At 36.1% G+C, this 57,671-nt stretch carries 49 protein-coding genes and 3 riboswitches (2 of these 52 only partly in view); of the genes, 35 read left to right on the forward strand and 14 right to left on the reverse strand.

All coding sequences use genetic code 11. The features are described from left to right. Together CAO17_RS03415 and CAO17_RS03420 are read left to right on the forward strand one after the other, a co-directional pair. A protein-coding gene (locus CAO17_RS03415) for a sensor histidine kinase (protein ID WP_085991421.1) crosses the window boundary here: on the forward strand, nucleotides 1-857 show its 3' portion. 175 nt of this gene lie to the left of the window's left edge; only the last 857 of its 1,032 coding nucleotides appear in the window; the start codon falls outside the window, past its left edge; it ends in the stop codon at nucleotides 855-857. 5 nt (nucleotides 858-862) lie between these two features. Next, the gene (locus CAO17_RS03420; protein WP_085991422.1) at nucleotides 863-1,495 is read left to right on the forward strand and encodes a response regulator; all 633 of its coding nucleotides are present in this window, start codon (nucleotides 863-865) and stop codon (nucleotides 1,493-1,495) included. A gap of 33 nt (nucleotides 1,496-1,528) precedes the next feature. Here the strand turns inward: CAO17_RS03420 and CAO17_RS03425 are convergent, their stop codons facing one another. Then, the gene (locus tag CAO17_RS03425) at nucleotides 1,529-2,560 is read right to left on the reverse strand and encodes an aromatic acid exporter family protein (RefSeq protein ID WP_085991423.1); all 1,032 of its coding nucleotides are present in this window, start codon (nucleotides 2,558-2,560) and stop codon (nucleotides 1,529-1,531) included. A 348-nt stretch (nucleotides 2,561-2,908) separates the two neighbouring features. On the opposite strand from CAO17_RS03425, the gene aceB reads away from it, so the two are divergent. From aceB to CAO17_RS03445, 4 genes are all read left to right on the forward strand, one after another. After that, nucleotides 2,909-4,492 carry a malate synthase A gene (aceB, locus tag CAO17_RS03430; RefSeq protein WP_085991424.1) on the forward strand — a complete coding sequence of 528 codons (1,584 nt, stop codon included), beginning with the start codon at nucleotides 2,909-2,911 and terminating at the stop codon, nucleotides 4,490-4,492. A 63-nt stretch (nucleotides 4,493-4,555) separates the two neighbouring features. Continuing rightward, complete coding sequence (gene aceA, locus CAO17_RS03435; protein WP_085991425.1) at nucleotides 4,556-5,833, forward strand: isocitrate lyase; 1,278 nt, start codon at nucleotides 4,556-4,558, stop codon at nucleotides 5,831-5,833. A 326-nt stretch (nucleotides 5,834-6,159) separates the two neighbouring features. After that, on the forward strand, nucleotides 6,160-7,368 hold the full coding sequence (locus tag CAO17_RS03440; protein ID WP_085991426.1) for a C40 family peptidase: 1,209 nt from the start codon (nucleotides 6,160-6,162) through the stop codon (nucleotides 7,366-7,368). 514 nt (nucleotides 7,369-7,882) lie between these two features. Next, nucleotides 7,883-9,418 carry a BCCT family transporter gene (locus CAO17_RS03445; protein ID WP_085991427.1) on the forward strand — a complete coding sequence of 512 codons (1,536 nt, stop codon included), beginning with the start codon at nucleotides 7,883-7,885 and terminating at the stop codon, nucleotides 9,416-9,418. 5 nt (nucleotides 9,419-9,423) lie between these two features. On the opposite strand, the gene CAO17_RS03450 is transcribed toward CAO17_RS03445, so the two are convergent. From CAO17_RS03450 to CAO17_RS03470, 5 genes are all read right to left on the reverse strand, one after another. Next, the gene (locus tag CAO17_RS03450; RefSeq protein ID WP_085991428.1) at nucleotides 9,424-10,014 is read right to left on the reverse strand and encodes a YitT family protein; all 591 of its coding nucleotides are present in this window, start codon (nucleotides 10,012-10,014) and stop codon (nucleotides 9,424-9,426) included. 379 nt (nucleotides 10,015-10,393) lie between these two features. After that, a complete protein-coding gene (locus CAO17_RS03455; RefSeq protein WP_085991429.1) occupies nucleotides 10,394-10,807 on the reverse strand; it encodes a Fur family transcriptional regulator in 414 nt (137 codons plus the stop codon). Continuing rightward, nucleotides 10,804-11,652, reverse strand: coding sequence for a metal ABC transporter permease (locus CAO17_RS03460; protein WP_085991430.1), 849 nt, complete (start codon nucleotides 11,650-11,652; stop codon nucleotides 10,804-10,806). Before CAO17_RS03460 ends, CAO17_RS03455 begins: the two co-directional genes overlap by 4 nt. Before the next feature lie 16 nt (nucleotides 11,653-11,668). Continuing rightward, nucleotides 11,669-12,424: a metal ABC transporter ATP-binding protein gene (locus tag CAO17_RS03465; protein ID WP_085991431.1), complete on the reverse strand. Its 756-nt coding sequence runs from the start codon at nucleotides 12,422-12,424 to the stop codon at nucleotides 11,669-11,671. Nucleotides 12,425-12,449: 25 nt separating this feature from the next. Further along, a complete protein-coding gene (locus CAO17_RS03470) occupies nucleotides 12,450-13,418 on the reverse strand; it encodes a metal ABC transporter solute-binding protein, Zn/Mn family (protein ID WP_085991432.1) in 969 nt (322 codons plus the stop codon). A gap of 395 nt (nucleotides 13,419-13,813) precedes the next feature. Between CAO17_RS03470 and CAO17_RS03475 the strand changes: the two genes are divergently transcribed. The 16 genes from CAO17_RS03475 to sufB all read left to right on the forward strand — a co-directional run bounded on the left by CAO17_RS03475 (nucleotide 13,814) and on the right by sufB (nucleotide 30,527). Continuing rightward, a complete protein-coding gene (locus CAO17_RS03475) occupies nucleotides 13,814-16,201 on the forward strand; it encodes a 3-hydroxyacyl-CoA dehydrogenase/enoyl-CoA hydratase family protein (protein ID WP_085991433.1) in 2,388 nt (795 codons plus the stop codon). Nucleotides 16,202-16,214: 13 nt separating this feature from the next. Next, entirely contained in the window at nucleotides 16,215-17,390 is a 1,176-nt protein-coding gene (locus CAO17_RS03480; protein WP_085991434.1) for an acetyl-CoA C-acetyltransferase, read from the forward strand. Between the two features lie 558 nt (nucleotides 17,391-17,948). Then, nucleotides 17,949-19,739 carry an acyl-CoA dehydrogenase family protein gene (locus tag CAO17_RS03485; RefSeq protein ID WP_179151881.1) on the forward strand — a complete coding sequence of 597 codons (1,791 nt, stop codon included), beginning with the start codon at nucleotides 17,949-17,951 and terminating at the stop codon, nucleotides 19,737-19,739. A gap of 109 nt (nucleotides 19,740-19,848) precedes the next feature. Beyond that, nucleotides 19,849-20,205, forward strand: a complete 357-nt coding sequence (locus CAO17_RS03490; RefSeq protein WP_085991436.1) for an arsenate reductase family protein — start codon at nucleotides 19,849-19,851, stop codon at nucleotides 20,203-20,205. A gap of 77 nt (nucleotides 20,206-20,282) precedes the next feature. Continuing rightward, the gene (gene gcvH / locus CAO17_RS03495) at nucleotides 20,283-20,666 is read left to right on the forward strand and encodes a glycine cleavage system protein GcvH (protein WP_085991437.1); all 384 of its coding nucleotides are present in this window, start codon (nucleotides 20,283-20,285) and stop codon (nucleotides 20,664-20,666) included. 137 nt (nucleotides 20,667-20,803) lie between these two features. After that, complete coding sequence (locus tag CAO17_RS03500; RefSeq protein WP_085991438.1) at nucleotides 20,804-21,160, forward strand: toprim domain-containing protein; 357 nt, start codon at nucleotides 20,804-20,806, stop codon at nucleotides 21,158-21,160. Between the two features lie 34 nt (nucleotides 21,161-21,194). Further along, a complete protein-coding gene (locus CAO17_RS03505; RefSeq protein WP_342744178.1) occupies nucleotides 21,195-21,518 on the forward strand; it encodes a thioredoxin family protein in 324 nt (107 codons plus the stop codon). A gap of 146 nt (nucleotides 21,519-21,664) precedes the next feature. After that, nucleotides 21,665-21,778: riboswitch (SAM riboswitch) on the forward strand. A gap of 184 nt (nucleotides 21,779-21,962) precedes the next feature. Then, nucleotides 21,963-23,000, forward strand: coding sequence for a methionine ABC transporter ATP-binding protein (locus CAO17_RS03510; RefSeq protein WP_085991440.1), 1,038 nt, complete (start codon nucleotides 21,963-21,965; stop codon nucleotides 22,998-23,000). Further along, nucleotides 22,990-23,646 carry a methionine ABC transporter permease gene (locus tag CAO17_RS03515; RefSeq protein ID WP_085991441.1) on the forward strand — a complete coding sequence of 219 codons (657 nt, stop codon included), beginning with the start codon at nucleotides 22,990-22,992 and terminating at the stop codon, nucleotides 23,644-23,646. Before CAO17_RS03510 ends, CAO17_RS03515 begins: the two co-directional genes overlap by 11 nt. 23 nt (nucleotides 23,647-23,669) lie before the next feature. Then, nucleotides 23,670-24,557, forward strand: a complete 888-nt coding sequence (locus CAO17_RS03520; RefSeq protein ID WP_085991442.1) for a MetQ/NlpA family ABC transporter substrate-binding protein — start codon at nucleotides 23,670-23,672, stop codon at nucleotides 24,555-24,557. Between the two features lie 187 nt (nucleotides 24,558-24,744). Beyond that, complete coding sequence (locus CAO17_RS20930) at nucleotides 24,745-24,915, forward strand: YuzK family famiily protein (protein ID WP_179151832.1); 171 nt, start codon at nucleotides 24,745-24,747, stop codon at nucleotides 24,913-24,915. Between the two features lie 370 nt (nucleotides 24,916-25,285). Beyond that, a complete protein-coding gene (gene sufC / locus CAO17_RS03525; RefSeq protein WP_085991443.1) occupies nucleotides 25,286-26,071 on the forward strand; it encodes a Fe-S cluster assembly ATPase SufC in 786 nt (261 codons plus the stop codon). A 19-nt stretch (nucleotides 26,072-26,090) separates the two neighbouring features. Continuing rightward, nucleotides 26,091-27,401: a Fe-S cluster assembly protein SufD gene (gene sufD / locus CAO17_RS03530; RefSeq protein ID WP_085991444.1), complete on the forward strand. Its 1,311-nt coding sequence runs from the start codon at nucleotides 26,091-26,093 to the stop codon at nucleotides 27,399-27,401. Then, entirely contained in the window at nucleotides 27,401-28,624 is a 1,224-nt protein-coding gene (locus CAO17_RS03535; RefSeq protein ID WP_085991445.1) for a cysteine desulfurase, read from the forward strand. Before sufD ends, CAO17_RS03535 begins: the two co-directional genes overlap by 1 nt. Further along, complete coding sequence (gene sufU / locus CAO17_RS03540; protein WP_085991446.1) at nucleotides 28,611-29,051, forward strand: Fe-S cluster assembly sulfur transfer protein SufU; 441 nt, start codon at nucleotides 28,611-28,613, stop codon at nucleotides 29,049-29,051. Before CAO17_RS03535 ends, sufU begins: the two co-directional genes overlap by 14 nt. Before the next feature lie 78 nt (nucleotides 29,052-29,129). Continuing rightward, nucleotides 29,130-30,527: a Fe-S cluster assembly protein SufB gene (gene sufB / locus CAO17_RS03545; protein WP_085991447.1), complete on the forward strand. Its 1,398-nt coding sequence runs from the start codon at nucleotides 29,130-29,132 to the stop codon at nucleotides 30,525-30,527. A 105-nt stretch (nucleotides 30,528-30,632) separates the two neighbouring features. Here the strand turns inward: sufB and CAO17_RS03550 are convergent, their stop codons facing one another. Together CAO17_RS03550 and CAO17_RS21310 are read right to left on the reverse strand one after the other, a co-directional pair. Then, nucleotides 30,633-31,079: a hypothetical protein gene (locus CAO17_RS03550; RefSeq protein WP_085991448.1), complete on the reverse strand. Its 447-nt coding sequence runs from the start codon at nucleotides 31,077-31,079 to the stop codon at nucleotides 30,633-30,635. Nucleotides 31,080-31,612: 533 nt separating this feature from the next. Beyond that, the gene (locus CAO17_RS21310) at nucleotides 31,613-31,897 is read right to left on the reverse strand and encodes a hypothetical protein (protein ID WP_218775529.1); all 285 of its coding nucleotides are present in this window, start codon (nucleotides 31,895-31,897) and stop codon (nucleotides 31,613-31,615) included. 303 nt (nucleotides 31,898-32,200) lie between these two features. Here CAO17_RS21310 and CAO17_RS03555 point away from each other — a divergent pair, with 303 nt between their 5' ends. The 6 genes from CAO17_RS03555 (at nucleotide 32,201) to CAO17_RS03580 (ending at nucleotide 39,726) form a co-directional block, all read left to right on the forward strand. Further along, complete coding sequence (locus CAO17_RS03555; RefSeq protein ID WP_085991449.1) at nucleotides 32,201-32,581, forward strand: hypothetical protein; 381 nt, start codon at nucleotides 32,201-32,203, stop codon at nucleotides 32,579-32,581. Between the two features lie 3 nt (nucleotides 32,582-32,584). Continuing rightward, entirely contained in the window at nucleotides 32,585-34,111 is a 1,527-nt protein-coding gene (locus tag CAO17_RS03560; RefSeq protein ID WP_085991450.1) for a pyridoxal phosphate-dependent decarboxylase family protein, read from the forward strand. Further along, entirely contained in the window at nucleotides 34,083-35,837 is a 1,755-nt protein-coding gene (locus tag CAO17_RS03565) for an IucA/IucC family protein (protein ID WP_085991451.1), read from the forward strand. Before CAO17_RS03560 ends, CAO17_RS03565 begins: the two co-directional genes overlap by 29 nt. Further along, on the forward strand, nucleotides 35,834-36,433 hold the full coding sequence (locus tag CAO17_RS03570) for a GNAT family N-acetyltransferase (protein ID WP_085991452.1): 600 nt from the start codon (nucleotides 35,834-35,836) through the stop codon (nucleotides 36,431-36,433). The genes CAO17_RS03565 and CAO17_RS03570 overlap by 4 nt, the downstream gene beginning before the upstream one ends. After that, the gene (locus tag CAO17_RS03575) at nucleotides 36,412-37,701 is read left to right on the forward strand and encodes a lysine N(6)-hydroxylase/L-ornithine N(5)-oxygenase family protein (protein WP_085991453.1); all 1,290 of its coding nucleotides are present in this window, start codon (nucleotides 36,412-36,414) and stop codon (nucleotides 37,699-37,701) included. Before CAO17_RS03570 ends, CAO17_RS03575 begins: the two co-directional genes overlap by 22 nt. Nucleotides 37,702-37,923: 222 nt before the next feature. After that, a complete protein-coding gene (locus CAO17_RS03580; RefSeq protein ID WP_085991454.1) occupies nucleotides 37,924-39,726 on the forward strand; it encodes an IucA/IucC family protein in 1,803 nt (600 codons plus the stop codon). 342 nt (nucleotides 39,727-40,068) lie between these two features. Here the strand turns inward: CAO17_RS03580 and CAO17_RS03585 are convergent, their stop codons facing one another. The 5 genes from CAO17_RS03585 to CAO17_RS03605 form a co-directional block, all read right to left on the reverse strand. Continuing rightward, nucleotides 40,069-40,839 (reverse strand): CsxC family protein, encoded by a 771-nt coding sequence (locus CAO17_RS03585; protein ID WP_085994393.1) that lies wholly within the window; start codon nucleotides 40,837-40,839, stop codon nucleotides 40,069-40,071. Between the two features lie 175 nt (nucleotides 40,840-41,014). Further along, nucleotides 41,015-41,908 (reverse strand): BC_2427 family protein, encoded by an 894-nt coding sequence (locus tag CAO17_RS03590; protein WP_085991455.1) that lies wholly within the window; start codon nucleotides 41,906-41,908, stop codon nucleotides 41,015-41,017. Nucleotides 41,909-42,261: 353 nt separating this feature from the next. After that, nucleotides 42,262-43,794 (reverse strand): flotillin family protein, encoded by a 1,533-nt coding sequence (locus tag CAO17_RS03595; RefSeq protein WP_085991456.1) that lies wholly within the window; start codon nucleotides 43,792-43,794, stop codon nucleotides 42,262-42,264. Nucleotides 43,795-44,418: 624 nt separating this feature from the next. Continuing rightward, nucleotides 44,419-46,707: a 5-methyltetrahydropteroyltriglutamate--homocysteine S-methyltransferase gene (gene metE / locus CAO17_RS03600; protein WP_085991457.1), complete on the reverse strand. Its 2,289-nt coding sequence runs from the start codon at nucleotides 46,705-46,707 to the stop codon at nucleotides 44,419-44,421. A gap of 19 nt (nucleotides 46,708-46,726) precedes the next feature. Then, nucleotides 46,727-48,583, reverse strand: a complete 1,857-nt coding sequence (locus CAO17_RS03605) for a bifunctional homocysteine S-methyltransferase/methylenetetrahydrofolate reductase (RefSeq protein WP_085991458.1) — start codon at nucleotides 48,581-48,583, stop codon at nucleotides 46,727-46,729. Between the two features lie 118 nt (nucleotides 48,584-48,701). Beyond that, nucleotides 48,702-48,805, reverse strand: a riboswitch (SAM riboswitch). Nucleotides 48,806-49,212: 407 nt separating this feature from the next. Here CAO17_RS03605 and CAO17_RS03610 point away from each other — a divergent pair. The 7 genes from CAO17_RS03610 to CAO17_RS20675 all read left to right on the forward strand — a co-directional run bounded on the left by CAO17_RS03610 (nucleotide 49,213) and on the right by CAO17_RS20675 (nucleotide 56,845). Then, on the forward strand, nucleotides 49,213-50,031 hold the full coding sequence (locus CAO17_RS03610) for a sulfite exporter TauE/SafE family protein (RefSeq protein ID WP_085991459.1): 819 nt from the start codon (nucleotides 49,213-49,215) through the stop codon (nucleotides 50,029-50,031). Between the two features lie 15 nt (nucleotides 50,032-50,046). After that, the gene (locus CAO17_RS03615; RefSeq protein WP_085991460.1) at nucleotides 50,047-51,441 is read left to right on the forward strand and encodes a bifunctional metallophosphatase/5'-nucleotidase; all 1,395 of its coding nucleotides are present in this window, start codon (nucleotides 50,047-50,049) and stop codon (nucleotides 51,439-51,441) included. A 213-nt stretch (nucleotides 51,442-51,654) separates the two neighbouring features. Then, nucleotides 51,655-51,966: a YunC family protein gene (locus CAO17_RS03620; protein WP_085991461.1), complete on the forward strand. Its 312-nt coding sequence runs from the start codon at nucleotides 51,655-51,657 to the stop codon at nucleotides 51,964-51,966. A 146-nt stretch (nucleotides 51,967-52,112) separates the two neighbouring features. Then, the gene (gene yunB / locus CAO17_RS03625) at nucleotides 52,113-52,940 is read left to right on the forward strand and encodes a sporulation protein YunB (protein ID WP_085991462.1); all 828 of its coding nucleotides are present in this window, start codon (nucleotides 52,113-52,115) and stop codon (nucleotides 52,938-52,940) included. 40 nt (nucleotides 52,941-52,980) lie between these two features. Further along, nucleotides 52,981-53,156: riboswitch (Lysine riboswitch) on the forward strand. Nucleotides 53,157-53,365: 209 nt separating this feature from the next. Continuing rightward, nucleotides 53,366-54,925, forward strand: coding sequence for a Na+/H+ antiporter NhaC family protein (locus CAO17_RS03630; RefSeq protein ID WP_085991463.1), 1,560 nt, complete (start codon nucleotides 53,366-53,368; stop codon nucleotides 54,923-54,925). A 277-nt stretch (nucleotides 54,926-55,202) separates the two neighbouring features. Further along, entirely contained in the window at nucleotides 55,203-56,738 is a 1,536-nt protein-coding gene (locus tag CAO17_RS03635) for a sodium-dependent transporter (RefSeq protein ID WP_085991464.1), read from the forward strand. Beyond that, on the forward strand, nucleotides 56,738-56,845 hold the full coding sequence (locus CAO17_RS20675; protein ID WP_143833714.1) for a methionine/alanine import family NSS transporter small subunit: 108 nt from the start codon (nucleotides 56,738-56,740) through the stop codon (nucleotides 56,843-56,845). The genes CAO17_RS03635 and CAO17_RS20675 overlap by 1 nt, the downstream gene beginning before the upstream one ends. 186 nt (nucleotides 56,846-57,031) lie before the next feature. Here the strand turns inward: CAO17_RS20675 and CAO17_RS03640 are convergent, their stop codons facing one another. After that, a protein-coding gene (locus tag CAO17_RS03640) for a M23 family metallopeptidase (RefSeq protein ID WP_245831754.1) crosses the window boundary here: on the reverse strand, nucleotides 57,032-57,671 show its 3' portion. It continues 332 nt past the right edge of the window; the window shows 640 of its 972 coding nt (coding positions 333-972); the start codon falls outside the window, past its right edge; it ends in the stop codon at nucleotides 57,032-57,034.

The raw sequence follows: 57,671 nt of genomic DNA on the forward strand, positions 1-57,671 counted from the left end.
TGGGGATTATTGTTGGGCTTACATTAGGAATGTATTGGAAACAGCGAATTACTCATGTCGAGCGGAAGTTGAATGAGCTAGTAAAAGGGCAGAATCTTTCTATCGATGACGAGAGCTATAATGAACTAGAAGGTATTTTACATCGTATTCATGAAATTCAGGATAAATTAAATAAGCAAACAGAATTATCACAGCGTCTTGCAACGGAACGGGCTGAGGAACGAGAAATAAGCTTGCAGGAAGTAGTTGAGCAGGAAAGAAATAGATTGGCAAGGGAATTACATGATTCCGTTAGTCAACAGTTATTTGCGGCTTCGATGATGATGTCAGCTATTAATGAATCTAATTATCAAGAAAACAGTACGATGAATAAGCAATTACAAATGGTTGAGAAGATGATTCAGCAATCACAGCTTGAAATGCGAGCATTACTTCTACACTTACGACCAATTGCTCTTAAAGGAAAATCACTCAAAAAAGGCATAGAGGAACTATTAATTGAATTAACACAGAAAGTTCCCATGGAAATAAATCAAAAGATAGAAGATTTCACCATTGATAAAGGTGTTGAAGATCAGTTATTTCGAATTTTACAGGAGTCATTATCTAATACTCTGCGCCATTCGAAGGCAACAGCAGTCCATGTATTACTGATTGAACGTGATAAAAATATCATTCTTCGAGTCCATGATAATGGAGTTGGATTTGATATGGAAAATATGAAAACTGGCTCTTACGGCTTACAAAATATGAGAGAGCGCGCTTATGAGATTGGTGGGACATTTAAAATAATAAGTCTGCCAAAAGAAGGTACACAACTAGAAGTAAAAGTACCGAATTTTACGAAAGAACGGTGATATGAATGATTAGAGTGTTATTTGCAGATGATCATGAGATGGTGCGTATAGGTGTATCTTCCTATCTCTCGGCACAATCCGATATCGAGGTTGTTGCAGAAGCAGATGATGGGGAACTAGCAGTTGAGTTAGCGTTAGAGTTAAAACCAGATATTATTCTAATGGATTTAGTGATGAAGGAAATGGATGGTATTGAGGCGACTAAACAAATTATAGAGAAGTGGCCGGAAGCCAAAATAATAATTGTCACAAGCTTTCTGGATGATGAAAAAGTTTATCCGGCGCTAGAGGCAGGAGCAACAAGTTATATGTTAAAGACCTCCAAAGCGGAAGAAATTGCAAAGGCCATTCGGGCGACCTATAAAGGCCAGTCTATACTGGAGCCAGAAGTAACAGGGAAAATTATGACGAAAATGCAGAAAAAACCGGAAGAAAAGTTACACGATCAACTAACAGATAGAGAAATGGAAATATTGTTATTGATGACACAAGGAAAAACGAATCAGGCAATTGCTGATGAACTATTTATTGCTTTAAAGACAGTAAAGGTACATGTAAGTAATATCTTGGGGAAGTTGGAAGTTCAAGACCGTACGCAAGCTGTAATTTATGCATTTAAACATGATTTGGTGGAATAGTGTTAGTCCTTGCATATCGGTCTTACTTTTAAATCATCTTGCAGTTTTTCCCTTTTTTTGATATTCGAAATATTTTTCAACTAACTCACCAATAGACAAAAGCTCATACAAAATAACTAATTCTGGAGGAAATTTTGTCGGATGATGATTACTTCTTGTTATTTCTTCATTATCTTCCCAGAAAATATTCATAAGTTCTCTTTGTTTCTTATGATGCATCTTAGCATCAAAAGTGTTTCGATTTTGAAGTGCATCTACTAATTCATATACACCCAACATGATCAGTTTCTTTTCTTCGTTTGACCATGAGATATCCCTAAGTGGTGTATATAATAAATTTTCCAAACGATAGTGAACTTGCCGTAAGCAAGTTAATTGCTGTTGTGCATGATGGAACTCCTGTTTCTCACTTTTTGCTAATGGGTGATATTTTGATTCCTCCTGTTGAAAACGAATAAGTGTTTCTGTTTTTAGTGTATCCTTTTCCAACTTCCATAACATCTCTTGCTTTTTACCTGTTATATTTCTATTAAATAAAATATGCTCAAATAACGTTTCTATTGTGCTACCTGTCCGTGTTGCAATTTGTAGTACATGTTTTGAAATATTATCGAGATAATCAGGTGGGAGTACAAACATATTTACTATGGTTGATACACCTAACCCTACAGTTGTTGTACCTAAACGGATAAAAAAGGAAACTAAAAAATGGTCGTGAATTACCTCTACCATTGCTACGGATGTTAGGGTTGCTACAAGTAGTCCGGCGTGCAAATTTAATTTATAACAGGTAGTAATGGTCAAAACTGTAGCTAGTGTATATGTAAGAGCTGAATTCCCAAAAAGTGAAATAAACAAAACGGCATAAGCTGAACCGATAGCAGAAGCTGGGAATCGAATAATTCCCTTTTTAATTGAATCAGATACGGTGGGTTCAACGGTCACGATAGCGGTAATTACAGCAAATACTGGTGGCCATCCAAGTAAATCACATATTACAGTAGTTAAGAAAACAGCAACTCCTGTCTTCACAATACGGCTACCAATAAATCGAAATCGCTTCAACTTTTTTCATCTCCATTAAGTGCTTGTCTATGTCCTTATCATATCATTCTCTTATAAACCAACATGTATTTCAAATTTTTTTAAAAAAGGGGTTGCATTTTTCAGAATACTTGAATATAATCTGTATTATAACAACATAGATAAAAATTAACTGTTATATAAATGGAGGAGGGATAATATGATGAAAACAGTTCATTGTCCAGAATGTGGTAAAGAGGTAGATGCTAAAAGTTTTACAATGGAGTGTGATTACTGTCTTTCCAAAAGAGAAGAATAATTTTTTTGCATCATATGTTATACAACAGTATATTTAATTAGATTTTATAATATAACAGTAGGGAGGATACGATGTTAAAAAATTCGGAGATTCAAATTAATAGTGAGCAAAAATATGAGGAAGTTTTAACTCCAGGTGCCATATCTTTTTTACAAAGGTTACACCTTCATTTTGATGAACGGAGAAGAGATTTATTGGCGAGAAGACATCAGAGACAGCAAGAATTGAATAATGGGAAAGGATTAGATTATCTTTCAGAAACGAAAACAATTAGAAAAGGTGATTGGACGATTGCTCCAATGCCTAGTGATTTACAGGATAGACGTGTGGAAATAACAGGACCCGTTGATAGGAAAATGGTTATCAATGCATTAAATTCCGGTGCAAATACATTTATGGCTGATTTTGAGGATGCGACATCACCTACATGGGACAATATCATGCAAGGACAAATAAATTTAGGTGATGCTGTAAGAAAAAAAATAGATTTTGAGGGGAAAAATGGGAAACAATACAAATTAAAAGATGAAACAGCTGTACTAATCGTCAGACCTCGAGGGTGGCACTTAGAAGAGAAACATATTCGGGTTGATGGAAAATCTATGTCAGCCAGTCTAGTTGATTTTGGTCTTTATTTTTATCATAATGCTAAAGAACTGTTGAAGCGTGGATCGGGTCCATATTTCTACTTGCCCAAAATAGAGAGTTATCTTGAAGCTAGATTGTGGAACGACATCTTTGTATATGCGCAAAATGACTTTGGTATTCCACAAGGAACAATAAAAGCTACTGTACTGATTGAAACAATAACAGCAGCTTTTGAAATGGATGAAATTCTTTATGAGCTACAGGAGCATTCCGCAGGCTTAAATTGTGGACGCTGGGACTATATTTTCAGCTATATCAAAAAGTTTCAGAAGGATTCTAACGTTATTTTGCCAGACCGTTCGATTATAACAATGGAAGTACCGTTTATGAGGTCGTACTCTCTATTGGCTATTCAAACCTGTCATAAACGTAATGCGCCTGCTATCGGAGGAATGGCCGCTCACATCCCTGTAAAGAACGATGAAAAAGCAAATGAAATGGCTTTTCAGAAGGTGAGGAAAGATAAACAGAGGGAAGCAAGGGATGGACATGATGGAACATGGGTAGCACATCCTGGAATGGTACAGCTTGTTAAGAAGGTATTTGATGTAGAAATGCCTACTTCAAACCAAATTTTTAATAAAAGAGAAGATGTCCATGTAACTGCAAAGGACTTAGTGCAAGTTCCTATAGGAGAAATTACGGAAGAAGGGCTAAGGACGAATATATATGTTGGAATATCGTACATTGCAGCATGGATGAGTGGAATGGGAGCTGTTCCTTTAAATAATTTGATGGAGGATGCTGCTACAGCTGAGATCTCTCGTGCCCAAGTGTGGCAATGGATTCGTCATCCAAAAGGTATTACGAATAATGGGGTAGTTATCACTTTGGAGTATGTGGAAGGGCTGATAGCTGAAGAGCTTGAAAAAATAAAGGGGAAGGTCGGGGAAGAACACTTTAATCGTAAAAATTATGATGAAGCATCCGAAATCTTTCATGAATTAATTAGTCAGGATGAGTTTGGAGAGTTTCTAACCATACCAGCATATGAGAGACTTTCTTAAGAATGTAATAAGTGATTCATAAATCGGTTCTTTTTTTGTATTAAAATTAAAGGGGGAAATAGTATGCCAATTAATCGTGCGGAAGTATTAAGGCAAGAGTGGGAAAATGATAGACGTTGGGTAGGGATTGAAAGACCATATACAGCAGAGGATGTTATTCGGTTAAGGGGATCAATTGATATCGAATACACACTGGCTACAAGGGGAGCAAAAAAGCTTTGGACTTCTATAAATGGTGATAGCTATGTTCATGCACTAGGTGCTTTAACCGGTAACCAGGCAGTCCAACAAGTAAAGGCGGGCTTAAAGGCTATTTATCTGAGCGGATGGCAGGTGGCCGCTGATGCGAATCTTGCAGGACAAATGTATCCTGATCAAAGTTTATATCCAGCGAATAGTGTACCACAAGTTGTAAAAAGGATTAACCAAGCATTACAACGTGCCGATCAGATTCACTATTCTGAGGGAAATGAGAAGATTGATTGGTTTGTTCCAATTGTAGCAGATGCGGAAGCAGGTTTTGGTGGCCAATTAAATGTATTTGAATTAATGAAATCAATGATTGAATCAGGAGCAGCAGCAGTCCATTTCGAAGATCAATTATCATCAGAGAAAAAATGTGGTCATCTTGGCGGGAAAGTATTACTCCCTACCCAAACAGCAATTCGAAATTTAATTGCTGCAAGGTTCGCTGCTGATGTAATGGGCACACCGACATTAATTATTGCTAGAACAGATGCTAATGCGGCCGACTTAATTACAAGTGATATTGATTCATATGATGAACCATTTATTACAGGAGAACGTACAGCGGAAGGATTTTTCCGTACGAAGTCAGGTTTGGATCAAGCGATTGCTAGAGGGCTTGCATATGCACCATATGCTGATTTAATCTGGTGTGAAACAGCTGAACCAAATATTGAAGAGGCTCGGAAGTTTGCCGATGCTATTCATGAAAAATATCCTGGTAAGTTATTAGCATATAATTGCTCCCCATCATTTAATTGGCAACAGAAGCTTACTGCAGCGGAAATTGCTAATTTCCAGAAAGAGTTAGGAGAAATGGGTTATAAATTCCAATTTGTTACTTTAGCTGGTTTCCATGCACTAAACCATAGTATGTTTGAACTAGCAAGAAAGTATAGAGATGAAGGAATGGCAGCATATTCTGAATTGCAGCAGGCAGAATTTGCTAGTGAACGGTTTGGATATTCTGCAACAAGACATCAACGTGAGGTTGGTACCGGATACTTTGATGAAGTTGCACAAGTTATCTCTGGAGGGACATCATCGACAACAGCTTTAAGTGGTTCTACAGAGGAAGAACAATTTACGAGCTAACACGATTTTTTAATCGACTAGAAATGCGTTTTCTAATAAGGAAAACGCATTTTTTTGTGTATTCTTTACTAAATTGTAATATTAGACAAACTAAAGAAGGTTTATGTCAATGTATTGAAATAAAAATGACATCTTCTGTCGATTTTGAAATATAATTGTAATATTTATATAATATGGGTGAAATTATTACATGGTATACTACCAATTATTGGATAAATAAATGAGGTAAATAAGTACTAGGTAGTTGTAAGTACATAAATTAAAAATTAATAGATTCGTCGAACAATATACATATTACGTATTACATAGGGAAGTGGGGAGAAAGAATGAAAAAAACCTTTATAGCTTTATCGGCAGTTGCAGTAATTGGTTTTGGCAGCCCATTGTTTACTGGATTGGTTCATGCGGATACAAAAGCTCAACTGAATGCAAAACATGAACAACTAAAGGAAGAGCGTGAATCTGTAAAGGAAGACTTATCAGAAGCGGAAAGTAAAATTGCAGATGTTTTGATTGAAATTGAAGAGCTTCAAAAAGAAATGGATCGTGTTAATGATGCTCTAAAAGAAAACCAAAAAATGATGGATCAAACAAAATCAGATATAAAAGAAACAGAAGCTCAAGTTGAAAAATTAGAAGCTGAAATAGTTGAGCTTGAGAATGGCATTGAAAAACGCTACGAAATTTTAAAAGACCGTGCCGTTTCTTATCAACAAACAGGTGGTTCTATTAGCTATCTAGAAGTTATCTTTGATTCCAAAAGCTTTGGAGATTTTATTAGCCGTGTAACTACGGTTAGTAAAATTACAAAGTCTGATAAAAATTTAATTGAGCAACAGGAAGCAGATAAAAAAGCTGTTGAGACGAAACAAAATGAAGTGCTAGAAAAGCTTGATGAATTAAACGCTATGAAAGTTGAATTAGAAGGAATGCAAGTTCTAATTGAAGAGCAAAAAGAGCAAAATGAAGGTAAATTGTCAAGCTTAGAAGAAAAAAAGCAAGAACTTGTTACGATGAAAAAAGAGTTAAAAATGGAAGATAATCGTCTTGCATCTTTGGAGGCGGACATAAAACAGAACATACGAGCACTTTCTCAACCAAGTACAAAAGTAGCTAGCGCAACGACATCATCTAGTGGAAAATCTTCCACATCTAGTTCCAGTGCCAGTGGTGGAGTACAAACTGCTATCAACGCTGGATTTGATCATTTAGGTACACCTTACGTTTGGGGTGGAAAATCTCCAGGTGGGTTTGATTGCTCTGGATTTGTATCATGGGCATTTGCACAAGGAGGGATATCTATTCCATCTAGTACGTCAGCATTGCAATATACTGGAACGAAAGTGTCATATAGTAATGCACAACCAGGTGATTTAGTATTCTTTAACACGTATAAAACAAATGGACATGTAGGAATTTACTTAGGAGGTGGGAAGTTTATTGGCGCGCAGAACTCTACAGGTCTAGCAGTCGCTAATATGTCAAGTGGTTATTGGAATGATCATTTTTCAGGACATGTACGTCGTGTAGATTAATTTAATAGAATAGATGAAAAAAAGAGACTGGGACATAACTAAAGTACTTAACTCAAAAGACGAACAACGCACTACTTAGCGGAGGAAATATACGTAGACTCCTCGAAAATAAAGTGCAATTTTCTTCGTGCGATGCTTTGCTGCCGTAGCGTTCCTTGTCCTGCGGGATGAGAGGCCTAGGTGAGACACCGTAGTGCGTTAGCACGTAGGGGGCTCTTCAGCCGCCCTAAGGTGCGCGAAGTATATTTCCGCAGCGGTTTTTATCCACCAATAACGTTCGGCTTCTGCTTAGAGAAAATACTTTTGTCCCAGCCTCTTTTTTCTTGTCATAATCGTTACGTTAAAAAATCGTATCTAATCCTAAAATAAAATTTTCCACAGAAAAAATATAATATTATCATTTTTATCTAATTTCCATGTTTAGTGTAATTGTATAAGGGGAATATAACTCATGTTATATTTTTGGTTCTTCTACTACATATATATTTAAAATTTACTTAAGAAAGGATTCTTTATGAAAAAGAAAAAGGCATATCAGAATTTTGTTTTTTATGTATCGTCAATTATTGTCGGATTATTAGTTATTATTGGGGCAATATTTCCAAAAGAATTTGGTTCCGTTGCCCAGGGTTTATTTAATTTTACAACCATTAATTTCGGATGGCTTTACTTAATCGCTGTATTTGTTATTACTGCTTTTCTAATCATTTTGTCTGCAAGTAAATTTGGAAAGGTTCGTCTTGGCCCACAAGAGTCACGACCAGACTTTCCTTTCTTTACGTGGATTGGCATGTTATTCTCAGCTGGATTTGGAATTTCTATTGTATTCTGGGGAGTAGCTGAGCCGATGAGTCATTTTTTTACAACTCCATATCCAGAAATAGATTCATTGACGCCAGAAGCAGCCCGAGAAGCGATGAGCTATTCCTTCTTTCACTGGGGGATTAGTCAATGGTCTGTTTTTGCCATCGTTGGACTTGTTATTGCATATCTTCAATTCAGAAAAGATGATAAGGGTTTAATTTCAGTAGCAATTGAGCCGATAATTGGAAAAAATAAAATTGCAGCGAACACCATTGATTCCCTTGCAGTTATCGCTACAGTAATGGGGGTAGCGACGTCATTAGGGTTAGGGATTATGCAGATGAATGGTGGCTTAACAGCTATAGCAAACGTACCAAATTCAATGTGGGTGCAAATAGCTATTGCTGCTACCATGCTAGTAGCATACTTAACATCTTCTAGTACCGGGCTGAACAAGGGGATTAAGTGGTTAAGTAATATTAATCTGGGACTTTGTCTTGCTTTAATGTTATTTGTCTTTTTAGTAGGTCCAACGGTATTCATACTTGACACATTTGTTTTAGCGTTAGGGGATTATATTTCAAACTTTTTACAGTACAGTATGCGATTAACACCATATAGTGGGGGAACATGGGTTACAGAATGGACCGTATTTTACTGGGCTTGGGCGATTGCTTGGTCCCCATTTGTAGGTGCGTTTGTTGCTAGAGTCTCTAGGGGGAGAACAATTAGGGAATTTGTTTTTGGTGTACTGGTTGTTCCTCCGGCAATAGCTTGTCTATGGATTGCTACATTCGGTGGAACGGCATTGTACAGTGATTTATTTAATGGTACCCAAATTGCTCAGGCTGTGAATGAGGATGTAACTGTTGCCTTATTTGAAACATTAGAGGTTATTCCATTGACACCGATTACTTCGATTTTATCATTTTTACTGATATTCACGTTCCTTGTCACCTCAGCAGACTCGGCTACGTATATTTTAGGAAGTATGACTTCGAGAGGATCACTGAATCCTTCCCTAGTAGTTAAATTAATTTGGGGAATACTTATCACGGCAATTGCTGTTGTGCTTTTGCTTGCTGGTGGCTTAGGAGCATTGCAAACAGCTTCCCTAACTTCTGCACTTCCATTTACGGTTATTTTACTTATGATGGTGCTTTCGATTTGGAAGTTATTAACAATGGATTATAAGCTCTATAAGGCGAATAAAAAGAAAAAAGAAAAAGAAGCAGCAAAAGGATAATATCCTTAGCTGCTTTTTTTATATTTCGAAAATCTATTTATAATAAGTGAAGTAGTAAATCCAATCATTAATACCATACATGCGGAGTAAAATATAGTTACTTCTGGAATAACAAATGAACCAATTAATAAAATAAGACAGTCCATGATAAGAATGTAAACACCAGCATTGATTGAAGTAATGTTAGCTAACATGAGGGCTAACAAATCTAAACCACCTGTACTGATATCATTTCCGAGCATGATTCCAATACCTAAGCCGATTAATATTCCAGCAATAACTGTACCAATCAGGATAGGTATGTCATCAAGGTACCATTCTGACAATGGATGGAAAAGGTCAATGAAGAATGAGGAGACAAGCAGTCCATGAACTCCATTATAAAAATATCTTCGTTTATAAAAATAGGCAATCACATATAGTGGAGTACTTAATAAAATAATGGTTAAACCAACCTTAACCTCAAACAAGTATTTTGCTAGCAATCCAATTCCTATAATTCCACCGTCTAATAAATGATTTGGGATGACGAAAGAATTAATTCCTAATGCAATAAAAGTACTACCAATAATAATAGCTAACCCTTTTTTTAACATATTGGTTCCACCTTGTCCAAGTCTCATACTATACATACTATGATGAAATATAAGATCTAGACGTGATAAATTTTTTCGTGGACACCAATGTGTTATTCTAATAGTTAACCTACATTCTAGTAACTATCCAAACATGCCAGTACAATATCTATTCTTAGTAATTAACTGATTTAATAACAGAAATGATAGGGAAACCCAACAATGTATGAGGAGCGTACTACTAACATACGAGAAGGTTTTTAAATATAAAATTAAATGTAATATTTCATTTCCGATTGTTCTGAGGTGAAATTCTTTATAAGGTGAAAAAAATAGTAGAGATTCCGAAACGACCGATTCTCCAATCATTCCACAATCCCTACTAAAAGGTAAGGTTTTTTTAATTGATTTGACATGTCGGACACAATCCATAGATTTCAAATTTGTGTCCTTCGATGGCATAATTAGATAAAGCTCCCTTTACCTCATCCATGGGACATACTTCAATTTCTTTCGTTTTACCACATTCATTACAAATAAAATGATGATGGTGGTGATGTGTGCAATTAATGCGAAAATGTTTTTCCCCATTCAATTCAGTTGTTTCTAGAATTCCCATTTCATTGTATAAGTGTAAATTACGATAAATGGTATCAAAGCTAATGGAATTGTGTTGTTTTTCTAAATGAGATATTAAGTCTTTTGCTGTACGATAGCCGTCAACTTCTGCAAAAAATGCCAAAATATCTTTTCTTTTTCCTGTGGCTTTATAGCCGTTGTCTTTTAAAAGATCAATTGCTTCAAGTAAATTCATTCCGTTTCCCTCGCTTTAATTCGAAAATTAAATCGTTTCACCCCGATAGAAATTAATAAAATTATAATCGATATAATTACAATCGTTCCACCTGGTGGAATGTTTAAGTAGTAACCAGACAATAGACCACTAATGACCGCTATTTCACCAAGAACAATCGAATATCCAATCATTTGTTTAAAGCCTTTAGCTATACGCATTGCTGCTGCAACAGGTAAAGTCATTAATGCAGATACAAGTAAAACACCGACAATTCGAATGGACGCAGCAATTACGAGTGCAGTTAGAACGATAAAAAGTAAATGGATCCATTTAGAATGTATCCCAGAAATTGTTGCATGTTCTTCATCAAAGGATAGTGTAAATAACTCTTTATAAAATAACGTTACAATTAGAATAACAAAGATAGAAATAGACAAAATCATAATAAAGTCACTTGAACTAACTGCTGATACAGATCCAAACAAATAATTAAATAAATCATTATTGAAACCATCAGCAAGAGCAATGAAAATAACACTCAAGCCCACACCACCAGATAGAATGATTGGAATAGCAATTTCCTGATATGCTTTATAAACACTCCGTAGCTTTTCAATTAAAACAGACCCAAGCACGGAAAAAGCCATCCCACTGTACAGTGGTGTAACTGTAATAGCGAAAAGTTTTTCAATCATTAAACCAAAAGCAATACCAGCTAATGTAACATGAGAGAGGGCATCGGCGATTAAAGAAAGTCTTCTAACCACGATAAAAGTTCCTAGTAATGGTGCAATGATTCCGATTAAAATACCAGTAAAAAGTGTGTAACGTAAAAAGTCGTATTGAAAAAAATCTGCCAGCATAATGATAGCCTCCTCTCTAATGGTTATGTGCTACAACATTGATTGGATGTCCGTATAAATCAGAAAGGACACCTTCTGTGAGAGAAGAGTATTCTTCTGGTTTCCCATGGAAATGTAATGTTTTATTTAAGCAAACAATATCTGTAGCATGCTCTGTCATTGCCCCTGTATCATGGGTTACAAGCATAAGTGTTATGTTTTTGTTTTCGTGTAAGTGGTGTAGTAAGTCATAAAAACGTCGTACATTCCTGGAATCAACACCTACAGTGGGTTCGTCTAAAATTAAGAGTTCAGGGTCATTAACCAGTGCACGAGCAATGAAAACACGCTGCTGTTGTCCGCCTGAGAGATTACCAATGTTTTCATAAGCATAATCCAACATATCCACTTGTTTAAGTGCTTCTAATACTTTGGTTTTATGTTTTTTGTTGAAAAACTTAAAGTATCCCACTTTTGCGGTAAGTCCCGTTGATACGACTTCAAATACGGTTGCAGGAAAGCCTCTATTAAAAGAATTGGCCTTTTGTGAGACAAACCCAATTTTATTACGCTCCTTAAATTTCTCAATAGGTTGATTAAAAAGTAAGATAGATCCATCATCAGGTTTCATCAGTCCAAGTAACAGCTTGATTAACGTAGTTTTCCCACCACCATTTGGTCCTACCAAACCCATAAAAGCCCCTTGTGGTATTTCGAAATCGATATGATCAAGAACTGTTTTTTGTTCATATGCATAGCTGATATTTTTCATTGAAACGATAGCCTCTGTCATTATTCATCCCTCCACTCTTTTGCTATTATTGGGTTACTAGATTTAGTGTTTCTAAATTTGAATACATAAGTGATAAATAATCTTCATCATTTGCTATATCTTCGTCTGTTAATACAGAGAGATTATGAACCGTTACTTCTTCAGCATTTATTTCTTTTCGAATAACATCGGTTAAACGACTTGAACTATTTTGCTCGGAAATGATGTATTCTATATTATTTTTCTTTGCTTGATCGATTATCTCCGTTAATTCTTTTTGAGATGGTTCACTTCCAGAAGATTTGTTGATTGCAAGCTGTTCTAATCCATATGCCTCTTCCCAATACCCATATGCGGCATGGGCAACGAGGATTTTCTTATTTTCTTTACCTTCAAGGGTTTCTGAATATGCATTATCTAATTTTTGTAAGTCCTTTTTTAGTGTTTCAAAGTTTTCCATATAAATAGATTCCGATTCTGGGTTTAATTCAATTAATTTCGATTTGATCATTTCAGACATCTCCAACATGCGCGATGGATCAAGCCAAATATGTGGATCAGAATCGCCATGGTTATGGCCTTCATGATCCGATTCGGTTTCATGGTTCGGTTCCTCATCATGCGTATGTTCGCTTTCATTTGTATGGAAAAGATTTTCATTATTTCCAAATTCCATTAATTTTACATCTTGATTTTTAAGGGCATCAGCAGCAGTTTCTGCAAATGCCTCCATTCCATTACCAAGATAAAAAAATGCGTCACTTTTTGCAATGTCTGTCATATCCTTTGAAGTGGGCTCAAAGGTATGAGCATCAACTCCTGGGGGATAAACGGATTTTACCGTTGCAGTGTTACCGGCAATTCGTTCAGTAGCAAATTGAATTGGGTATAGCGATGAATATAGTACTAACTCTTCATTGTTATTTTCTTTACTATTTTTGGTTTCCGTTGAAGTACAACCAGCTACAATAGTAGTAATAACAAGAATAAGTACAATAGCTTTTAAGTGTTTCAATGTCAAATCCTCCTAATAAATATATACGTTCCTATAAGTACATAAATATATTATCGTAATGATTACGATTTGTAAATAGGAATGATTACGATTATAGTAAATATCCTATTAATCTTTGGTAAGAATTATTCAAAGTACATTTTGTTTGTAATTCAACGAGGTAAGGTAGCATAGTGTTAAGTATTAAATCTTACATGAAGGGTGCTGAAATTTCTATTCACTAGAAAGAAGTTGAAAAATATAATCGGTAAATCAATTGCGAAATATCAGAAAATAATATATAATTCCTGTAGGTGAAATTTGTTTATTTTTTCGAGGTAAATGAATGATTGTTCATTCAATAATCAGCCTATTTAACATATAGCTCATACTAAAAACTGTGAGGGGGAGGAATTATGAAGTACAAAGTAAAAAAGGCTGCTGTTTTGGGATCTGGGGTAATGGGCTCTGGTATCGCTGCCCATCTAGCCAATGTGGGTATACCAGTACTAATGCTTGATATAGTTCCAAAAGAGCTAACGAAAGAAGAAAAGAAAAAAGCTCTAACGAAGGAACATCCCACTGTACGTAATAAATTGGCAACTCAAAGTAAAAAGGCATTATTAAAACAGAAACCTTCAACAATTACATCGAAAAAAAGTTTAGATTTAATATCCGTTGGTAACATGGATGATGATTTGGAAAAGTTAACAGAAGTAGATTGGATTATTGAAGTAGTTGTGGAAAATTTGGAAATCAAGAAAAAAGTATTCCGTAAAATTGATCAACATCGGAAAAAGGGATCCATTGTGTCTTCCAATACATCTGGAATATCGGTAAATGATATGATTACTGATTGCTCAGATGATATGAAAAAGCATTTTCTTGGAACTCATTTTTTTAATCCGCCAAGATACTTAAAATTATTAGAAGTTATTCCAACAAAATATACAGATAGAGAAGTACTAACTTATATGAGGAAATTTGGGGAAGATGTACTTGGAAAAGGAGTAGTTGAGGCTAAGGATACTCCGAATTTTATTGCAAATCGAATTGGTACTTATGGATTATTGATTACAGTAATAGAAATGTTAAAAGGAAATTATCGTGTTGCGGAAGTAGATTCCGTTACTGGGCCACTGATTGGCAGACCAAAAAGTGCGACATTCCGTACCTTAGATGTTGTTGGTCTAGATACATTTATTCATGTAGCTAAAAATGTTTATGACCAGGTTGACGGTGAAGAAAAAGACGTATTTCAGGTACCTGAGTTTATGATGAAGATGAAGGAACAAGGGTGGTTAGGTGCGAAATCAGGGCAGGGCTTCTACGCTAAAAAGGATGGGGAGATATACGAATTAAATCCCAAAACCCTTACTTATGAGAAGAGGAAAAAGCTTAAAACTAATGCAACAGAAATGGCTGCTCAACAAAAAGGAGTACAGAGAAAGATGAAAGCGCTTGTTAATATAAAAGGCGACCGTGCTAGTGATTTAGTTTGGGCTGTTTTGAAACCAGTTCTTGTATATTCTGCAGAATTAATGGATGAAATTGCAAATGATATTGTGGCGATTGACCAAGCATTGAAATGGGGATTTGGCTGGGAAATAGGACCCTTTGAAATCTGGGATGCTATCGGTCTTAGAGAATCCGTTGGAAGAATGCAAGAGGAAGGGGAAACTATTCCAAAGTGGGTGATGAACCTTCTTGAGGATGGATGCGAAACTTTCTACAAATATAAAAATGGTTACACTTATTACTATGATCAGGGCGAGTATAAGCAATTAGAATGGAATACAAAGGAAGTCAATATTAAAAGTCTCAAGGAACAAAAACGTGTGATTAAAAAGAATTCAGGCGCTAGCTTAATAGACATGGGGGATGGCGTAGCACTTCTCGAATTCCACTCTAAAAGCAATGCACTGGGATTAGATTCTATTCAAATGACTAATTACGCCATAGAAGAAGTAGCTAAAAATTATGAAGGGTTAGTAATTGGAAATCAAGGAAAAAATTTCTCTGTCGGAGCCAATCTAGGGCTAATGTTAATGGAAGCACAAGATGACAACTTTGATGAGCTTGATTTAGTTGTTCGACAATTTCAAAATATGACAATGAATATTAAATATTCGGAGAAACCGGTCGTCACAGCTGTTTTTAATATGACACTTGGTGGTGGGGCTGAAGTATCTCTTCCTGCAGCCGCCATTCAAGCATCAAGTGAGACATATATTGGTTTGGTAGAAGTAGGTGTGGGTTTAATTCCAGGTGGTGGTGGAACGAAAGAGCTTTACTTAAAACAATTACGTAACATGCCTAAGGGAATAAATTTTGATCTTTTGAAAGTAGCAAATGATGTTTTTGAGAAAGTTGCAACTGCAAAAGTTTCCACATCAGCATCGGAAGGGTATGAAAATGGATTCCTGGGTGTTGGTGACAGCATTAGTGTTAACCCGGATCATCTCTTACATGATGCGAAAGAAAAAGTACTGGCTTTGGCTAGATCTGGATATAAAAAACTAAAACCGGAAAAAATCCCCGTTGTTGGTGAGGCTGGTTATGCTGCGATGTTAATGGGAGCAAAGTCACTGCAATATGGTGGTTATGCATCGGAACATGATATTAAAATTGCAGAGAAATTATCCTACGTGCTTTCTGGTGGACGAATAATAGAAGGAACTCTTATTGATGAGCAAGTCATGCTAGATTTGGAACGTGAAGCATTTCTAAGTTTAATAGGGGAACCACTAACACAAGCTAGAATGCAGCACATGTTAGTAAAAGGGAAGCCACTAAGAAATTAAAGGGGGGGTTTGTATGAAGGAAGCTGTTATCGTATCAGGAGCTAGAACTCCTGTAGGGAAGGCAAAAAAAGGTACATTGTCCAATACTAGACCAGATGATTTGGCGGCACTTACAGTAAAAGAAACGTTAAAGCGTGCTGATAACTATGATGGGAATATTGATGATGTCATTATTGGTTGTGCAATGCCAGAGGCAGAACAAGGGATGAATATGGCACGGAATGTTGCCGGCTTAGCCGGATTAAATCATGATGTTCCAGGTGTAACAATTAATCGATATTGTTCTTCTGGGTTACAGTCTATCGCCTTTGCTGCTGAACGGATTATGGTAGGTGCTAGTGATGCCATTATTGCTGGTGGAACAGAGTCTATGAGTATGGTTCCGATGGGTGGTCATGTGATTAAACCGAATGTAAAGTTAGTCCACGATGCTCCTGGCTATTACATGAGTATGGGCCATACAGCAGAGGAAGTTGCTTATCGTTTTGATATTTCACGAGAGGAACAAGATGAATTTGCTACAAGAAGCCATATTCGCGCTACAAAGGCTATTCAAGAAGGTAAATTTAAGGATGAAATTGTGCCAGTAGAAGTAACGAATCGTGTCGTTGGGAACAACAATAAAATTAAGGAAATAACCTCCAAGTTTGAGATGGATGAAGGAGTACGGGCTGGAACAAATACTGATGTACTTTCAAAGCTACGCCCGGCATTTAAGATGAATGGGACAGTCACTGCAGGTAACTCCTCGCAAATGAGTGACGGTGCTGCTTCAGTATTGTTAATGGATAAGGAAAAAGCGGTGGCGGAAGGGTTAACACCTATAATCAAATTTCGGTCATTTGCAGTGGCAGGGGTGGAACCAGAAATTATGGGGGTTGGTCCAGTTGCAGCTATTCCTAAGGCACTAAAAATGGCTGGATTAAAATTATCGGATATCGGTTTAGTTGAATTAAATGAAGCGTTTGCTGCCCAGTCAGTTCGTGTTATTCAAGCATTGGATTTAGATGTGGATAAAGTCAATGTAAATGGAGGGGCAATTGCACTTGGTCATCCCTTAGGATGTACGGGAACGAAATTAACTCTAACTTTAATGCATGAAATGAAACGAAGGGATGTACAATTCGGTGTAGTAACAATGTGTATTGGCGGAGGTATGGGTGCAGCAGGTGTATTCGAGCTGTTGTAAAGAATTGTGTCATTTCCTATTAATCTATGACCTTTTCGTATATTCAAATGATTTTATACGTAGTTGAAGGATTATGCGACATAACTGGGTTGAATGTTTATTGGGACTGCCTTTTAAGTTTAAGTGCAAATTGCAATAAATAGGTGCGCGTTGATTTCTCGCTACGGACAGTCGTTTTCCACGGGTACGGCTTCAGACACGTGCTATTCCCACAGGACAAGAAAGGCTTCGAGAGCGTTACATCTTCGTGAGAAAAAGTGGTCTTCTTGTTCAAGGAGTCGACTGCCCTTCGTTCCAATCAACATTATTATCTCTATAATAATAGAAGATTATGCTCAAAAATAGCGGAGGAAATACACGGAGACTCCAGTGGGATGAAAAGCCTAGGTGAGACTTCGGAGAGCGTTAGCTCGGAGGAGGCTCAGCAGCGCCCACGGTAAGCGTAGTGTATTTCCGTAGCGGTATTAGTGCACTGATTATCTTCATTGGTTTACTGCGCATTCTATGTACTTTATGCAATAAACAATAAATCCTGAAAACACCTTATTTTATGGAGGGATGAAAGTGAGTGAAACAAAGGATCGATTATTTAAAGGTGGAGCATTTTTAACAGAGGATATCTCAAGTGAGGATATTATAACACCTGAGGATTTTACGGAAGAACAAAAAATGCTTGCAAAAACTACCGAAGAGTTTATTGATAAAGAAATTGTACCTAAACTAGAAGAATTAGAAAATCAAAATTTCGATATTTCTGTAGATCTATTAAAAAAGGCCGGAGAATTAGGACTTTTAGGAGTAGATGTACCAGAAGCGTATGGAGGATTAGGACTAGATAAAATAAGTTCAGCATTCATAACAGAAAAGTTTTCTCAAGCTGGTGGTTTCTCCATCACGCACGGTGCTCATGTTGGAATAGGCTCTCTTCCAATTGTATTTTTTGGAAATAAACAACAAAAGGAAAAATATTTGCCAAAACTAGCTTCAGGGGAATTAATTGCTGCATATGCTTTAACTGAAGCGACTTCTGGATCGGATGCTTTAGGAGCAAAATCAACGGCTGTGTTAAATGAAGCGGGAACTCACTATATTTTAAATGGGGAGAAACAATTCATTACTAATTCGGCATTTGCAGATGTATTCATTGTTTATGCGAAAATTGACGGGAAACATTTCTCAACTTTTATTGTAGAAAGGGAATTTCCTGGTGTCTCTACAGGTATAGAAGAGAAGAAAATGGGAATTAAGAGTTCCTCAACTCGTACATTAATCCTCGACGATGCAGAGGTACCAGTAGAAAATGTATTAGGTGAAAAAGGAAAAGGACATAAAATTGCTTTTAACATTTTAAATGTTGGTCGGTATAAACTAGCAATTGGCAGTGTTGGTGGTGCAAAAGAGGCATTAGAGGTAGCTACTAAATATGTTAAGGAACGAAAACAATTCAATACACAAATTTCTGATTTTCCATTAACGAGAGAAAAAATAGGAACGATGGCTTCGAAAATCTATGCAAATGAAAGTGCTGTTTATCGTACCGTGGGGTTATTTGAGCAACGGATGGGTTCATTAACAGATGAGCAACTAAAAGATGGTAGGGAAATTGCTGCAGCTATTGCTGAATATCAAATTGAGTGTTCGATGAATAAATATACCGCTACTGAAGTACTTGATTATGTTGTAGATGAAGCAGTGCAAATGCATGGGGGAAATGGATTTATTCAAGAGTATGTAGTAGAGCGAATGTATCGTGATTCTCGAATTAATCGTATTTTTGAAGGGACAAATGAAATCAATCGCTTACTAGTGCCAGGTACATTATTGAAGAAGGCAATGAAAGGAGAACTTCCACTACTACAACAAGCACAAAGTTTACAGGAAGAACTTGTGATGAAAATGCCTGAAGAAGTTGGTACAGGTACATTGGAACAGGAAAAATATCTTCTGAAAAATGCTAAAAAGATAGTGTTATTTGCTGCTGGAATGGCTACTCAAAAATATATGCAAAACATAGAGGATGAGCAGGAAATTCTCGTTAATCTTGCTGACATGGTGTCTGAAGTATATAATATGGAGTCTGCGATATTACGTACGGAAAAAGCTATTAATCAAAGTGGGGAAGGTTCAAATCGACAAAAGCTATTGTATACACAAGTTTATGTACAAGAAGCATTTAGTCGTATGGAAGCAGATGCCAAAGAAACACTTATTGCCGTTGAAGAAGGTGACACCCTACGAATGATGTTGGCCTCTTTGCGTAAGTTAACACGTCATACTCCAATTAATGTGATACAGAAGAAGCGCGAAATTGCTGCAAAGATTATAGTAGAAGAAAAGTATATGGTATAAATGGTCATCCACCCTCATTTTAGAGGGTGGATTATTCATATTAATTTGTGTATATCGATGTTAAAACATGATAAGATAGATGCAAATAGATTGCATAGGAGTGTTAGATATGGCTTTAACGTTTTACTGGTATCCAAATTGCGGAACATGTAAGAAAGCTAAGAAATGGTTAGATGAAAATGAAGTAAATTATAATGCCGTACATATTGTTGAAGAAACTCCATCAAAAGAAGAACTTCTATCCTTAATAGAAAAGAGCGGAATACCGGGAAAGAAGTTTTTTAATACGAGTGGTAAAAAATATCGAGAGCTAAATTTAAAAGAAAAAGTAAAAGATGCTTCAACGGAAGAAATGGCTGAAATGTTAGCTTCAGATGGAATGCTAATCAAGCGTCCAATCGTTACTGATGGTGAAAAGGTTACGGTTGGTTTTAAGGAAGATCAATTTTCTAATTCCTGGCTATAAAATGAATAAGAAAACTAGAAAAAATATGGATGAAAAGGTATAGTGAAATAGAGAAAATATTTTGGAGGGATTTACTAATGAGCTTACCAGAAGATTTATTGTATTCAAAAGAACATGAGTGGGTAAAAAAAGAAGATAGCAACGTTCGTATTGGGATTACCGATTTTGCTCAAGACGAACTTGGGGATATTGTTTTTGTTGAACTTCCTGAAGTGGGTGATGAAATAACCATAGATGAACCATTTGGTAGTGTGGAATCTGTAAAAACAGTTTCTGAACTGTATGCACCTGTTAGTGGAAAAGTTGTCGAAATTAATGAAGATTTAGAAGACAGCCCTGAATTTGTTAATGAATCTCCTTATGATAAAGCATGGATGGTTGTTGTCGAACTTTCTGATGAGTCAGAATTGGATAATTTATTACAACCAGAAGGGTATAAGGAATTAACAGACGAAGATTAATTGTTATAAATATCATTGGCTAACTGACTGTTTTACTAAAAAAGAGTATAGTTAGCCTTTGTTATATCATATAATGATTCTAAACTGAATAGTTCAAAAATATATAAGCATCTTGCTTACATGAGGAGTGCTGTGTGATGATAACGACTGAATCAGACAAAGTAATCATTGTAGAGGGGTTGACTGATAAACGTCAAATTGAAAAAGTTATCAATGATGATGTAACTATTGTCTGTACGAACGGTACGCTAGGTGTTGAGCGTTTTGATGAGATGTTAGAAACATATCATTTAGATGATAGAGATGTTTTTATATTCGTTGATGAAGATAAGTCAGGAATCAAATTACGAAGGCAACTTGCCAGAGAGCTTCCACATGCCGATCATATTTATGTGAGTAGTGAATATAGGGAAGTAGCTACAACACCCAAACATGTTTTGGCAACTGCATTGGTAAGCAAACATTTTTCAGTAAATCCAATATTTTTGTTATAAAAATATGTAGCAAAAAGGAAACAATAAAATTAGGGTGGTATTTTTGCAAGAAATCACAAAGGAAATATTAAATCAAGAAAGATATTTATTATATATTTATACACCATTTTGTGGAACATGTAGTTTAGCAAGGTCTATGCTTGAAAAGATAGAATCTGTTCACCAACAAACTATTTTTTGTGAAATGAATGCATCCCTTCATCCAGAGTTTATGCAAGAAAATAAAGTTGAAAGTGTTCCTTGTTTATTGATTAAAGAGGGCAACGAGATCAAAGACAGAGTCTATGCCTTTAAATCAATTGCTAATATTTATTCCTATTTAATGAAATATAAACCGGAACTATTTGTAAATAGTTAATTTCGGCATATTTACGCCGATTTTTTATTTATAAAGGGATGATAGAGGATTTTTGTACAACTTATTTCTTTTACACTATTTCCGTTTAGGATATTGACAAATATAAAACTATTATGCTAGTATTATTGTCATACTAATATTGAAATCTCTTATCAAGAGCGGTGGAGGGATAAGGCCCATTGAAACCGCGGCAACCTTCAAACATTAAGGTTTGAAAAAGGTGCTAATTCCTACAAGGTATGTCCCTTGGAAGATGAGAGAACGGATGACTTTTGAATGTTACGACGTCTTTCTGTTCTCATACAGAAAGGCGTTTTTAATTTTATGAGAGATGTATGGAATAGCAAATGATAGTACTTCTTTAATGTACAAATGGGTATATTACATATTACAAAATAGTACAAGTCTACAAAGCATCTCATGTCATAGTTAGGAGGAATCTTTTTGATTTCGATAAAGGGTTTACGAAAAGTTTTTACATCAAATAATAAGAAATTAACAGCAGTCGATAATTTAACCCTTGATATAGAGGATGGTGAAATATTCGGTGTCATTGGGTATAGTGGTGCAGGTAAAAGTACATTTATTCGATTGTTAAACCGATTGGAAGAGCCGACTGAAGGAAATGTGATCATCGATAAACAAGAAATTACAGCACTAAAGGCAAATGAACTTCGTGCTGCTAGACAGGAAATCGGGATGATCTTTCAACACTTTAATTTACTTTGGTCGCGTACGGTTGAGGATAATATTGCATTTCCCCTTGAGATTGCAGGAGTACCCAAGGCAGAGCGGATGGAAAAGGTAAAAGAGTTAATCCGTCTGGTTGGATTATCTGGTAGGGAAAAAGCATATCCATCCCAGCTAAGTGGGGGACAAAAACAGCGAGTAGGAATTGCCAGAGCACTGGCTAATAATCCGAAGGTCCTTCTATGTGATGAAGCGACTTCTGCACTTGACCCTGAAACAACCAATGCTATTTTGGATTTATTAGTTGATATAAATCGAGAGCTAGGATTAACCATCATTCTTATTACTCATGAGATGCATGTTATTCAAAAAATTTGCCATAGGGTAGCAGTGATGGAACAAGGAAAGATTGTTGAACAGGGTGAGGTTCTGGATGTATTTTCACGACCTAAGGAACAGGTTACCAAAAAGTTTGTTGCGCAGGTTATGGGTAATGGTTCGGATGATGAAACGAAGGACACGTCTTATTTAGTGGAAAATTACCCCGATGGAAAAATTGTTCGACTTCATTTCATCGGTGAATCCACGAATCAAACATTAATTAGTCAAATTGCAAAGAGATTTCCTATTGATATAAATATTTTACAAGGGAAAATCACACAAACCCAGGCTGGTGGATACGGAACCCTGGTCATTCAATTTGTAGGTAATGAAAACGAGATACAAAATGCGGTTCAGTATATTTGTGAAAATACCTCAGTAGAAGTGGAGGTAATTCATAATGTTCAGTAATATAAGAATGGAAGATATTTGGGTAGCAACTTATGAAACAATTTATATGACCGCTATTGCCTTAATAGGAACAGCTATTATCGGTGTACTGCTTGGCTTACTTCTTTATTTAACCTCAAAGGATGGCATTTGGGAAAATAAAGTAATGAACACGATTGTTGCTAGTGTGGTAAATGTATTTCGGGCCATACCATTTATTATTTTAATACTATTGTTATTTCCATTTACAGACTTTGTAATTGGAACCGTTCGTGGACCAACAGCTGCATTGCCAGCCTTAATTATTGGATCAGCACCATTTTACGGAAGGCTTGCTGAAATAGCATTTCGAGAAGTGGACAAAGGTGTGATCGAAGCGGCACATTCCATGGGTGCAAAAACAAAAACGATTATCTTTAAGGTACTTATTCCGGAATCCATGCCTGCATTAGTTTCTGGTCTTACGGTAACAGCAATTGCCCTAATTGGTTACACCGCTATGGCTGGTGTAATTGGAGCAGGGGGATTAGGTGACTTTGCCTATTTCTATGGCTTCCAAAGACGTCAATTTGATGTAGTTCTATTATGTACTGTTTTAATATTAATTATTGTATTTATTCTTCAATTTATTGGGGACTATACCTCTAATAAACTGGATAAAAGATAAAAAATTAAAAGGAGAAATGGCATATGAAAAAGTTAATTGTATTAATATCTGTTTTATTTTTAACAGTAGTCCTAGCTGCATGTGGTGGGGCAAGTGAGGGAGACAATGCGAATGAGAATGCAGCAGATGACACGACAACGGAAACAGAAGGAACAGAAGAAGCAGAAGAGAATGTTGAAATTACTATCGGTGCTTCCAGTACACCACATGCTGAAATCTTAAAAGAGGCTGAACCTTTACTAGCAGAAGAAGGAATTACTTTGAAAATTGAGGAATATCAAGACTATGTATTACCAAATGATGATTTAGAAAATGGAACACTGGACGCAAACTACTTCCAGCATATTCCTTTTTTAGAACAAACAGTAGCAGATACAGGCTATGACATCGATTATATTGAAGGTATACACGTTGAACCAATGGGTGTTTATTCTAAAAATATTAAGAGTATAGATGATATTGAAGATGGTACAGAAGTCATTATTAGTCGTTCTATTTCTGATCATGGACGTATTCTGGCATTATTTGAAGCACAAGGTTTAATTAAGTTAGATGAAAATGTAGAAAAAGCAGCAGCAACTGTTGAGGATATTGTGGAAAATCCACATAATCTAACATTCTCTCCAGATGTTGATCCAGCATTTTTACCAGAAATGTATGAAACAGAAGAGGATGCACTGGTTGCAATCAATACGAACTATGCCATTCAAGGAGGATTAAGCCCATTAGAGGATGCATTATTTATTGAAAATGAAAATTCTCCATATGTGAATGTCATTGCGGTTCGCTCTGAGGATAAAGAAAATGAAGCACTCCTTAAATTAGTAGAAGTACTTCAGTCGGAAGAAATTCAAAACTTCATCCTTGAAACATATAATGGAGCCGTTGTCCCTGTTGGGGGAAATAATTAATTATAAAGGATACAGTAGTATTTGCTAGTTATTTGCTTCATATCTACGTCTACATGTATTGAAATTGTTTTCAATACGAGAAAATCAACTTATATGAATTATTTTCGTACCATATCCTTTTTGTAAGTTAATCATCTCAAATGATATGATACTTATAGACAATTTGAAGGGATGATTAATTTAAAGAATGAAGTATACATCGGATATGGAAAAGGCGATGGAACAGTCTCATGGTATGAATTATTCTGAATATGAGCGTAAATTCTCGAATCGAATGAAAGTGGAAAAGAGACGTGAAAGAGATTATCAATTAAGTAAGAAAATTGTAGCAGAAGCAAATGCGCAAGTTCATAAATAGGCAGTGATAATTAATTATTGTATTGACGTAGTTTGTTTAGGGATATGATATGGAATTAAATTTAAGAAGTGGTCCGACTTTTAAATTGGGCTACTTCTTTTTTTATAGAGATTGTTTATTTAAGGGTATTTGGTTACTTAATGCCAGAATTTTTGTTATCATTTGGTTTATAGATAAATAGGCTTTTGGCTATTATAGTTAAAAGGTATATAATGACAATACAAAAGCAGATTTCTACTTTGTTCAACAAATAGTTAATAAGTTGATAATTGTTTGGAAATGCTTTAAGATTGTAATGAGAATAGATTGAGAATGAATATAAATTCATTTCATCATAGTAATAAAAATATTAGTTTTTGGAGGTATAGTTATGGCAGGATCAGTTTTAGAAATTAAGGATCTTCATGTAGAAATTGAAGGAAAAGAGATTTTAAAAGGTGTAAACCTTACTATAAAGGGTGGAGAATTCCACGCAATCATGGGGCCGAATGGTACAGGTAAATCAACTTTAGCATCAGCAGTTATGGGCCATCCAAATTATGAAGTTACGAAAGGTAGTATTACACTAGATGGTGAAGATGTATTAGAAATGGAAGTTGATGAACGTGCACGTGCTGGACTTTTCCTAGCTATGCAATATCCTAGTGAAATTAGTGGTGTAACTACTTCTGATTTCTTACGTTCTGCAATTAATGCACGTCGTGAAGAAGGTGAAGAAATTCCATTAATGAAGTTTATTAAAGGACTAGATGCGGATTTAGAATATTTAGATATAGATAGAAATATGGCAACAAGATACTTAAATGAAGGGTTCTCTGGTGGTGAGAAGAAACGTAACGAGATTCTTCAATTAATGCAATTAAAACCTGAAATTGCTATTTTAGATGAAATTGATTCTGGTCTTGATATTGATGCATTGAAAGTTGTATCAAAAGGAATCAACAAAATGCGTAATGACAACTTTGGTTGCCTGATTATCACACACTACCAACGTCTACTTAACTACATTACGCCAGATTACGTTCATGTAATGATGCAAGGACGTGTTGTGAAATCCGGTGGACCAGAGCTTGCTAAACGTTTAGAAGCAGAAGGTTACGATTGGGTAAAAGCAGAACTAGGAATTGAAGACGAAACTGTAGAACAAAACGCGTAATGGAGTTAGGAGGAGTAATATGACTGTTGAAACAAAGCTTCCATATAATAAAGAATATATAGAAGAGTTTTCAACCACTAGAAAAGAACCTGAGTGGATGAAATCTTTAAGGGTTGTAGCATTGGAACAAGTAGAAGAACTTGAAATGCCAAAGCCAGATAAAACAAAAATTAATAGATGGAATTTAACAGAATTCAAACATGGATTCCAATCGGGAGACAAAATTTCGTCTATTAGTGAATTGCCTACTAAATTGAAAGATTATTTTGATGAAGAAAATATTCCGGAAAACCTACTTATTCAACGTAATAATTCTCTTGCTTATGCCACAGTAAGTGAGAAGCTAAAAGACCAAGGCGTTATTTTTACGGATATTTTTACCGCACTAGAAAACCATAGTGATTTGGTAGAAAAATACTTTATGAAAGACGTTGTTCATGTAGACCAAAATCGTTTAACGGCATTACATGCTGCATTGGTTAATGGTGGTGCATTTATCTACGTTCCAAAAAATGTAGAAATTGAAGAGCCATTACAAGTTATTTTTTGGCAGGAAAATGCTGAATTAGCTTTATTTAATCATGTCATTGTTGTTGCAGAAGAAAATAGTAAAGTTACATTCGTAGAAAATTATATTTCAGATAATGAGGAAGAAGAATTAGTTGCAAATATCGTAGAAGAAGTGATTGCATACGATAATGCGAAGGTTTCCTTTGGTGCAGTTGATCAATTGGCTGCTGGTACTACCTCCTACGTGAATCGTCGTGGAGTTGCTTATGAAAATGCAACCATTGATTGGGCTTTGGGACAAATGAATGATGGTAATACTGTTTCAGAAAATATAACACATCTGGTTGGAAATGGTGCTACCTCTAATGCCAATGCAGTTTCAGTTGGTCGTGGCAAACAAACACAGAACTTTACTGCAAGGATTGTTCAGCACGGGAAAGCGACAGACGGCTTTATTCTACAACGTGGAGTTATGCGAGATAGTGCATCAACCATCTTCAATGCAATTGGTCAGATTGAACATGGCGGTACAAAAGGTAACTCTGTTCAAGAATCACGTGTGTTAATGCTGAGCCCGAAAGCAAGAGGAGATGCAAACCCAATTCTTCTTATAGAAGAAGATGATGTAACTGCAGGTCATGCTGCTTCTGTTGGTCGTGTTGACCCTGTTCAAATGTACTATCTGATGAGTCGTGGTTTATCTAAAGACGAAGCGGAACGTTTAGTAATTCATGGATTCCTAGCACCAGTAGTAAATGAATTGCCAATCGAATCCGTTAAAAAACAACTAAAGCAAGTGATTGAAAGGAAAGTATACTAATGGATATTCAAGCCATTCGTGAAATGTTCCCGATACTTGATCAGGAAGTGAATGGAAATCCATTAGTTTACTTGGATTCGTCCGCAACATCACAAAAACCACTGCCTGTTATACAGGCGGTGGATGAGTATTATCGAAATAGCAATTCGAATGTTCACCGTGGTGTTCATACTCTAGGAACTAGAGCAACAGATAGATATGAAGGCTCTCGTGAAAAAGTTCGTTCCTTTATTAACGCTGAGAGTACAGCACAAGTTATTTTTACGAGAGGTACAACCACATCAATCAATTATGTTGCCTACGGTTACGCACGTTCATTCTTGCAACCTGGTGATGAAATTGTTATTACGCCGATGGAACATCATAGTAATATTATTCCTTGGCAACAAGCTGCTAAAGCGACTGGTGCAACATTAAAATATATTCCATTACAAGAAGATGGTACGATTCATTTGGAAGATGTTCAGGATACGGTAACAAGTAATACTAAGATTGTAGCAGTTACCCATATGTCCAATGTACTTGGTACGATTAATCCAGTTAAGGAAATTGCAAGTATTGCACATGAAAATGGAGCAATAATAGTTGTAGATGGAGCTCAGGGAGCACCACATATGAAAGTAGATGTCGTTGATCTTGATTGTGACTTCTATGCATTTTCCGGACATAAAATGTGTGCACCGACAGGAATTGGGGTACTATATGGAAAACGAGAGCTTTTAGAGAAAATGGAGCCTGTAGAGTTCGGTGGAGAAATGATTGATTTTGTTGATTTATATGATTCTACATGGAAAGAGTTACCATGGAAGTTTGAAGGCGGTACTCCAATTATTGCTGGAGCAATTGGATTAGGTGCAGCTATCGACTTTTTAAATGAAATTGGAATGGATAATATATTAGAACATGACAAGCGTTTAGCGGCATATGCGATGGAGAGGATGAATACAATAGATGGTATCTCTATCTATGGACCCCAAGAGCGTGGAGCATTAGTCACATTTAATTTAGATGATGTACATCCGCATGATACCGCTACAGTACTTGATTCGGAAGGAATTGCAGTACGTGCTGGACATCATTGTGCACAGCCATTAATGAAATGGCTAGACGTCACAGCAACAGCTCGTGCAAGCTTTTACCTTTATAATACAGAAGATGATATTGATCAACTAGTTGAAGGACTTTTAAAAACAAAGGAGTATTTTGGGAATGTCTTTGAATAATCTCGATACACTTTACCGACAAGTCATCATGGACCATTATAAAAATCCAAGAAATCGCGGTATCGTTGACGGTGATGCCGTATCTGTAGATATGAATAATCCTACATGTGGTGACCGCATCCGATTACAACTAAAAGTGGAGAATGGTATTGTCCAGGATGCAAAATTTGAAGGGGAAGGATGCTCCATAAGTATGTCATCAGCCTCCATGATGACACAGGCAGTAAAAGGTCATAAGATAGAAGATGCACTTCAGATGTCTGAATTGTTTTCTGATATGATGCTCGGTAAAGATATAGAAAATGACGATTTAGAATTAGGGGATATTGAAGCATTGCAAGGTGTATCAAAATTCCCTGCACGTATAAAATGTGCAACATTGGCTTGGAAAGCGATGGAAAAGGGAGTAAAAGAAGAGAAAAAGTAGGAAATAGAATAGAACGTTAATCTGGCAGTTTTTCACTGTACTGGATAGCGTTATTAGTACCTAAGGGAGGTTTTATAATTGTCTAAGAAAGCACCAGAAATACAAGATTATCAATATGGTTTTCGTGATAAGGACGTTTCTGTTTTCCGTACAGAAAAAGGGTTAACAAGAAAAGTTGTTGAAGAAATCTCAAAAATGAAAGAAGAGCCCCAATGGATGTTAGATTATCGTCTAAAAGCATTGGAACATTTCTATGATCGTCCAATGCCACAGTGGGGTGGAGATTTAACTGGTTTAGATTTTGATGAAATTGTATACTATGTAAAACCATCTGAAAGACAAGGTAGGACTTGGGATGAAGTACCTGACGAAATCAAACAGACTTTTGATAAATTAGGTATCCCAGAAGCGGAGCAAAAATATTTGGCTGGTGTATCCGCTCAGTATGAGTCAGAAGTAGTTTACCATAGCTTAAAAGAAGATTTGGAAGAGCTTGGTATTATCTTTAAAGATACAGATACTGCTTTAAAAGAGCATGAGGAGCTATTTAAAGAGTACTTTGGTAAAGTTGTACCATATTCTGATAATAAATTCTCTGCATTAAACTCAGCCGTTTGGTCAGGTGGTTCTTTCATTTATGTACCAAAAGGAGTAGAAGCATCAACACCACTTCAAGCATATTTCCGTATTAACTCGGAAAATATGGGACAATTTGAAAGAACGCTAATTATTGTGGATGAAGGTGCTTCCGTACACTATGTGGAAGGTTGTACAGCACCAGTTTATACAACAAATTCTCTACACAGTGCTGTTGTGGAAATTATTGTTAAAAAAGATGCATACTGCCGTTATACAACGATTCAAAACTGGGCAAATAACGTTTATAACCTAGTTACAAAACGTGCAACATGTGATGCAAATGCAACGATGGAATGGATCGATGGTAATATTGGTTCAAAACTAACAATGAAATACCCTTCTATTCATTTAAGAGGAGAAGGTGCACGCGGTAATACGATTTCTATTGCGATTGCGGGTAAAGGTCAGGTACAAGATGCTGGTGCGAAAATGCATCACTTAGCACCTAATACTTCTTCTACCATCGTTTCCAAATCGTTCTCTAAACAAGGTGGTAACGTAACCTATCGTGGATTGGTTCACTTCGGACGTAAAGCTGAAGGAGCTCGTGCAAATATTGAGTGTGACACATTAATCCTTGATAATGAATCTAAATCTGATACAATTCCTTATAATGAAATATATAATGATAATATTTCATTAGAGCATGAAGCAAAAGTATCCAAGGTTTCTGAGGAGCAGTTATTCTACCTAATGAGTAGAGGATTGTCTGAAGAAGAAGCAACAGAAATGATTGTAATGGGCTTCATTGAACCATTTACAAAAGAATTACCAATGGAATATGCCGTAGAAATGAACCGACTTATCAAGTTCGAAATGGAAGGTAGTATCGGATAATACGCTGCAAATGTTGGTGTAACAGTGTTTGTAAGCTGTTTATAAAGTAAGGAAAAGGCATTAGATAAACAAAAAAGTACCCGTTTCTTAAAGGGTACTTTTTTATTATTCAACTGTTGAATCATCAGAATTATTACATTCAGAAAGAACAAACACTGTCCCAATAGTGACTATTGCTTTTTGATTACTACATAAATCAATATCTTTAACAAATGCAAAAGCTTGAGTATTTCCGTTACAGAAATCCGGACATGGGTTTTCTTCGTCTAAAGCAGAATAGCAAAGGGTGTTATTTACAGAAACAGTTCCAGTACAAGAAAATGTTTGATTAACTACTTCAGAACAATTCAATTGACCATTGTTATAAAAAGTAGGAATAGTAAAGGATACGACATAATTAATATGGCCTACAGCCTTAACCTCGTTTACTGTACAGGCATTTGTTATTGTTCCACAAGGTGTTAAAGCATCAGTTACAGTTGGAGTAGTACAACATTCAAGGAAGAAGAAATCGACTCCAATATCGACAAAACCAGATGGTACTTTCACCAATTCGCAATACCCTTTAAAATTATCCGAATTACGGACGATGTAGCTAATTACTTAAGAAATTTTGAATTAGTTTAAACATTATCAATGCCTTGGCTAGATTGTCTTCTATTTTTATGGTTCTGTAAGAAGATGAATTTGTCACAGTGATTGTTATTATTATCCCTGCTAGTTGCCTCTTAATCGCTACATAATTACCCTCTATATTTGTCCATCTTAATGTCAATGCTTCACTTCTTAAACCTTATCGTAGTGGTTCGTAACTCTCCATAAATTCAAGTAACTTGTTTAGCTCCTTTAGTGAATCACATTTGGCGTCATTTTTGATTTGCACTTAAGCCTTGATTGAAAATTTAACTTGGTCGGTGTACGTCTGATGCTCCTAAGACCTACGCCATATAGACCGAAAGAATCAGGTTATTAGGGGTAGTTTATACTACAAAGGTATGACACAGGGCCCTCCTTTACCTAAAATGATTCATTTTTTCTCCATTTTTGAGGTGGCGATTGTTGAACAACAGAATGGAAGAAAGAGACTAGGACAAACCTAAAGTATTTAACCTAAATCCAAACATTGCATTATACCAGCGAATGAAACATACGGATACTCCTCGAAAATAAAAATCAATTTTCTTTGTTCGATGCGTTGCTGCCGTAGCATTCATTGCCCTTGAGAAGAATAGCCTAGGTGTTCTACGAAGAGCAACTAAGGAATAAAGACTAAAAACGCCACGTCCTGTGGCAACACCTTCATGAACGAACATCGTATTGGCCTGAAGTAGGTTCAGCAGCGCCCGCGAAAAAGCGTAGTGTATTTCCATAACGGTATGTAGCCACGACCATATTCGGATTTCACTATGATATAAACATTTTGTTTTAGCCTCCTTCTTTTTTGATTTTTATTTGCAGACTTTATCTAATTTCGATACATAACCCAACGGATCCTCGTCTTTGTAAACCACCCATTAAAGCCACTTTCTTCCAATATTTCCACTAAATCATAAATGTAGGACTAATTTCGTATTTTCAGAATAATCATTGACATTGATAATCATTATCAACTAATATAATAAGTGACATTGATAATCATTATCACTTAAATTAACATTATAGGAGGATAAGATATGTCTACTTTAATCAATCAACCCATTTCCGTTGTTGTTCATGAGGCAATTCAAGAGGTAGTTGCGAATAAAACTCCTTTACATACTTTCGATTTTACGACGCTTGTAAAAGAAGCATTTGTCGATGATGTATTTGCGATTTTACCAGAGTCATTTGGACGGAAAACAAAAATTCAATATTGCGAACCAATAGGCGGAGGTGTAACTGAAGCTGTGCAAAAAAAATGCCTTGATTGTAGCGCCATTTTAGAAATAGGAGGGAGGAACAGGGCAGTTATTCGCTTATTGCCGCCGTTAATTGTAACAAAGCAACAATTAGACGAAGCTCTTGTTCGTTTTAAAGACGTGATAAAAGATGCTGTAAAGAAATGGGTGATATAAAACATGAAACCGTTTGATAAATGGTTTTTATCATCAGCTTCAAATGGCTTAGAGAATTTTCATCAGTTTATGACAGAAACAGTAGAAATAGTTAAGAATTACTATAAAAGTCTTGAAAAACCATATGAACATATTGGTGGCGAGGACCTTAAAAAAAATATTGAGAGATATGTAAAATTTGAATACGAAGGGAAATCATCGGATGCTATTTTAGCATCATTGAAGGATCTGGTAATGAAGCATTCGCTGCATATTTCACATCCTGGCGCGATGGCTCACTTACATTGCCCGCCTATAATACCAGCACTTGCTGCCGAAGTAATCATCTCTGCTTTAAATCAATCGATGGACTCATGGGATCAAAGTCCAATCGCTACGTATATAGAAGACGGTGTCATTAAGGAAATCATAAAAGAAATCAATTATCCTAAGTCCTCTTCAGGTGTGTTTACAAGTGGTGGAACTCAATCAAATTATATGGCATTGTTGCTAGCCCGTAATGAATATTGTGCTAAGCATTTCTCTGTAGATGTAAGCAAACAAGGATTACCAGTGGAAGCTAAAAAGTTACGTATCTTTTGTTCAGAAAAGGCTCATTTTACCGTACAGCAATCAGCTGCTCAATTAGGACTCGGTATGGACTCCGTTGTAAGTATAAAAACAAACGAACACCATGAAATATGCACAGATTCTTTATATAAAGAAATTGAAAAAGTAAAACAGCAAGGAAATCTCCCTTTTGCAGTGGTGGCAACAATCGGAACGACAGATTTTGGGAGTATCGATCCACTTGGTGAAATCAGTAAATTAACCGGTAGGGAGAACATTTGGTTACATGCAGATGCTGCGTTTGGAGGAGCTTTACTTTTTTCCAATCAATATCGTTATCTAATATCCAATCTGAAAGAAGCAGACTCTATTACCATTGATTTTCATAAATGGTTTTATCAGCCAGTGAGCTGTGGCGCCTTTTTTGTGAAAAATGCTACTATGTTCGAACAGATCCAGCTGCACGCTGACTATTTAAATCCAGAAGAAGATACTCATCTTCATTTAGTTGATCGCAGCATTCAAACGACGAAGCGATTTGATGCTTTAAAAGTATGGTTGACATTTCAAGCACTTGGTAAACAAGAGTTTGGTGACATGGTTGATTATACAATTAAAACGGCTAAACAAACGGCCAATTATTTACAAAAAAGAACAGATGCTGAAGCACTAAATAACCCTGTTATGAACGCGATTGTATTTCGCTATCAACCGAGGGTTATTTACATGGATGACCAAGAACAACTAGTATATGAAAATGGTATAAATCAGACGATTCAGCAATTGCTATATGAAAATGGACAGTTGATTATTGCAAAAACAAAGTTTGAAGGAAAATCCTATTTGAAGCTAACGATGTTAAACCCACTGATTACATTTGATGAAACCGTCAAACGGTTAGATGAAGTATTTAATCTTGGAAAAGAACTTGATAAAAAGGAGGAGCGATTACGTGAACGCTCAGTTATCGGCTCATTTTAATACGATGCAAAATATAATCAATTGCTATATTCGCGAAACAGGAAAAGGTGTGTGGCATTCGGTAAATGAGACAACCATTGAAGAAGTGTTAGTGATTAAATTGGAAAAGCAGCCAGCCACGCTATTTTTACCCGTAAAATATCGCTCCGTAACAGGGCGACACATATTTAAGCAAGAGTTACGTTATCAAATTCATCATCATGAAATACAAGAACTTGATATTGTGACACTGCTATCACTGTTAATGAAAGAAATAACGGAAGATTTAGTACAAGTAAATGATTTAATTGCACGTGTACTATTAAGTTATGAAAATATGAATCAATTTATTGAAAAAAGAAAGCATGAGTTAGAAGAATGCTATAAGTGGAATAAAACGTTTTTACAGTCAGAGCAAGCTTTATTAATCGGCCATCAGCTTCATCCAACGCCAAAAAGTCGCCAAGGAATTTTATCGGAAGAAGAATCTGTTTTTGGACCTGAATTAAAAGGGGAATTTCAGCTTCATTACTTTAGAGCGCATCGTTCGCTCGTTAGGGAACAATCGGCTTGCAACCAGTCTGCTACCGATATAATTAAGATGGAATTAAAGCAGGGTGATACGGTAACAAAAGAATTTGCTTTACGATATTGTGAAGATGATGAGTATACGCTTATTCCGATGCATCCATTGCAAGCACGTTATTTATTAGGAAAGGAAGTGGTGTGCAATTGGATTCAAAATGGACAGCTCTCATACTTAGGCCCGCGAGGTGAACCTTTTTATCCAACATCATCTGTTCGTACGGTTTATAGTCCTCGTGCAAATGTTATGTATAAGTTCTCGATTCCTGTTAAAATCACAAATTCTTTACGTGTAAATAAAGTAAAGGAATTGCATCGCGGTGTAGAAGTAACGAGATTACTTCAGTCAACTATAGAAAAAGAGCTACATGCTCATCATCCTACTTTTCAAATTATTAAAGATCCAGCATATGTGACATTAGGAGAAGGAGAGGTTGGATTTGAAGTGATGATTCGTGATAATCCGTTTAAAGAAACAGAGGGAAATTGCACAACACTTATAGCAAGCCTATGTCAAGACCACGTATTCGGTGAAGCATCCCAGCTTGCAAACATTATTAACAGAATTTCAAAAAATGAAAATCTCACAACGGAACAAGTGAGCGAAAATTGGTTCAAGCGTTACATCGATATTACTTTAAAACCGATGATGTGGCTATATACACAAAAAGGAATTGCCTTAGAAGCTCATCAACAAAATTCAATTATCAAACTAGATCAAGAGGGCTATCCTTTAACTTTCTATTATCGCGATAACCAAGGCTACTATTTTATGAAATCAAAAGAAGCGGAACTGCGTGAACTGGTCTCAACCTTAAATGGGGAAAGTGATACCGTGTGTGAAGATGCTATAGCTGAAGAACGGTTCCGTTATTACGTATTTTTTAATCATTTATTTGGGCTCGTAAATGCTTTTGGAGTAAGTGAACTTATAGATGAAAAGAAGCTTTTAACACTTTTAAGAGAAGAACTTGTATACTATATTTCTCAAGATCATACAAATCTTGTTTCTTCACTACTTGAAAAACGAGAACTTCCGTGCAAAGCGAATTTATTAACGCGTGTTCATGACATGGATGAATTAGTTGGTTCTTTAAAAACGCAATCGGTTTATGTCAATATAGATAATCCATTGTATAAGGTAGGTGTTGTAAAACAATGACAGCCATGTTGCAAACTAAGTATCCATTTGTTATAGAAGACGTTCAATTGAAGAAGGAAATTACGTTTCGTCCAGTTTCATTACGAGAAGATTTTGAACGATTATACACTTGGATGCATGAACCGCACGTCATTCCTTATTGGAAATTGAACATTGATAGGGATGCCTATAAACAGCATTTACAAACATTTTTAAACGACTCCCATCAACAATTATTAATTGGTGAAATCGATGGGGTGCCGATGAGTTACTGGGAGTCCTATACGGTTGAAGGTGATGTGATTAGCAGGTACTATTCATATGATCAAAACGATCAAGGGATTCACTTATTAATTGGAGAAACGGACTATCTAGGTAAAAGATATATTTATCCATTACTTTTGACTATTTTAAAGCGAAAATTTGAAATAAATACTACGAAACGAGTAGTGGCAGAACCGGATATTCGAAATGAAAAGATGATTGCGGTCTTTAAGAAATGCGGATTTCAGCCTATAAAAGAAGTAAATTTACCTGATAAAACAGGATTACTGGTTAGTTGTGAAAGAAATGTATTTGAAAGAAGGTGGAGTGAATGGATCAACGGAACATTTTAGACATTATTGGCATTGGGGTTGGTCCCTTTAATTTAGGATTAGCGGCGCTGCTTGAAAAAACAGATTGTACCTATATATGTTTCGAACAAAAGCCAAAGTTTGATTGGCATCCTGGTATGCTACTAGAAGGAACGACCTTGCAAGTGCCGTTTATGGCAGATCTTGTGACAATGGTCGACCCCACGAGCCCCTATAGTTTTTTAAATTATTTGCATGAACATGAACGGTTGTATCAATTTTACTTTTTCGAGAAATTTCAAATTCCTCGTAATGAATACAATCACTATTGTCAGTGGGTAGCTAATCGTTTAAAAGGTTTGCAGTTTAGTAGTGAAGTGAAAGAAGTAGTGCTTCATACGGAGGAAGACACGTACTTTGAAGTAACGGTTCAACATGGTGATGACACTGAAACGTATTATAGTCGCCATGTTGTGATGGGAGTTGGGACGAAACCAATAATTCCAAAAGACTTTCAATCCATGCAATGCGATCAGCTTTATCATTCAGCACACTTTAAAATGAAGCGAGATCAAACGTTGCAAGCAAAAAGTATAACGGTTATCGGTTCGGGCCAAAGTGCCGCTGAAATTGTCTATGATTTATTACAGCAGCAAAGTGAGCAGGAATATGAGTTGAACTGGTACACACGTTCTAAAGGTTTTTATCCAATGGAATATTCAAAACTTGGTTTAGAACATTTTTCACCTGACTATACGCGTTACTTTTATCATTTAGAACTTGAAAATAAACAACGGGTGTTAAAGAATCAAGGACTGCTTTATAAAGGCATTAGTTTCCAAACGATTAGTGATATTTATGACCTATTATATGAACGTACAATAGGCGGAAGCCCCATCCCTATTACAATGCAAGCACTAACTGAATTAACGAATATCGAACAAAAAGGAGACAGTCAAGAATTAACATTGTATCAATATGAACAAGAGACTTATCAAAAAACAGTGAGTGACGTGGTGATTCTGGCAACCGGCTATCAAGGTACGTTGCCAAGTTTTATGGATGGAATAAAAATTCATTTGCAATTTAATGAATTTGGTCAGTTAGAAATTGATGAACACTATAAAGTCAAAACAAATATTGAAGGGGCTTCTTTGTTTATTCAAAATGGAGAACTCCATACGCACGGAGTAGGGGCACCCGATTTAGGGCTTGGTGCTTACAGAAATGCGGTCATTATTAATCAAATTGCCGGAAAAGAAGTTTATAAACTGTATAACCGAAACGTCTTTCAGCAGTTTGGGTTCTAACGAATCACGATTTGAACACCATTTGTTTCATAACATTGACGTCTGAAGTATTTAACTTATAAAGAATTGGGAAGTATTGAAAACATTAAGAGAAAGCAAGAATAAAGAAGCAAGTTTTTATGCACCTTTACTGAGCGGTGCTGTGTTAATAGTCCTAGCGATAATCGCTAGGACGATACGTAACAAATTAGAATTATATAAACCAGTAAGGGAGAATGAAGGATGAATATTGTCAAAACCGAACTTTCTACGTTTACAAAACAGTCGTGGGAAAAAGCAAATCAACAGCTACTTGCCAAGATGTTACAAGAATTTATGTATGAACAAATTATTGAACCAAAGGAAATAAAAAAACAATCGGATGTTACGACGTATCAATGGAAGGATCAAAAAGGAGTGACATACACGTATCAAGCTAAAGAGAAGTTATTTGATAGCTTTTATGTTTTTGCTGACACGATCCAGGTAACGTCTGAAGGTCAAGAGATTGGTCTTTCCAAAGCACTGCAGCTATTGATTGGATTGTCAGAAGAAAAGGGAATGACCAGTTCAACAGCAGGACATTTAGCCAAAGAGTATTATCATACATTAGTTGCCGACTTGTATTTGCAGAACGAAAAATCCGTAGATGAACTGGTTGAAATGGATTATGCCGAGTTGGAAGGTGAAATGACGGGGCATCCATGGATTACATATAATAAAGGAAGAATTGGTTTTGGTTATGATGACTATGTTCGATTTGCTCCAGAACAGAAGAATTATATTCAGCTGTCATGGATCGCTGTTTCCAAACAAATAAGTTCCTTCCATTCGATTGATACATTGTCATTTGACAAAGTGATGAAACAAGAACTAAGCGAAAACTCACTGAGATTATTTGCTAATCAATTGAATGAACGTCAACTAATAGTGAGTGATTACTATTATATTCCTATTCATGAATGGCAATGGATGAATGTCATTGTTCCACTTTATGCAGAGTATATTTCCAATGACCTTATTGTACCTCTTGGAGAAAGTGAGGACCAATATTTACCCCAACAGTCAATCCGTACATTTGTGAATACGACTCATCGGGAAAAATATCATGTGAAGCTGCCGATGAGTATATTGAATACCCTTGTTTATCGCGGGTTGCCGAGTGAACGCACCATTATTGCTCCTCAAGTAACGGAACACATTAAAGGAATTCGAAATCAAGATTCATTTTTAAAAGATACGTGCAAGATAGGATTGCTTGGTGAAGTAGCAACGTTAAATGTAAATCATCCAACATTTTCAATAATTAAAAATGCGCCTTATCAATATTTAGAAATGCTCGGTGTTGTGTGGAGAGAAAGTATCTATGAAGAGTTAGAGGAAGGAGAGCAGGCAATTACTCTAGCGGCACTATTACATGTTGATCATTCAGGGAAGTCGCTTGTATCAACATATATTCGAAAAGCTGGTTTGACACCAAAAGAGTGGGTAGAATCCTTGATGAATGCAGTATTACCGCCACTATTGCATTATTTATATCAATATGGCACTGTCTTTTCACCGCATGGTCAAAATACTGTCCTTGTATTAAAGAATTATAAACCAGTTCGGATTATTATGAAGGACTTTGTAGATGACGTGAATATAAGTGACCAGCCGTTTACCGAGTTACGTTCATTATCTGAAGAGTTGAAAACGGTATTAAGAAGTGAGGAACCAGAAGGATTGACACAGTTTATTTTAACCGGTCTATTTATATGTCATTTTCGCTACCTAGCGACGATTTTAGAAGAGAATGAAGGCGTAACCGAACAAGTATTTTGGAGCAGTGTTCGTAATGAGATATTACGTTATCAATCACAATTTCCCCAGTTACGTGAGCGGTTTAAGTTATTTGATTTACTTCGTCCTACAGTGACAAAATTAACGTTGAATCGAAATCGAATGTTTGATTATGGGTACGAGGATGACGTTGACCGTCCTCATGCAAGTGAGTATGGCAAGGTGCGTAATGCTCTACATGAAGTTGGTATAGTAGTGAAATAATTTTTATGTTGAATTTCCCCTTTTTAAAGGGAGAAATTACCTTCCACCTTTGTATCGAACAAGAATGAAATATGCCTCATGATGATTATAAGAAGGGCTTTATTAATCAAATTCGAAATGTAATATTCAATCGGGTCAGACTTTAACCCCCTTGTCACGCTAGTGTTTGTGGCGAGGGGGGGTGTCTCGTTTTTACTGGTGAATGGGGGGGTTTAAGTAACTGACAATATATTGTTTGCACGAAAGTGGTTCATAATAATAAAACAAGTTGAACTATGAATAAGCTCAACTTGTTTTTACAGCCTCATATATCATTCTTTATGGAGTTTCATAAATTTTTAACTACTCGCCTCCGGTGCCGTTTCCAGCTCCACCACCATTTACAGTAAGTGGAATCTGTTGAACTTGTAACACTTTTAAAGTAAGATCTGTAACGATTTTTTCACGTAGTTTATTAAAGCTTCCGTTATTAGAGCAATGGCTGCCACGCGAGTCATATGAATTCGGAGAAAAGTCAAGCTCAAAGAATTCCGCGCTAATAAGTTCACAGAATGGCTGTTCATTATAAATGACATTATTTTGGAAGAAGTATTTATCTAATCGAGGAGATTCTCCATGTTTAGGTTCTAAAAATTGTGATCTTCTTTGATCTCCAAAGCCGAAAATCGGTAAATTCATAAGATCACCGGTTAAATCTGCAAAACCAGAAAATGGAACCTTCGCTGTCATAGTGCGTAGTGCGCTATTACAGCCCATTGGTGCATACTCGATGTTTTTACGGATATATCCTTCGACAAACAACTTAGCTCCTTCAGAAGTAAAGAATCCTGAGTCATTTATTTCTGTAAATGGACCAACAGGAACGAGTTTACATTGTGTTAAGAAAACATCTTTTAAAACTCGTTTAATTTCACTTGCTGGCGGGTCAAGCGGAATGTCAGCTTCTACTACGACCTGAAGAGAAGTCTCAGCTAAAACTAGCGGGACTTTAACAAATGCACCAGTTAAATCTGGATTAACGACTGGGGTAACGGGAGTATCTGGAAGTTGAACTTCTGTACGTGCTTTAACATTGCAATTTTCTTGATTAGGATTAGGGTTTTTCTTAACCATATTTTTCTTATAATAGCTTTGGCCAAATCCTACCATATGATAGTTCCTCCTATTAATTATTTAAAGGTCTTCTACTACCTTTACAATATTAGGGTATTCGGTTAGTAGGATTATGAATGGACTTATGGTAAGAGTCAATCGTGGATTTTTAGTAGTAAGTTGAAATTCCATTCTATTAGTTAGTATAGAAATTTTCAAATTGAACTAATTGCAGCAATTGGATCTTTAAATGTACTATTAGTTTTTGGTCTACTCGATAATAAACATTTTTTAACCATTCCCGTGGAGATATTTTTTCCCAATTAATAGCAGGAAAGTATTCCATTGATTCTTGAATATATCCTTCAACAAACAATATACCATTTGAAGCTGTTTGTTTTGCTTGATCTGAAGAGTGATTGAAATTGGAGGGTATGAATTTACAATTTGTTAATATAACCTCTGTAGGAACTTCCAAAATCTTGATGATACCTTTATCCATTAGCGTGTGTTCTTCTAATACGATTTCAATATCGTACTCCCCAAGAACGACTGGAATAAGAAACTTAGCAAAAGGAAATGTATTACTAAAAATGTCGGGCCCCTCAAGTACGTTGGTGTTCGAGTTTTGTTGAAAAGGTTTCGTTATTTCTTGCTGGAGGTTGTTAGTTTTCTTAGATACTTTAGAAGAATCTTTGCTTAAATTCATCATTGCATGTACGTTAGAAAAAACTAATCTACCATACGGTTGCTCATGATAATAAGTAGAAGTATTCATTTGATATGTCTCAAAGTCAGGGCTCAAACCAGTTTGATCTTTGAAGTTAAGTGAACGCTCAGCTGTGTGAACGAAAACGGGTTGTTGTAGGAAATCGTCAATTTTTTTATAAGCTGAAAATGGAACTTTAATGTGTTTAATTTGGTTACCAATAGATGAATTAAACCCTGTTAAATTCGCTTTTTTGTTAGTATTCTTATGATTCAATTTAGTTTTTTTGTTGGTATTCTTATGATTCAATCGCTCTACTGGCTTCGTATTCTTTGGAGTAGAACGGGACGTAATTTTCTTATAATTATTATTAAATTTCATATCAATTTTCACTCCTCGAACAATACTGCTTACTTACTATTTATGCTGTAAATCAACTTCTGTCCCTGTTTCCACGTATTTTAGTTTATTCCAAAATGAGTTATAAGAGAGAGGAATGGCTAGAAGTAGAATCTAGCTATGATATATCAGATAAAGTTTAGCTGTTTTAAAAAAATTGTACCATATGTCCCTTTTGAGTGTTTCTTGTCTAAAGAGGGTTCTTGTGGTGGGTCATATCGTAAATGGGCTTTTTGAGGGAGGAGCAATAGCTTGTAACATTCTGATTCGTTCAACTTTCAATCAGTGGGGGAAAGGCAACCCCACTGATTGAACTTTCACTTTATTCCTTTTGGTTAATATCCCTCAGTTTCATCTGTTGTTGAACGTTTATTATCTGATTCTGTGTCTTCCAATGAACTATTTTCATCTTTTTTTGTATCCAATGATCTTTGCTCCTCTAGTGTACTCGCAATCTGACCTAATTCTTGTTTTAGGTTCCCTTTACCGGAAATGTTTTCGAGCAATTCATTAAGATCAATACCAGTCATTTGAGATAGGCTTTCCTGAAGACTGGCCATTGTACCTGTAACACTGTTGGATAGATTGTTTACACCTTTTCCATTACCACCATCGAGAATTCGGATAGAGTCTACATTGCTTAGTGGTTCGGAAACAGCTTTAGCGAATTCAGGTAGCATCTTAATGAGCATTTCGGTCATCATCACTTCTTTGTTTTGATTTAGTGCTTCGGCACGTTTTTCAATGGCTTCTATTTCGGCAAGACTTTTCGTGCGAATAACCTCAGCTTCGGCTTTACCGGCTTTTTCACGTGCTTCTGCTTCAGCCTCAGCTGCTTTAACTCTTTCATAATAATCTGCTTCTGCTTTTGCTTTTTTCACTTTTACTTCTTCTTCTTCCAATTTTACCTGTCGTTCTCGTTCTAACAATTGTAAGCGTAACTCTTCTTCTTTTTTCTGACTGACTATTTTTAACCGTTCTTTTTCCACTTCGATTTCTCTTTCGGCTTTTTCTAAAGCATAGGCGGCTTCTGTTTTGGCTTTTTCTCGTTCTGTTTCTGCCTTGTTTTGTGCTTCTTGGATTTCCTTTTCTTTACGCGATTCCGCTATCGCAATTTCTCTATCATATTCTTCCCGTTTTACTTCTTCATTCATTTGTGCAACATGTACTTTCGTTTCTCTTTCATTGGTTGCTTCTGCAATCTCAGCAGCTTTTCGGACTTCAGCTGTACGGGGACGACCTAGGTTGATTAAATAGTCGCTACCTTCCACATCTTTCAAATCAGTAAGGCCTAAACTGGTAATTTTGAATCCCATGTCATCTAGTTGTTTTTGTGCAATTTTCCGTACTTGATCATTAAAGCCTTCTCGGTCATTATTGATTTGTTCGACAGTCATTTTGGAAAGAATGGCGCGTAGATTTGAGCCTAGAACCTCAGAAATATCATCTTCAATCTCTTTCTGGTTTCTTCCTAAAAATTGTTCAGCATACTTCGCAATTCCCTCCAGTGAATCAGCGACTTTAATCATGGCAACTGCTTCCCCGACGATTGGAACACCCTGAAGTGTGTAAACCGTTGGTGTCGCTATTTTTAACTGAAATGCGGTCAAAGAAACAGGGGTATGTGTTTGGAACATTCTTAGTCGATGTCCGCCACCACGAATAACTTTCATGTATCTCCCTTGATCGTCCTGAAAGATATTTGTTTCCTTTTCTGAATCTCCTAACTTCGGACCAGTGATAATTAACGCAGTATTCGAAGGGACCGTTTTATATCTGAATTTCATGTAGATAAACCAGACAATCCCGCCGATAACAGCTAGAATAATTACTGCTAAGATAATGGATAAAACGATAGCCATTTCCATGCAATTCTCCTCTCCTATGCTCATCCTAATTATCGGAAAACAATAAAAGGATAGAAATATTTAATATATTCTATGTACACAGTACCCATTATACAATTCGCAAATTGTATTTCAAGGATGGGATAGGCTTTATTTTTCAATAGTTTATTTAAATATTTTTAATTGTACCTTGAAAAGTCTGTGGTTGGGATTAAAAATCAATCATATATGAAAGTTTGCAAGGAATTATAGCCAATATTGAAAAAGGTTTATTGTTTGAATTTAAAAAAGTAAATAGAGGTAAAGTAGGTTCCATCTTGAATAATACAGTGAAAGTTGATCCATTAATGCTGTACCTATGTCTCCTTAACAATCTCATGGATTTCATACAAATATAGAATTAGAAAGAGGCTAGGTTCAAAAGTATTAGTCAAACAAAATCCGAACATGATTGGTGCGTAAAAACCGCTCTTGAAATATACTATGCTTTCCACGGGCGGCTGATGAGCCACATTCGTGCCAATGCACTACGGTGGCTCAGCTAGGCCTATCATCCCGCAAGAGTTTAAGTATATTTCCTTCGCTAAGTAGTGTATCGTTCGTCTTTTGAGTAAAATACCTAGGTTTTGTCCCAGCCTCTTCATGTTATTTTAGTGCGTGCTGTTCTTTACGGATTTCATTTGTTGCATTTACCATGTTTTGTAATGCTCTAATGGTTTCTTCTTTGTTTCTTGTTTTCAATCCACAATCCGGATTAATCCAGAATTGTCGAGGTGAAATGGTTTGTAATGCCTTTGTAATATTTTCCTTCATTTCCTTTACTGAAGGGATACGTGGACTATGAATATCGTAAACCCCTAATCCGATTTCTTTCGTATATTTTTTATTATTAAAGTAAGAAATTAATTCACCATGACTTCTGGATGTTTCGATAGAGATTACATCAGCATCAAGTTCATCGATGGCATCGAAAATCTCTTCAAAGTCGGAATAGCACATGTGGGTATGAATTTGGGTACTATCTTTAACAGAAGCTGTCGCCAAACGGAAGGCATAAACAGCTGCTTCAAGATATTCCTTCTTTTTCTCCTCATTAAGTGGCAATCCTTCACGCAGAGCTGGCTCATCGACTTGGATGATCTTAATTTTATTTTTCTCTAATTGTTTCACTTCTTCTTGTAGTGCAATGGCAATTTGATTCTGTACATAAGTACGTGATACGTCTTCATTAACAAACGACCAATTTATAATTGTAACAGGCCCAGTCAGCATTCCTTTCACAGGCTTCTCTGTTAATGTTTGGGCATAGACCGTTTCTTTTACAGTCATCGGTTTGTCAAAGTTCACGTCCTTATAGATGAGCGGAGGCTTTACACATCGTGAACCATAAGATTGTACCCACCCATACTTCGATGTAGTAAATCCATTTAATTTTTCACCAAAGTATTCTACCATGTCCGTACGCTCGAATTCCCCGTGAACAAGCACATCTAATTCAAGATCTTCTTGGATTTGGATCCATTTTTCAATACTTTCATTGATAAATTTCTCGTATTGTTCGTTCGAAACTTCTCCTTTTCTCCATTTTGTTCTGATTTGTCTCGTTTCTGCTGTTTGTGGCAAACTTCCAATGGTAGTTGTAGGAAGAAGTGGAAGCTTCAAAACCTCTTGTTGCTTTTTAATTCTTTCAGAAAATGAAAGTTTTCGCCCTGGATATCCTTGTTCTATGTTATTGTTGTATGCTTCTAATGCTTTTTCATCACGGTTTACTACACTTGTAAAACGCGCCAACGCTTCTTTGTTTTCTTTAATCTCCTGGGAGACACTCTCTATCCCTTCATTAAATCCCTTCGTTAGAATTACTATTTCTTTTAGCTTTTCATCTGCAAAAGATAAGCCATCTTTTAAAGCAGCATCCATTTTTTGCTCTAATCTTTTCGTTATAGGAACATGTAACAGGGAACAAGAAGGCTGGATAATGAATTGATCCACTTCCACATCGTTTCTAATAACATTTAGCAAAGCTATTTTTTCTTCCAGATTCGCTTGCCATACATTCCGACCATTAATAATACCTGCTGCTAGAATTTTATTTTTTGGAAAACCGAATTCTTTTATTTGCTTCAAGGAATTTCCGTGTACAAAGTCTAAGCCAATAGCCTGAACTGAAAGGCTAGTAATTTCTTTATAATTAGCTGGATGATCAAAATACGTTTGTAATAATATATTTAGCTCAGGAGCGGCCTGATTTAGTTCTTCATAAACAACTTTAGCTAAAAAAAGTTCTTCTGTTGAAAGCTTTGTCACAAAAATTGGCTCATCTATTTGCACCCATTTAACACCCGCATCCTGAAGCTCCTTTAAAATTTGTTTATAAAGTGGGACAAAGGCTTCTAATAACTTCGAAATTCCTTCATTGGTTGGGCCCTTTCCTATCTTTAAGTATGTAAGCGGTCCTAGAATAACAGGCTTGCCGTCAATATCTAGTTTTTCTTTTGCTTCTTGATAAAAACGAAGCGGACGATTTTCTACTAAAGTAGGATTGACCTGGTCAAACTCAGGAACAATATAGTGGTAATTCGTGTTAAACCATTTCGTCATTTCAGAAGCTACTGCATGCTTAGAACCTCGTGCTATAGCAAAATACGTGTCAAGTGAATCTGTATATCCTTCCCGTTTAAAACGCTCAGGAACCATTCCAAACATAAAGGATGTATCCAACACATGATCATATAATGTGAAATCGCCAACTGGAATCAAGTCAATGCCAGCATCCTTTTGCTTTTGCAGACCTTCCAGACGGATTTCTGTTGTTTGTTGGATTAATTCCTCTTCAGTAATGATGCCTTTCCAATGGTTTTCTAATGCCTTCTTCCATTCTCTTTTTTCTCCAATTCGTGGATAGCCTAGATTTGAGCTAATTAATTTTTTCATTTTATTTTCCTCCTTTAAATTAATGAATTATGGAACGATGCTTGGACTGTACCACATTCGGTGATTTTTCATGAATATACTTCACCAATTCAGCAGTCATGTCATAACGGTTAAATGGGGTGACTAAATAGATTCCATTAAAATACTTCATTGCAGTATCAAGTAGTTCCTTGGTTATTTCAAGACCTTGTGTGATGGATTTCTGCTTATCTTCCGCCACCATCCTCATTCGATCACGCACTTCATTCGTTAACTTAAAGCCTGGTACTTCATTATGGAGAAATTCTGCATTTCTGCTTGACGTTAGTGGCATGATACCAACGAAAATAGGCTTCTCAATATGTTTGGTTGATTCGCTTAGTTGGATAATCTTTTCTTTGCTGTAGATTGGCTGTGTGAGAAAATAATCTGCACCACATTCTATTTTTTTCTTCATTCGTTCGACTGCTTTATCTAAGCGGTTTATATTGGGGTTAAAAGCAGCGCCTACCTTAAAAAAAGTAAATTCTTCAAACGACTTTCCTGAATAAGATAGACCTTTATTTAATTGCTTTACCAGTTTAATTAAGTCAAATGAGCGAACATCGAAAACCGAGGTTGCTCCAGGGAAATCACCTAGTTTGGTTGGATCACCTGTGATAGCTAAAATGTGATGAAGTCCTAAGGTGTGGAGTCCCATAATATGGGACTGTAGTCCAATGAGGTTACGATCTCGACAGTTTAAATGAACAATCGTTGGGATGTTTAGTTTTTCTTTTATAATGGAGGCCATTGCGATATTGCTAATTCTAGGGGTTGCAAGTGAGTTATCTGCCATTGTAATCGCGTCAACTCCCGCCTCTTTTAACACTTTCGCTCCCTTCAAATATGCTTCTGTATTCAAATGCTTAGGCGTGTCTAATTCTACGATGACGGTATGCTGATTTTCGACAGCGTCCAGTAGTGCATCAGGACCTTGGTTGTTGTTCTCTCTTATCCTGACTTTTGACTTTGATTTTGGCGTCTTCTTCTTTGTTATTGGAGCAAGGCCCTTTATACTTTTCGAAATGGCTTGAATATGCTCTGGGGTTGTTCCACAGCAGCCACCAAATAAACGCACCCCTTCTTTATGAAAATCGATTGCACAAGAACGAAAGTATTCTGGTTTGTTTTCATAGATTAACTTCCCTTCCCTGTAAGCAGGTAAACTTGCATTTGGATAGGCAGCAAGATGTGTTTTATTTGGAATTCCAACAGTCTTCAATGCTTGTAGCATATGAAAAGGACCTAACCTACAGTTTACTCCAACGATATTAGCTCCAAAATCTTCTAAATGGTTTAGCGCTTCTTGTAGAGAAGTGCCGTTTTCTAAAGTACCTGGTTCATGCATGGAGACATTGGTAATAATTGGCTTATCCGTTTCCTCTTTAGCAATCTGTAATACACTTGTCAATTCCTCTAAATCATAGTAGGTTTCAAGTAATAAACCATCCACTCCTTCCATTAACAGGCAGTACAGTTGCTCCCGGAAACTCCGTTTAATTTCTTCTTTGTCGTTATTTTGTACCTGCGTACCTGCAATACCACCAATGGTTCCGAGTACAAATGTGTCCTTAGTAGCTGCTAGTTTTGCATTTCTAACCGCAGCTGCATTGATTTTCTTCACCTGATCTTGAAGCCCATATCGAGAAAGCTTCAGATAGTTCGCACCATAAGTATTAGTTTGAATCACATCTGCCCCTGCTTCAATGTACCTTCGATGGATATCAATAATTTGGTCTTCATGGGTTAGATTGAGTTCTTCAAAAGAGCGATCTACCCCATAGGAATACAGAAGCGTTCCCATCGCACCATCAGCAATTAGAATTCTTTCTTCTAATGCTTCTAACAGGTTCATGAATGCTCACCCTTTCATCCTTATATTCAAGCTTGATTGTTTGAGAGAGGAAATCTAATCCAAAAAGAATAGCCTCTTCCAAATAAGAAGAGGCTTGAATAAATCAAATTAAGTTCTCCTCTTATCTCTCAAGCATGTGCTTGCTGGAATTAGCACAGTACTCAACATGAGCCTGTTGCCGAAGCTTCGTCGGGCCAGTCCCTCCACTTCTCTTGATAAGAATCAATTATAAAATATAAAGTTTATTATATTATATCATAATTTACATACTTAAGATGATTTTGTCAATTGTATTTATTCAAAAATTATAATTTGGTTATTTTGAACTATTTTTTTATAACGATTATGCTTCAAGGGAAAAATTATTATTTTGAAAGACTTAAGACTTAATTTATATGGAATAATCCCAATTGGGGAGAAGCTGTATGGAATTACTTTTTTCAACAATTTTTGCTTCGCTCTAATTAAATTAGAGCTTATCAAAATAGTGTATACTTATTCACAACAATAATCTTATTCAAACGATTGATGATAATCATTATAGGAAATCATACCAATTAATGCTACTATTAGTATAGGTTTTTTATAGTACATCTAGATATAAGACAAAATTTTTCGGAGGCATAACCATGGTATTTATCATTTGTTTATTAATTGGTTTTGCTACAGCATTTGTTGGTTCAATTGCTGGATTAGGTGGGGGAGTTATACTTGTTCCAAGTTTATTTATTATGCAATCTATTTCGGATTCTTTTGCATGGGCAACACCTCAAACGATTGTAGGAATTTCATTGATTACGATGATTTTTACTGCGTTATCGTCTACAATCTCCTATTTAAAAGCAAAAAGGGTTGATTATCATACAGGTTTTCTATTTTTATTAGGAAGTATTCCAGGGGGAATCATTGGTTCATGGTTCAATGCGTATATTAAGGTAGATGCCTTTTTACTATGTTTTGGAATATTAATGATTTTTGTTTCTCTGCTACTATTGATAAAAAAAGATTCATTAAGGAAAGAAGTTGATCCTAATGTCAATGGTGTTCGGACCTTCACATTACTTGGTGAAGAATATAGGTATCGTGTTTCTAACGTTCCTGCATTTCTACTTGCGCTAGTCGTTGGAATGCTGTCTGGATTATTCGGTATTGGTGGAGGGTCTGTCATGGTTCCAGCCATGATTCTTTTATTTGGAATCCCGACACATATTGCAACAGCAACTTCTATGTTTATGATTTTCTTTGTGAGTATTTCAGGTTCTATCACTCATATTGCATTAGGTCATATCGCATGGGAATATGTCTTCGTTTTCATACCTGGTGCATGGATTGGTGGAAAATTAGGCGCAAAGGTAAATCAGATGTTGCCTGGGAGCTGGCTTGAATGGGTATTACGAATCGTATTGATACTTGTTGGGATACGAATGATTTTTCAAGGACTTACATAAGGGGAATGAATAATAATGGAGGAAAAACTTTATTTATATTATACAAATGATTTACATAGCAATTTTGAACAATGGCCAAGGGTCGCACAGTTTATGAAGGATAAAACAGAGGCCCGAAAAGTACGTAACGAATCCTATTGGTTGGTGGACATTGGGGATCATATGGATAGAGTACATCCAATTTCAGAAGCTTTTAAAGGCAAGGCAAATATTCAATTAATGAATGATTTAAATTATGACATTGCTACATTTGGTAATAATGAAGGAATTACCTTATCACATGATGAGCTGTTTCATTTATATAACGATGCTCAATTTGATATTGTTTGCACTAACTTACACAGCACAGATGATGAGAATCCACCTTGGTTAAATCGCATCATCAAAAAGACAACTGTTAATGGCATAAAGATTGGTGTAATAGGTTTGACAGCACCATTTAATGATTATTACCATTTATTGGATTGGCATGTTTCTTCTGTATTTGAGACTCTTGATAAATATATAAAACATTTAAAACAGGATTCGGATATTATTGTCCTTTTATCGCACTTGGGACTAAGTGAAGATGAGGAAATTGCGAGAAAATATGATGAAATTGATGTCATTATAGGGGGACATACGCATCATCTACTCCGTACTGGTAAAGTTGTCAATAATACTATAATTACAGCTGCAGGAAAACATTGTTCATTTGTTGGTGAGGTCATTCTCACTTGGGATAAAAATAGAAAGACTCTTGTAAACAAAGAAGCATATGCCACTGATATTACGAATTACTCAAAAGATGCGGAAACAGTACAAACCTTACAACAATTGGAGAAGGAATCCGATGAAAGGTTAGGTTACACAATTATACACAAAAATCATCCGGTAGAGGTAGATTGGTTCAAAGATACAAAAATAATGAAGGATTTAACGCATACGTTAAAAAGGCACACCGATTCGGAAATTGCTATGTTAAACTCAGGATTATTGTTGGAAAATCTTCCTGCCGGCACTATTACTTATCAAGATGTTCACCGTATATGTCCACATCCGATTAACCCAGTAACTGTAGAATTATCAGGTAGTGAGTTACTTGAAGTCATAAGAGCATCTTTAACTAAAGATTTTATGGAATTTCAATTGAAAGGTTTTGGATTTCGTGGAAAAATATTAGGTAGAATGGTTTTTTCGGGTATTGACGTGGAGACGTCCTTTCATAAAAATGGGGAAGAGTATGTGAAGGATGTATTCCTTCCTGATGGAAATGAGCTAGAGAAAAATAGACAATATAAAATAGCGACAGCAGACACTTTTACTTTTGGTCGGTTATTACCAGAGGTTGCCAGATCGGAAACTAAGCATTATTTCTTACCTGAGTTTCTCCGAGATTTGTTAAAAGAAACATTACAGAAAAACTATTGAACAATCAGGAGTTTTTCTTTTTGTTTATGTTAAAAGATTTGTCTTCGCTATGCAGTAATTCGTGTGTTATTATCGCTCCGGAAATACACTACGCTTTTAGGGGGCGGCTGCCGAAAATAATTTAATAAATAAAGGGTTTCTATAATTTATGTGACATTATCCCACCTTCATGCATACAGATATAATGTACTTTACGAAGGAGGCAAATAATCTATGGTTTCAGTAAATCCTTTAGAAGTTGAAGGCAAGCATTTTACTGCAACGACGGTTGAACTCCCTAAGACTACATTATTGGTTATCTCAAACGAGATTGGTTATATTATGTGTGCGGCTTTAGACGTGGATTTCTTTGATGATAATCCTAAGCTGAAAAAAAGAAATGTAATTGCGGGGCGTGCAGAAGGTGTTCGTACCATTGACCAACTATTACATGCACCACTTGCGAAAGTAACAGATGCATCTAAAGAAATGTATGGTTGGGAAGTTGGAATGACTGGTAAAGATGCATTACTAAAATTAACATAAACCCAATAAGCAAAAGTCCTCTAAAGAAGGACTTTTGCTATTTAATAGGTAAGAAAGTACCGTATGTATGCGAAAATAATTGGAGTTGCAGTTTGTATGTCTAACCTCTCTAAAACAAGCATAAGTTGTTTTTAGGGAGGGTTTTGATGAGACGGCGTAGAAAATTTGGAAGAAAAAGATTTGCACCACCCTCAAGGAAAAGTATCTTTATTATTACAGTTATTGTATTTATTTTTTGTATTTTTCTTAGTATGCAAATTATTAGTAAGGGGCTCACACCCGCCATCATTGAAATATCAGAAATAAAAACAGAAGAGTTTGCTACGCGTGGAATTAATATGGCTGTAAGATTTGCTGAAGGATATGATTTTAGTGATGTTTTAACTGTAACCTATGACGAAGAAGGACATCCTGCTATATATAATTGGAATCAGAATGTTATTAGTGAAATTAACAGGGTTGCTACAGACCGGGTGGAGGAATTTTTTCTCCACATGAACCGGGGGGACCCAATATCTTATGATTATTCTTTGCAAGAACCATATGATTATAGTGATGGTGCTGAGGACCGTGCTGCCCAAGACCCGACATTAATTGAGGTACCTTTAGGAGAAATTACTGGAAATGCAGTATTAGCAAATCTTGGTCCTAAGATTCCGATTGATTTAGAGCTTGTAGGTGCAGTAAGGACAAATATTGTCAGAGAAACAGAACCTTTAGGAATAAATGGTTCCTGGGTATCCCTTTACATTAATGTGGAAGCTGATGTACAAATAATTATTCCTTATATCACAGAGCAGACAACTGTATCAACAGAAATTTATATTGATGGTGGAGCAATTATGGGTGATGTACCTGAATTTTATGGTGGTGGAAGTGATGGACCATCCATTGCCGTACCAAAAGAAGATATTGAGAAAGATACGTCTGCGGAGGGCGAAACGGAAGAAGATGACTTGCAAGACGGTGAATAATTTAGTATAGTAGTTTTGTCAATAGAATAGACCTCAGGATCGGTGAGGTAGAGGTGCAAATAATAAAAGTAGTCAACAGGAGGATGACAACGTGGATTGTTGATGAAAGGATTGTTTGCCGAAGCGTAATAAGGGTCAAACTTATTATTGCTGGTGTACTTTTGAATAAGGGGTATACTGTCATGCAAATGGTGTGCATGGAGAACTACTGATCGAAATGGAGGATAACGTATTTTGTATGAAAACAAAGATAGGTTATTTTCTGTCTTTGTTTTTTTGTGTCTTAAAAAAAGAATGAGTCATATTAGGTTTCAATCATTCTAGAATGGACAAGCAATTGCGTATGCTCGTACACCAACATTTCTTGCTGTAATCATCTAATCTCCTCACACATTCGTAATCACATTTTATTGGAGGTAGCAATAATGGAAGGAACATTTTATTCCCTCATCCCTGCAATCCTGATGTTAGTGCTTGTGTTACTAACTAGGAAAGTACTGTTGTCCTTAGGCGCAGGGATTATAATTGGGGCATTATTTATACATGATTTTAATATTATTGGTTCTATACAGGAGATATGGACTGTATTTTATGAAATATTTATTTCCGATGGAGGATTAAATACCGGTAACTTATTATTATTAGGATTTCTTATTTTACTTGGAATAATGACGGCATTCTTACAAGCATCAGGTGGTAGTAGGACATTTGGTGAATGGATGAAGCAGCGTGTTAAAACTAGAAAAGGTGCACAGCTAATGACTGGTGTGTTAGGTATTCTTATTTTTATTGATGACTATTTTAATAGTTTAGCTGTTGGCCAAATTGCTAGACCTTTGACAGATCGTCATCAAATCTCTCGAGCAAAATTAGCTTATATTGTTGACTCTACATCTGCACCAATTACAGTAATTAGTCCGATATCAAGCTGGGGCGCTTATATTATTGGTATTTTAGGTGGAATGTTTGCAGCAAATGGAATTAATGATCTTCAACCATTAGAAGCATTTATTCAAATGATCCCATTAAACTTTTACGCGATATCTGCTGTTGTTTTGGTTTTTTTAGTTGCTTACTTGAAAATAGATATTGGCCCAATGAGAAAACATGAAGACCGTGCAATCGAAACTGGTGAATTATTGGATCCAAACCAAAATAAAGTACCAGGAGATCTAAGTGATGAGTTTGAAGGACATCCTAAAGGAAAGGTGTACCATTTGCTAATACCTATTCTTGTGTTAGTAATTGGTACTGTTATTTCAATGGTAGTAACTGGGGCAAATGGTAGTGAATACGATGTAACGCTACTTTCAATTTTTGCTAACACAAACGTTAATCTATCCTTATTTATCGGTGGCGTTGCAGCAGTAGCTATGTCGTTTATTTTCCATATTGGTCAGAGTGCGCCAAAATCGAATTTATTTAAGATTTTACTAGAGGGATCGAAAACAATGCTTCCTGCTATTTATATTTTAATTTTAGCTTGGATGATTGGTTCCATTATCGGTACATTGGAAACGGGAGAATACCTTGCACAATTGTTTAACGAGATGCATGTAGGATCTGCAATGTTGCCCATCTTATTCTTTATTATTGCAGGATTTATGGCATTAGCTACAGGTACTTCTTGGGGAACATTCGGTATCATGTTACCAATTGCAGCGGAGGTAGCTGCTGTAACCGATATCGATATGTTGCTTCCATCTTTAGCAGCAGTGCTTGCTGGTTCTGTATTTGGTGATCATTGTACGCCAATTTCAGATACTACTATTCTTTCATCAACTGGTGCTGGAGCGAATCTTATGGACCATGTAATTACACAGTTACCCTATGCAACTATTGCAGCTACAGTAGCAATGTTAGGATATCTGTTGGTTGGATTTACAAATCAAGTTCTCCTTTCATTTGCGCTTTCTATTATTTTAGTAATCATTATTTCTTTAATTATTAATTATTTTACCAATCATAGTAAATCAAAGATTTAAAATAAAAGCTATTCTCTTATTCCGATAAGAGAATAGCTTTTTTCTAGCGATTTTACTTCAACAGAATGCAAACATTATATTTAAATAAAGGAGGAGGTAGTTATATACTAAAATCCGCTGTTTATTAGCCTTTTAAAATATCTAAAAATTTAAATTATTTATTTGACATGGTATAAAAGTACCGGTATAATACAAATTAATATCAGAAAAGGGGGATATTTCTCTATTATTAGAAATATAATGTATTACAATAGCGGGGTTGAAAGGGAGGATAATCATGGAAACAAGGTCTCAATGGGGAACAAGAGCAGGTTTCATTTTAGCTGCAGCAGGTTCAGCAATCGGTCTTGGTAATATTTGGCGCTTTCCATCTGTTGCATATGAGAATGGTGGAGGAGCGTTTTTCATCCCTTATCTGTTTGCGTTACTTACAGCAGGTATTCCTTTATTAATCATGGAATTTACCATTGGCCAGAAGTATCGTGGTTCTGCACCATTATCATTTAGCAGAATGAATAAGAAAGCTGAGTGGCTTGGTTGGTGGGGAGCGCTAGTAGCTTTCGTGATTGGTACGTATTATTCCGTTATTCTTGCTTGGGCAATGTCTTATTCTGTTTTTTCTTTTAATTTAGGATGGGGAGCAGACACAGAAGGATTTTTATTTAATGAATATTTACAACTAACGGTAAATCCTGGTCAGACTGGTAGCTTTGTTCCTAGTGTACTTATTCCTTTAATTTTAGTATGGGCAATCGTACTAGGTATTTTATTTAAAGGGGTTAAAAAAGGGATTGAAATTGCTAACCGAATTTTTATCCCGCTACTAGTGGTATTATTCCTTATTATCGTTATTAGGGCGGTTACATTACCTGGTGCTATTAGCGGATTGAATGCCTTCTTCCAGCCCGATTTTAATTCTATTATGAATTCGGATGTATGGGTTGCTGCATATGGCCAAATATTCTTTAGTTTGTCCATTGCATTTGCCATTATGATTGCTTACTCGAGTTATTTACCAAAAAAGTCTGATATTACTAATAATGCATTTATCGTCGGATTTAGTAATTCCAGTTTTGAACTACTGGCAGGTATTGGTGTGTTTGGAATATTAGGTTTTATGGCAAGCCAAGCCGGTGTCGGAATTGATGAAGTGGTTGCAGGTGGCGTAGGTCTAGCTTTCGTCGTATTCCCACAAATTATCAATGAACTACCAGCGCTCAATGGTTTATTTGGATTCTTATTCTTCGCATCATTAGTACTGGCAGGTTTAAGTTCATTAATCTCCATTTGTGAAGCATATATTTCCAGTATTATTGATAAATTTAACATCTCAAGAACGAAAGCTGTATTATTGGGCGGTGGATTATCTGCTATTGTATCACTACTTTATGCAACACAGGGCGGTCTCTACTTCTTAGATACCATTGACTATTTTATTAACCAATTTGGGGTTGCATTCGTTGGGTTGGTTGAGGTAATTATGGTTGCTTGGATTCTACGAAAGATGAAAGTGTTGCAAGATCATGCGAATGAGATTTCAGACATTCAACTAGGTACATGGTGGAAAATTAGTTTAGGCGGTATCACTCCAATTGTATTAGGTTATATGATGTTTGATTTATTCCGATTAAACCTAATGAAACAGTTCCCAACAGAATCAGGTAACTATGAAGGTTATCCAGACCTATTTATTACTATAGCTGGTTGGGGAGTAGCAGCATCAGTACTAATAGTAGGTATTTTACTAATGTTTACGAAATGGAAAACAGACCATTCTAAATTAGAGTATGAGAAGGCGAAGGAGGCAAAATAATGACTGGTGGAGCTATTTTTGTCATGATCCTTGGTATGGTAATTATTTGGGGGGGACTTGGAGCAAGTATTGTTCATGCAGTGAAAAAAGCAAAAGAAGTTAAGTAAATTAAAAAAAGCTTTTCATTGTGAAGTATAGCCAGGATTCTTAATTCCTGACATATTTGCCTTCAGTTGGAGATATTGTTAAAAAAAACTTGGTAAACGAATCAAAGGTTAACTTAATGGTGCTAGTATAAAGAATAGCGAAAGCATCCCTTATTTCGTCAAATGGAGGCTTTCGCTATGTTTAATTTATTCTTTTTCTATTCTTTCCCATTTTTTAAGGTATGAATAAGGATCAAAAGAGAATTCATTTTTTCCATTATCCTTATACATTCCGTAATGCAGATGTGGTGGGAATTTACCAGAAGTTCCAGGCGGTCCATATCCCGTTGAACCTACACTTCCAAGTACATCACCAGGCTTAACAACTTGACCGATTTTTAAATCTTCCTGATAACCACTCATATGTGCATAGTAGTGATATATGTTGAATATATCCCTAATTCCCACTCGCCATCCACCGTATAAATTCCAACCCATCATTTCAACAACACCGTAAGTAGTAGACTTAACTGGTGTACCGTAGTCTGCAAAAATGTCTGTTCCTTCATGAATTCGTAACCCACCAAAACCTCTGCGATCTCCCCAAGTATTATGGTAGGTGTAATTATAACCAATATCAACTGGGAATGCACGATCGGTTAAATGAATATGTTTAAACTTACGAAATACTTTTGACGTATTTTCGATGGTCTGAACGGTAAGATCTCTTTTATAATAATTCCAAAGCGCTATTTTAATGTCATCTTCGCTTTGTCCATATTCTAATAGTATATTCCCCATCGTATATAGAATGTCTTCTGCATTTTCTGGATTAGCTATTCCATCC

It is taken from the genome of Oceanobacillus senegalensis (genome assembly GCF_900176885.1).
Lineage (GTDB): Bacteria > Bacillota > Bacilli > Bacillales > Amphibacillaceae > Oceanobacillus > Oceanobacillus senegalensis.

What these genes read in the sequence shown, in the direction of transcription:
- CAO17_RS03630 (WP_085991463.1), top strand. Translation starts at nt 53,366, where the DNA reads ATGGAAGGAACATTTTATTCCCTCATCCCTGCAATCCTGATGTTAGTG.
- CAO17_RS03615 (WP_085991460.1), top strand. Translation starts at nt 50,047, where the DNA reads ATGGAGGAAAAACTTTATTTATATTATACAAATGATTTACATAGCAAT.
- CAO17_RS03620 (WP_085991461.1), top strand. Translation starts at nt 51,655, where the DNA reads ATGGTTTCAGTAAATCCTTTAGAAGTTGAAGGCAAGCATTTTACTGCA.
- CAO17_RS03555 (WP_085991449.1), top strand. Translation starts at nt 32,201, where the DNA reads ATGTCTACTTTAATCAATCAACCCATTTCCGTTGTTGTTCATGAGGCA.
- CAO17_RS03595 (WP_085991456.1), bottom strand. Translation starts at nt 43,794, where the DNA reads ATGGAAATGGCTATCGTTTTATCCATTATCTTAGCAGTAATTATTCTA.
- CAO17_RS03485 (WP_179151881.1), top strand. Translation starts at nt 17,949, where the DNA reads ATGAAAGTGAGTGAAACAAAGGATCGATTATTTAAAGGTGGAGCATTT.
- CAO17_RS03490 (WP_085991436.1), top strand. Translation starts at nt 19,849, where the DNA reads ATGGCTTTAACGTTTTACTGGTATCCAAATTGCGGAACATGTAAGAAA.
- CAO17_RS03465 (WP_085991431.1), bottom strand. Translation starts at nt 12,424, where the DNA reads ATGACAGAGGCTATCGTTTCAATGAAAAATATCAGCTATGCATATGAA.
- CAO17_RS03610 (WP_085991459.1), top strand. Translation starts at nt 49,213, where the DNA reads ATGGTATTTATCATTTGTTTATTAATTGGTTTTGCTACAGCATTTGTT.
- sufD (WP_085991444.1), top strand. Translation starts at nt 26,091, where the DNA reads ATGACTGTTGAAACAAAGCTTCCATATAATAAAGAATATATAGAAGAG.
- aceB (WP_085991424.1), top strand. Translation starts at nt 2,909, where the DNA reads ATGTTAAAAAATTCGGAGATTCAAATTAATAGTGAGCAAAAATATGAG.
- CAO17_RS03605 (WP_085991458.1), bottom strand. Translation starts at nt 48,583, where the DNA reads ATGAACCTGTTAGAAGCATTAGAAGAAAGAATTCTAATTGCTGATGGT.
- CAO17_RS03455 (WP_085991429.1), bottom strand. Translation starts at nt 10,807, where the DNA reads ATGAATTTACTTGAAGCAATTGATCTTTTAAAAGACAACGGCTATAAA.
- CAO17_RS03445 (WP_085991427.1), top strand. Translation starts at nt 7,883, where the DNA reads ATGAAAAAGAAAAAGGCATATCAGAATTTTGTTTTTTATGTATCGTCA.
- CAO17_RS03635 (WP_085991464.1), top strand. Translation starts at nt 55,203, where the DNA reads ATGGAAACAAGGTCTCAATGGGGAACAAGAGCAGGTTTCATTTTAGCT.
- CAO17_RS03575 (WP_085991453.1), top strand. Translation starts at nt 36,412, where the DNA reads ATGGATCAACGGAACATTTTAGACATTATTGGCATTGGGGTTGGTCCC.
- CAO17_RS03590 (WP_085991455.1), bottom strand. Translation starts at nt 41,908, where the DNA reads ATGAAATTTAATAATAATTATAAGAAAATTACGTCCCGTTCTACTCCA.
- metE (WP_085991457.1), bottom strand. Translation starts at nt 46,707, where the DNA reads ATGAAAAAATTAATTAGCTCAAATCTAGGCTATCCACGAATTGGAGAA.
- sufU (WP_085991446.1), top strand. Translation starts at nt 28,611, where the DNA reads ATGTCTTTGAATAATCTCGATACACTTTACCGACAAGTCATCATGGAC.
- CAO17_RS03515 (WP_085991441.1), top strand. Translation starts at nt 22,990, where the DNA reads ATGTTCAGTAATATAAGAATGGAAGATATTTGGGTAGCAACTTATGAA.
- CAO17_RS03480 (WP_085991434.1), top strand. Translation starts at nt 16,215, where the DNA reads ATGAAGGAAGCTGTTATCGTATCAGGAGCTAGAACTCCTGTAGGGAAG.
- CAO17_RS03570 (WP_085991452.1), top strand. Translation starts at nt 35,834, where the DNA reads ATGACAGCCATGTTGCAAACTAAGTATCCATTTGTTATAGAAGACGTT.
- gcvH (WP_085991437.1), top strand. Translation starts at nt 20,283, where the DNA reads ATGAGCTTACCAGAAGATTTATTGTATTCAAAAGAACATGAGTGGGTA.
- aceA (WP_085991425.1), top strand. Translation starts at nt 4,556, where the DNA reads ATGCCAATTAATCGTGCGGAAGTATTAAGGCAAGAGTGGGAAAATGAT.
- CAO17_RS03500 (WP_085991438.1), top strand. Translation starts at nt 20,804, where the DNA reads ATGATAACGACTGAATCAGACAAAGTAATCATTGTAGAGGGGTTGACT.
- CAO17_RS03585 (WP_085994393.1), bottom strand. Translation starts at nt 40,839, where the DNA reads ATGGTTAAGAAAAACCCTAATCCTAATCAAGAAAATTGCAATGTTAAA.
- sufC (WP_085991443.1), top strand. Translation starts at nt 25,286, where the DNA reads ATGGCAGGATCAGTTTTAGAAATTAAGGATCTTCATGTAGAAATTGAA.
- CAO17_RS03560 (WP_085991450.1), top strand. Translation starts at nt 32,585, where the DNA reads ATGAAACCGTTTGATAAATGGTTTTTATCATCAGCTTCAAATGGCTTA.
- CAO17_RS03580 (WP_085991454.1), top strand. Translation starts at nt 37,924, where the DNA reads ATGAATATTGTCAAAACCGAACTTTCTACGTTTACAAAACAGTCGTGG.
- CAO17_RS21310 (WP_218775529.1), bottom strand. Translation starts at nt 31,897, where the DNA reads ATGGAAATACACTACGCTTTTTCGCGGGCGCTGCTGAACCTACTTCAG.
- CAO17_RS03450 (WP_085991428.1), bottom strand. Translation starts at nt 10,014, where the DNA reads ATGTTAAAAAAAGGGTTAGCTATTATTATTGGTAGTACTTTTATTGCA.
- CAO17_RS20930 (WP_179151832.1), top strand. Translation starts at nt 24,745, where the DNA reads ATGAAGTATACATCGGATATGGAAAAGGCGATGGAACAGTCTCATGGT.
- CAO17_RS03475 (WP_085991433.1), top strand. Translation starts at nt 13,814, where the DNA reads ATGAAGTACAAAGTAAAAAAGGCTGCTGTTTTGGGATCTGGGGTAATG.
- CAO17_RS03440 (WP_085991426.1), top strand. Translation starts at nt 6,160, where the DNA reads ATGAAAAAAACCTTTATAGCTTTATCGGCAGTTGCAGTAATTGGTTTT.
- CAO17_RS20675 (WP_143833714.1), top strand. Translation starts at nt 56,738, where the DNA reads ATGACTGGTGGAGCTATTTTTGTCATGATCCTTGGTATGGTAATTATT.
- CAO17_RS03460 (WP_085991430.1), bottom strand. Translation starts at nt 11,652, where the DNA reads ATGCTGGCAGATTTTTTTCAATACGACTTTTTACGTTACACACTTTTT.
- yunB (WP_085991462.1), top strand. Translation starts at nt 52,113, where the DNA reads ATGAGACGGCGTAGAAAATTTGGAAGAAAAAGATTTGCACCACCCTCA.
- CAO17_RS03520 (WP_085991442.1), top strand. Translation starts at nt 23,670, where the DNA reads ATGAAAAAGTTAATTGTATTAATATCTGTTTTATTTTTAACAGTAGTC.
- CAO17_RS03535 (WP_085991445.1), top strand. Translation starts at nt 27,401, where the DNA reads ATGGATATTCAAGCCATTCGTGAAATGTTCCCGATACTTGATCAGGAA.
- CAO17_RS03420 (WP_085991422.1), top strand. Translation starts at nt 863, where the DNA reads ATGATTAGAGTGTTATTTGCAGATGATCATGAGATGGTGCGTATAGGT.